The sequence below is a fragment of the Caulobacter sp. LjRoot300 genome, from assembly GCF_964253875.1.
In the GTDB taxonomy this organism is placed as follows: domain Bacteria; phylum Pseudomonadota; class Alphaproteobacteria; order Caulobacterales; family Caulobacteraceae; genus Caulobacter.
In genome coordinates this window covers 54,710-98,040 of record NZ_CAXUSA020000010.1, presented here as the reverse complement: position 1 = coordinate 98,040, position 43,331 = coordinate 54,710, and the positions used below count along the sequence as shown (strand labels likewise).

41 protein-coding genes, 1 tRNA gene and 1 pseudogene (1 of these 43 cut by a window edge) are annotated in these 43,331 nt (G+C 69.3%); 24 read left to right on the top strand and 19 right to left on the bottom strand.

The window, feature by feature from the left end; genetic code table 11:
- A partial coding sequence (locus ACSQ2G_RS22885; protein ID WP_436034670.1) for an Rrf2 family transcriptional regulator occupies positions 1-443 on the bottom strand: 443 nt, incomplete at its 3' end.
- A 109-nt stretch (positions 444-552) separates the two neighbouring features.
- Here ACSQ2G_RS22885 and ACSQ2G_RS22880 point away from each other — a divergent pair.
- Both ACSQ2G_RS22880 and hmpA read left to right on the top strand, forming a co-directional pair.
- Positions 553-960 carry a group III truncated hemoglobin gene (locus ACSQ2G_RS22880; RefSeq protein WP_436034669.1) on the top strand — a complete coding sequence of 136 codons (408 nt, stop codon included), beginning with the start codon at positions 553-555 and terminating at the stop codon, positions 958-960.
- A gap of 44 nt (positions 961-1,004) precedes the next feature.
- Positions 1,005-2,213: an NO-inducible flavohemoprotein gene (gene hmpA / locus ACSQ2G_RS22875; RefSeq protein ID WP_436034668.1), complete on the top strand. Its 1,209-nt coding sequence runs from the start codon at positions 1,005-1,007 to the stop codon at positions 2,211-2,213.
- Positions 2,214-2,386: 173 nt separating this feature from the next.
- Here hmpA and ACSQ2G_RS22870 read toward each other — a convergent pair whose 3' ends face one another.
- Complete coding sequence (locus tag ACSQ2G_RS22870) at positions 2,387-3,538, bottom strand: aminotransferase (protein WP_436034667.1); 1,152 nt, start codon at positions 3,536-3,538, stop codon at positions 2,387-2,389.
- Between the two features lie 59 nt (positions 3,539-3,597).
- On the opposite strand from ACSQ2G_RS22870, the gene ACSQ2G_RS22865 reads away from it, so the two are divergent.
- From ACSQ2G_RS22865 to ACSQ2G_RS22855, 3 genes and pseudogenes are all read left to right on the top strand, one after another.
- Positions 3,598-3,837, top strand: coding sequence for a hypothetical protein (locus ACSQ2G_RS22865; protein ID WP_436034673.1), 240 nt, complete (start codon positions 3,598-3,600; stop codon positions 3,835-3,837).
- Positions 3,801-4,067: pseudogene (locus ACSQ2G_RS22860) on the top strand (HlyD family secretion protein); the annotation flags it as partial. The gene ACSQ2G_RS22865 and the pseudogene ACSQ2G_RS22860, both read left to right, overlap by 37 nt.
- Positions 4,068-4,127: 60 nt before the next feature.
- Complete coding sequence (locus ACSQ2G_RS22855) at positions 4,128-4,385, top strand: GlsB/YeaQ/YmgE family stress response membrane protein (RefSeq protein WP_310082090.1); 258 nt, start codon at positions 4,128-4,130, stop codon at positions 4,383-4,385.
- A 145-nt stretch (positions 4,386-4,530) separates the two neighbouring features.
- On the opposite strand, the gene ACSQ2G_RS22850 is transcribed toward ACSQ2G_RS22855, so the two are convergent.
- The 3 genes from ACSQ2G_RS22850 to ACSQ2G_RS22840 form a co-directional block, all read right to left on the bottom strand.
- On the bottom strand, positions 4,531-6,927 hold the full coding sequence (locus ACSQ2G_RS22850; RefSeq protein ID WP_436034666.1) for a putative bifunctional diguanylate cyclase/phosphodiesterase: 2,397 nt from the start codon (positions 6,925-6,927) through the stop codon (positions 4,531-4,533).
- A gap of 166 nt (positions 6,928-7,093) precedes the next feature.
- A complete protein-coding gene (typA, locus tag ACSQ2G_RS22845; RefSeq protein WP_436034665.1) occupies positions 7,094-8,929 on the bottom strand; it encodes a translational GTPase TypA in 1,836 nt (611 codons plus the stop codon).
- Between the two features lie 568 nt (positions 8,930-9,497).
- Positions 9,498-10,418 (bottom strand): N-formylglutamate amidohydrolase, encoded by a 921-nt coding sequence (locus ACSQ2G_RS22840; RefSeq protein WP_436034664.1) that lies wholly within the window; start codon positions 10,416-10,418, stop codon positions 9,498-9,500.
- Between the two features lie 178 nt (positions 10,419-10,596).
- Here ACSQ2G_RS22840 and cpdR point away from each other — a divergent pair, with 178 nt between their 5' ends.
- Complete coding sequence (gene cpdR, locus ACSQ2G_RS22835; RefSeq protein WP_007672892.1) at positions 10,597-10,953, top strand: cell cycle two-component system response regulator CpdR; 357 nt, start codon at positions 10,597-10,599, stop codon at positions 10,951-10,953.
- A gap of 109 nt (positions 10,954-11,062) precedes the next feature.
- Positions 11,063-11,137 (top strand) — tRNA-Val (locus ACSQ2G_RS22830).
- A gap of 194 nt (positions 11,138-11,331) precedes the next feature.
- On the opposite strand, the gene ACSQ2G_RS22825 is transcribed toward ACSQ2G_RS22830, so the two are convergent.
- Complete coding sequence (locus ACSQ2G_RS22825; protein WP_436034663.1) at positions 11,332-12,237, bottom strand: pirin family protein; 906 nt, start codon at positions 12,235-12,237, stop codon at positions 11,332-11,334.
- A 32-nt stretch (positions 12,238-12,269) separates the two neighbouring features.
- The gene (locus tag ACSQ2G_RS22820; RefSeq protein WP_436034662.1) at positions 12,270-12,878 is read right to left on the bottom strand and encodes an isochorismatase family protein; all 609 of its coding nucleotides are present in this window, start codon (positions 12,876-12,878) and stop codon (positions 12,270-12,272) included.
- A gap of 119 nt (positions 12,879-12,997) precedes the next feature.
- Between ACSQ2G_RS22820 and ACSQ2G_RS22815 the strand changes: the two genes are divergently transcribed.
- The 5 genes from ACSQ2G_RS22815 (at position 12,998) to ACSQ2G_RS22795 (ending at position 17,800) form a co-directional block, all read left to right on the top strand.
- The gene (locus ACSQ2G_RS22815) at positions 12,998-13,903 is read left to right on the top strand and encodes a LysR family transcriptional regulator (RefSeq protein ID WP_436034661.1); all 906 of its coding nucleotides are present in this window, start codon (positions 12,998-13,000) and stop codon (positions 13,901-13,903) included.
- Positions 13,904-14,070: 167 nt separating this feature from the next.
- Complete coding sequence (locus ACSQ2G_RS22810) at positions 14,071-14,649, top strand: hypothetical protein (RefSeq protein ID WP_436034660.1); 579 nt, start codon at positions 14,071-14,073, stop codon at positions 14,647-14,649.
- 352 nt (positions 14,650-15,001) lie between these two features.
- Positions 15,002-16,108 (top strand): putative urea ABC transporter substrate-binding protein, encoded by a 1,107-nt coding sequence (locus tag ACSQ2G_RS22805; RefSeq protein ID WP_436034659.1) that lies wholly within the window; start codon positions 15,002-15,004, stop codon positions 16,106-16,108.
- A gap of 155 nt (positions 16,109-16,263) precedes the next feature.
- Positions 16,264-17,037 carry an ABC transporter permease gene (locus tag ACSQ2G_RS22800; RefSeq protein ID WP_436034658.1) on the top strand — a complete coding sequence of 258 codons (774 nt, stop codon included), beginning with the start codon at positions 16,264-16,266 and terminating at the stop codon, positions 17,035-17,037.
- 1 nt (position 17,038) lies between these two features.
- Positions 17,039-17,800 carry an ABC transporter ATP-binding protein gene (locus tag ACSQ2G_RS22795; protein ID WP_436034657.1) on the top strand — a complete coding sequence of 254 codons (762 nt, stop codon included), beginning with the start codon at positions 17,039-17,041 and terminating at the stop codon, positions 17,798-17,800.
- On the opposite strand, the gene ACSQ2G_RS22790 is transcribed toward ACSQ2G_RS22795, so the two are convergent.
- From ACSQ2G_RS22790 to ACSQ2G_RS22765, 6 genes are all read right to left on the bottom strand, one after another.
- Entirely contained in the window at positions 17,797-18,117 is a 321-nt protein-coding gene (locus ACSQ2G_RS22790; protein WP_436034656.1) for a DUF3892 domain-containing protein, read from the bottom strand. The genes ACSQ2G_RS22795 and ACSQ2G_RS22790 overlap by 4 nt on opposite strands.
- Positions 18,118-18,287: 170 nt before the next feature.
- Complete coding sequence (gene atzF, locus ACSQ2G_RS22785) at positions 18,288-20,096, bottom strand: allophanate hydrolase (protein WP_436034655.1); 1,809 nt, start codon at positions 20,094-20,096, stop codon at positions 18,288-18,290.
- Complete coding sequence (gene uca, locus ACSQ2G_RS22780; RefSeq protein ID WP_436034654.1) at positions 20,093-23,806, bottom strand: urea carboxylase; 3,714 nt, start codon at positions 23,804-23,806, stop codon at positions 20,093-20,095. Before uca ends, atzF begins: the two co-directional genes overlap by 4 nt.
- A gap of 7 nt (positions 23,807-23,813) precedes the next feature.
- A complete protein-coding gene (locus ACSQ2G_RS22775; RefSeq protein WP_436034672.1) occupies positions 23,814-24,443 on the bottom strand; it encodes an urea amidolyase associated protein UAAP2 in 630 nt (209 codons plus the stop codon).
- A gap of 5 nt (positions 24,444-24,448) precedes the next feature.
- On the bottom strand, positions 24,449-25,273 hold the full coding sequence (locus ACSQ2G_RS22770; protein ID WP_436034653.1) for an urea amidolyase associated protein UAAP1: 825 nt from the start codon (positions 25,271-25,273) through the stop codon (positions 24,449-24,451).
- Positions 25,273-25,743 (bottom strand): CopG family ribbon-helix-helix protein, encoded by a 471-nt coding sequence (locus tag ACSQ2G_RS22765; RefSeq protein ID WP_436034652.1) that lies wholly within the window; start codon positions 25,741-25,743, stop codon positions 25,273-25,275. The genes ACSQ2G_RS22770 and ACSQ2G_RS22765 overlap by 1 nt, the downstream gene beginning before the upstream one ends.
- A gap of 356 nt (positions 25,744-26,099) precedes the next feature.
- Here ACSQ2G_RS22765 and ACSQ2G_RS22760 point away from each other — a divergent pair, with 356 nt between their 5' ends.
- Positions 26,100-27,314, top strand: a complete 1,215-nt coding sequence (locus ACSQ2G_RS22760) for an OmpA family protein (protein WP_436034651.1) — start codon at positions 26,100-26,102, stop codon at positions 27,312-27,314.
- 274 nt (positions 27,315-27,588) lie between these two features.
- Here the strand turns inward: ACSQ2G_RS22760 and mnmD are convergent, their stop codons facing one another.
- The 3 genes from mnmD to motA form a co-directional block, all read right to left on the bottom strand.
- On the bottom strand, positions 27,589-29,400 hold the full coding sequence (gene mnmD / locus ACSQ2G_RS22755) for a tRNA (5-methylaminomethyl-2-thiouridine)(34)-methyltransferase MnmD (RefSeq protein WP_436034650.1): 1,812 nt from the start codon (positions 29,398-29,400) through the stop codon (positions 27,589-27,591).
- A gap of 84 nt (positions 29,401-29,484) precedes the next feature.
- Positions 29,485-29,808: a hypothetical protein gene (locus ACSQ2G_RS22750; RefSeq protein WP_436034649.1), complete on the bottom strand. Its 324-nt coding sequence runs from the start codon at positions 29,806-29,808 to the stop codon at positions 29,485-29,487.
- 134 nt (positions 29,809-29,942) lie between these two features.
- Positions 29,943-30,812: a flagellar motor stator protein MotA gene (motA, locus tag ACSQ2G_RS22745; protein ID WP_310082065.1), complete on the bottom strand. Its 870-nt coding sequence runs from the start codon at positions 30,810-30,812 to the stop codon at positions 29,943-29,945.
- 163 nt (positions 30,813-30,975) lie between these two features.
- Between motA and ACSQ2G_RS22740 the strand changes: the two genes are divergently transcribed.
- Both ACSQ2G_RS22740 and ACSQ2G_RS22735 read left to right on the top strand, forming a co-directional pair.
- Positions 30,976-32,310 (top strand): MFS transporter, encoded by a 1,335-nt coding sequence (locus ACSQ2G_RS22740; RefSeq protein WP_436034648.1) that lies wholly within the window; start codon positions 30,976-30,978, stop codon positions 32,308-32,310.
- Positions 32,311-32,395: 85 nt separating this feature from the next.
- Positions 32,396-32,827: a hypothetical protein gene (locus ACSQ2G_RS22735; protein WP_436034647.1), complete on the top strand. Its 432-nt coding sequence runs from the start codon at positions 32,396-32,398 to the stop codon at positions 32,825-32,827.
- On the opposite strand, the gene ACSQ2G_RS22730 is transcribed toward ACSQ2G_RS22735, so the two are convergent.
- A complete protein-coding gene (locus ACSQ2G_RS22730; RefSeq protein ID WP_436034646.1) occupies positions 32,824-34,113 on the bottom strand; it encodes a lytic murein transglycosylase in 1,290 nt (429 codons plus the stop codon). The genes ACSQ2G_RS22735 and ACSQ2G_RS22730 overlap by 4 nt on opposite strands.
- Positions 34,114-34,361: 248 nt before the next feature.
- Here ACSQ2G_RS22730 and ykgO point away from each other — a divergent pair, with 248 nt between their 5' ends.
- The 5 genes from ykgO (at position 34,362) to ACSQ2G_RS22705 (ending at position 37,053) form a co-directional block, all read left to right on the top strand.
- Positions 34,362-34,487, top strand: coding sequence for a type B 50S ribosomal protein L36 (gene ykgO, locus ACSQ2G_RS22725; RefSeq protein WP_018061125.1), 126 nt, complete (start codon positions 34,362-34,364; stop codon positions 34,485-34,487).
- On the top strand, positions 34,487-35,104 hold the full coding sequence (locus ACSQ2G_RS22720; RefSeq protein ID WP_436034645.1) for an HAD family hydrolase: 618 nt from the start codon (positions 34,487-34,489) through the stop codon (positions 35,102-35,104). Before ykgO ends, ACSQ2G_RS22720 begins: the two co-directional genes overlap by 1 nt.
- A gap of 117 nt (positions 35,105-35,221) precedes the next feature.
- Positions 35,222-36,115 (top strand): NAD(P)-dependent oxidoreductase, encoded by an 894-nt coding sequence (locus tag ACSQ2G_RS22715; protein WP_436034644.1) that lies wholly within the window; start codon positions 35,222-35,224, stop codon positions 36,113-36,115.
- Positions 36,116-36,203: 88 nt separating this feature from the next.
- Positions 36,204-36,473: a DUF2312 domain-containing protein gene (locus tag ACSQ2G_RS22710; RefSeq protein ID WP_018112952.1), complete on the top strand. Its 270-nt coding sequence runs from the start codon at positions 36,204-36,206 to the stop codon at positions 36,471-36,473.
- A 238-nt stretch (positions 36,474-36,711) separates the two neighbouring features.
- Positions 36,712-37,053 carry a hypothetical protein gene (locus ACSQ2G_RS22705; protein WP_436034643.1) on the top strand — a complete coding sequence of 114 codons (342 nt, stop codon included), beginning with the start codon at positions 36,712-36,714 and terminating at the stop codon, positions 37,051-37,053.
- Between the two features lie 134 nt (positions 37,054-37,187).
- Here the strand turns inward: ACSQ2G_RS22705 and ACSQ2G_RS22700 are convergent, their stop codons facing one another.
- Both ACSQ2G_RS22700 and ACSQ2G_RS22695 read right to left on the bottom strand, forming a co-directional pair.
- On the bottom strand, positions 37,188-38,663 hold the full coding sequence (locus ACSQ2G_RS22700) for a sigma-54-dependent transcriptional regulator (RefSeq protein WP_436034642.1): 1,476 nt from the start codon (positions 38,661-38,663) through the stop codon (positions 37,188-37,190).
- A 150-nt stretch (positions 38,664-38,813) separates the two neighbouring features.
- Positions 38,814-39,209 carry a hypothetical protein gene (locus ACSQ2G_RS22695; RefSeq protein WP_436034641.1) on the bottom strand — a complete coding sequence of 132 codons (396 nt, stop codon included), beginning with the start codon at positions 39,207-39,209 and terminating at the stop codon, positions 38,814-38,816.
- A gap of 180 nt (positions 39,210-39,389) precedes the next feature.
- Here ACSQ2G_RS22695 and ACSQ2G_RS22690 point away from each other — a divergent pair, with 180 nt between their 5' ends.
- The 4 genes from ACSQ2G_RS22690 to ACSQ2G_RS22675 form a co-directional block, all read left to right on the top strand.
- Positions 39,390-41,180 carry a M3 family oligoendopeptidase gene (locus ACSQ2G_RS22690; protein ID WP_436034640.1) on the top strand — a complete coding sequence of 597 codons (1,791 nt, stop codon included), beginning with the start codon at positions 39,390-39,392 and terminating at the stop codon, positions 41,178-41,180.
- An 11-nt stretch (positions 41,181-41,191) separates the two neighbouring features.
- Positions 41,192-41,554, top strand: a complete 363-nt coding sequence (locus tag ACSQ2G_RS22685; protein ID WP_436034639.1) for a nuclear transport factor 2 family protein — start codon at positions 41,192-41,194, stop codon at positions 41,552-41,554.
- A gap of 3 nt (positions 41,555-41,557) precedes the next feature.
- The gene (locus tag ACSQ2G_RS22680; RefSeq protein WP_436034638.1) at positions 41,558-42,928 is read left to right on the top strand and encodes an ABC1 kinase family protein; all 1,371 of its coding nucleotides are present in this window, start codon (positions 41,558-41,560) and stop codon (positions 42,926-42,928) included.
- Positions 42,929-43,144: 216 nt separating this feature from the next.
- Positions 43,145-43,331 carry the 5' portion of a pirin family protein gene (locus ACSQ2G_RS22675; protein ID WP_436034637.1) on the top strand. The gene runs 668 nt beyond the window's last position, so only the first 187 of its 855 coding nucleotides appear in the window; its start codon is at positions 43,145-43,147; its stop codon lies beyond the right edge, outside the window.

Here is a 43,331-nt window from a genome sequence, read left to right as displayed (position 1 = left end):
CTGGCGGCGGACAGCTCGGCGGCGTCGATGCCGAACAGCGCCCGCATCTGGTGTCGCCGGTCCAGCAGGTCCTCCAGCGTGTACTTGTCGAGCACCGCGATGAACGCCGCCGTCGCCTCGTTCAGCGCGCGGGGCAGGGTGCAGGCGGGGGCGATCACGCAGCCGGCGCAATCGACCAGCTGGAAGCCTTCCTCGGTCTGGCGCACCACCTGGCCGACGACGATCTGGTCGGCGGGACGGGCCAGGGCGACGCCGCCGCCCCGGCCGCGCACGGTGCGCACGAAGCCGGCCTTGCCCAGGTCCTGCACCACCTTCATCAGGTGGTTCTGCGAGATCCCGTACAGGGTCGCGATCTCGCCGATCGAGGCCAGGCCGTCGTCGTCGCGCGCGGCCAAGTGCAGCAGCACGCGCATCGCATAGTCGGTGTAGCGCGTCAGGCGCATCGATCTTCCGGGCGGGTCCTAAGGGTGACTACGTAAAACAAGCATTCTGATTGCATGTTTTGGTGGCGGCTTATAGATGCATTTTCAACGCATCAATTAGGCCTCCGCCATGGACCCGTGCCAAGCCGCCGAGATCGAAGCCGCCCTGCCGGCCCTGCTGGAGCGCTTCTACGCCCGGGTGCGGGCCGACGCCGAGCTCGGCCCGGTGTTCAACGACGCGGTCGGGGACTGGGATCACCACTTGGCGACGCTGGCCGACTTCTGGTCGTCGGTGATGCTGACCAGCGGCCGCTACAAGGGCGATCCGATGGCCGTCCATCTCAGGCACGCCGCCCGCATCCCGTCCGAGATGTTCGGCCGCTGGCTGGCGCTCTGGACCGAGACGACCGGCGAGATGATGTCGCCGCCGGTGGCCGCGGTCATGCAGGCCAAGGCCGCGCGGATCGCCCAGAGCCTGGACGCGGCCCTCCACTTCCGCCTGCCCGAGGTGGCGACCCCTCGACCGACGGCGTCCTAGCGCCCTCCGAACCAGACCGACAAACCCAAACCAGGAGAGAGACAATGGCGACTGCGCTCAGCGCGGAAACGATCGCGCGCGTCAAGGCTACGGTTCCGGCCCTGGCCGAACACGGCGAGGAGATCACCCTGGCGATGTACGCCCGGCTGTTCCAGGACGACGACATCAAGGCCTTGTTCAACCACGCCAACCAGAGCACCGGCGCCCAGCCCAAGGCCCTGGCCGGCGCGGTGCTGGCCTATGCCCAGAACATCGACAACTTGGGCGTGGTGCTGCCGGTGGTCGAGCGCATCGCCCAGAAGCATGTCGGCTACCACATCCTGGCCGAGCACTATCCGTTCGTGGCCGAGGCCTTGCTGGGCGCGATCAAGGAGGTGCTGGGCGACGCCGCGACCGACGAGATTCTGGCCGCCTGGGGCGAGGCCTACTGGTTCCTGGCCGACATCCTGATCGGCCGTGAGGCGGCGATCCGTGCCGGGATCGAGGCCGTCGACGGCGGCTGGACCGGCTGGCGCGACTTCGTGGTCGCCGAGAAGATCCGCGAGAGCGCGGTGATCACCTCGTTCGTGCTGCGGCCCAAGGACGGTGGCCCGGTGATCCCGCACAAGCCGGGCCAGTACCTGACCTTCCGCCTGGACCTGCCCGGTCAGCCTGGTGAAAAGCGCAACTACACCATCTCGGCCGGTCCGAACGGCGAGAGCTACCGCATCTCGGTCAAGCGCGAGGACCTGGGCGCGGCTTCGCGGTTCCTGCACGACCAGATCCAGGTCGGCGACGTGCTGCCGGCCACCCCGCCGGCCGGCGACTTCTTCCTGGCCGACCAGCCCGCCCGGCCGGTGGTGCTGCTCAGCGGCGGCGTGGGGCTGACGCCGATGGTCAGCATGCTCGAGCACATCGCCCGGGCCCATCCGGAACTGGAGGCCCACTTCGTGCACGGCGCGCTCAACAGTGACGTCCACGCCCTGGACGGCCATGTCCGGACCCTGGCCAAGGACCATGGCGGGGTGAGCGTCACCACCTTCTACAGCGCCCCGCTGGCGGGCGACCAGTCCGGCCGGACCCACGACGTCGACGGGTTCGTCACCGTCGACTGGCTGAAGGCCAACACGCCGTTCGCCCAGGCCGACTTCTACCTGTGCGGCCCGACGCCGTTTCTGAAGGTCTTCGTCCAGGGCCTGGCCGCCGCGGGCGTGCCGGCCGACCGGATCCACTACGAGGTGTTTGGTCCGACGGCGGAGGCGATCGCGGCGTAGAGCGGTCGAGCTGACAGGATCCTCCCCCTGTGGGGGAGGTGTCGCCCGACGGGCGACGGAAGGGGGAGCGATCGGCAGGTCGTCAGATCCCGGATCGACGATCCAACAACTCCCCCCACCGATCGCTGCGCGATCGCCTCCCCCACTGGGGGAGGGTATAGGCGTGCGATCCGCTACCCCCGCGCGCTCGCCAGCCGCGCCACCGCCTCGTCCAGGGTGTCGTCGGCCTTGGCGAAGCACAGACGCAGGATGTGGCGCACGGGGTCTTCGGCGTAGAAGGCCGAGACCGGGATGCTGGCCACCCCGTGGTCGCGCACGGCGCGCAGGGCGAAGGTCCGGTCGTCCTCGTCGACGCCCGAGGCCGCCAGGTCGACATTGAGGAAATAGGTGCCGCCGCTGTCGAGCACCACGAAGCCGGCCTCACGCAACCCCGCCGCCAGCCGGTCGCGGGATCGCTGCAGGCCCGCGGGCATAGCCTCGAACCAGTCGCCAGGCTCACCCAGGCCGAACGCCACCGCCTCCTGCAGATTGGGCGGGGTGGTGAAGGTCAGGAACTGGTGGGCGCCGGCCAGGGCCTTGGTCAGGGCGGGGGCGGCGCACAGGAAGCCGACCTTCCACCCCGTCATGCCGAACATCTTCCCCGCCGAGCCGATCTTGACGGTGCGCTCGCGCATGCCGGGATAGCCGATCAGTGGCCGGTGCCTGGCGCCGTCGAACACCACGGCCTCCCAGACCTCGTCGCAGACGGCGATCGCGTCGTGCTTGACGCAGAACTGCGCCAGCAGGGCCAGGTCCTCGTCGGGCGTGACGACGCCGGCCGGATTGAGCGGGGTGTTCAGCACCACCATCCGCGTCCGGTCGCTGAACGCCGCCTCCAGCATGGCGCGGTCGAACCGCCAGTGCGGCGGCGCCAGGCGCACCAGCTTCGGCACGCCGCCGGCCCGCTTCACCATCGGCAGGTAGGCGTCGTACAGCGGCTGGAACAGCACCACCTCGTCGCCGGGCGAGATCAGGCTGAGGAAGGCCGCGGCCAGGGCCTCGGTGGCGCCGGAGGTGATGACAATCTCGCTTTCCCAGTTCAGGTCCAGGCCCTGGGTGCGCGCGTAGTGCGCCGCCGCGGCCTGGCGCAGGGCGGGCAGGCCGCGCATCGGCGGATACTGGTTCGTGCCGGTGATCAGCGCCTCGCCGGCCTTGTGGCGCAGGGCCATCGGTCCGGCGTCGTCCGGAAAGCCCTGGCCCAGGTTGATCGCCCCGGTCTGGCGGGCCAGGCCGCTCATCTCCTCGAAGATGGTGGTGGGCAGGTCGGCATAGACCGGGTGAACCATGGCGTGGGGACTCCTCGAGGCCTTGCCTAGCATAGGTCGCGCGGTGATAGGTTCGCGTCATGTCGATCGTCGATGCGGAACGATTTCTGAAGGTGGAGCTTCCACTTGAAGTGGCCGACAGCGCCGTTCCCGCCCCGCCGCCTTCGCCGCCTTGGACGTGGTCGCACGGGCTGGCCTATGGCGCGGTGTCGATGCTGCTGGGCCTGACCCAGGGGCTGGGCGCCTACACCAACGAGTCGGCCTGGCTGTCGATCGCCTACACCGCGGCGGTCAGTACGTCGCCGTCGGGACCCGGCTGATGGGCATCGCGCCGCGCCAGACCTGGGTGACGGCCAACTTCAAGGAGACCCGGACCGCCCGGATCCGCGTCGGCCAGCCGGCGGTGATCAAGCCCGACAACGCCACCGGCAACTTCACCAAGGTGGTCCAACGCCTGCCGACCCGCATCGCGCTGGATCCCAACCAGGACGGCGTCGCCCGCCGGCGCCCGGGCATGAGCGTGGTGGCCCGGGTCGACACCGCGCGCTAGCAACCAACCGCGTTCTCAGGCATTTTTCCCCAACAACCTTGGCTATCAGGAAACAACGACATGAACGGTGTGGGCTTCATCGGCGCGATCATCATCGGCATCTTCGCCGGCTGGATCGCCGAACAGATCATGGGCCGCAACCACGGCCTGATCACCAACCTGATCGTCGGCCTGGTCGGCGCGCTGATCGGCGCGTTCCTGGCCAGCATGCTGGGCATCCACTTCATGGGCTGGATCGGCAGCCTGATCATCTCGACGATCGGCGCGATCGTGCTGCTGTTCCTTCTCGGCCTGTTCAAGGGCCGTAACCGGGTTTGAAGAAAGCCGCCTCCAAATAGTCTGTCATCCCGGGCGTAGCGAAGCGAAGACCCGGGACCGCCGGAAGCGCTGAGCTCACGCGTCGGTCCCGGATCGGCGCGCTGCGCGCTTGTCCGGGATGACAGTCGTTGGTGCAGGCTTGGCCTCAGCCCGTCGCCTCGGAGCCTTGCGTCACATCCTCCGCCGGCCCGCGTCGCAGCCGTTGGGCGGTGTTCTCCAGCAGGTAGCCGGGAATGTCGGCGATCGGCATTGGACGGCCGAACAGATAGCCCTGGAAGTGGTCGCAGCGCATGTCCTCGAGGATCGAGGCCTGCTCGGCGGTCTCCACCCCCTCGGCGGTGACCTCCAGGTTCAGCGTGCGGCCCAGCAGGGTGATGGTGCGCAGGATGTCGGCGATGGCCGGGTTGCCCGACATCTCGGCCACGAAGGTGCGGTCGATCTTGATCTTGTCGAACGGGAACCGCCACAGATAGGCCAGGCTGGAATAGCCGGTGCCGAAGTCGTCCATGGCGATGCGCACCCCCAGGTCCTTCAGGGCCCGAAGCTGGTCCAGGGTGCCGGCGGTGTCGCGCAGCAGCAGGCCCTCGGTGATCTCCAGTTCCAGGCGCGAGGGCGTCAGGCCCGACTCGCGCAGCGCCGCCCGCACCTGGTCGACCAGGTCGCCGGCGGCGAACTGGTTGGGCGACAGGTTCACAGCCACCTTCAGCGGCGCGGGCCAGGCGGACGCCTGGCGGCAGGCCTCGTGCAGCACCCATTCGCCGATCTTGCAGATCAGGCCCCATTGCTCGGCGCATTCGATGAAGTCGTCGGGCCCGACCACGCCGCGGCGCGGATGCTGCCAGCGCAGCAGGGCCTCGAACCCGGTGATCTCGTGGCCCTTGGCCCCGATCAGCGGCTGGAAGAACAGCTTCAGCTCGTCGTTCTTCAGGGCCGAGCGCAGGTCGATCTCCAGCGCCCGGCGCTCCTGGGCCCAGACGTCCATGGTCGCCTCGAAGAACCGGTAGGCGCCGCGCCCGTCGCCCTTGGCGCGGTAGAGGGCCAGGTCGGCGTTCTTCAGCAGGGTGTCGGCGTCGGCGGCGTCGGCGGGGGCGACGGCGATGCCGACGCTGGCCCCGATCGACACGTGGTGGTCGTTCAGGGCGTAGGGCAGGGACAAGGCGTCGACGATGGCCTGAGCCAGGGCGCCCAGCGTGGACGCTTCCAGGTCGCCTTGGACGACGACCGCGAACTCGTCGCCGCCCAGGCGGGTGACGACGCCGGCCTCGCCGACGCAGGCGCTCAGGCGGCGGGCCGCCTCGACTAGCAGGGCGTCGCCGATCGGATGGCCCAGGCTGTCGTTGACGCCCTTGAAGTGGTCCAGGTCCAGGCACAGCACGGCGCAGCCCGCCGTCCGGCCCTTGGCGTCCCAGGCGCCGCTCAGGGCCTGGAGGAACGACAGGCGGTTGGGCAGGCCGGTCAGCACGTCGTAGTGGGCCAGGCGGGTGATGCGCTCCTGGTCCTTGCGGGCCTGGGTGATATCGGCGCCGACGCCGCGGAAGCCGGCGAAGGCCCCGTCCAGGTCGTGGATCGGCTTGGCGGTCAGCGCCCACCAGTGGACCTCGCCGGCGACCGTCACCGAAACCACCACGTCACGGAAGGCCTTCTGGTCGGCCAGCAGGCCCGGGAGGGTGGCGGCCAGGCCTTCGGGCGCCTCGGCCATCCTGGCGTCCAGCCCGCCGACCACGCGGCCGAGCAGGTCTTCGCGGGAAACCCCCGCCGCCTCGGCCATGCGCTCGGAGACATAGGTCAGGGCGCCGTTCGCGTCGACTTCCCACAGCCAGTCGCTGGAGCCTTCCTCGAAGTCGCTGAGCAGCAGGCTGACGACCTGCTTCTGGCGCTCCAGCTCGTCGCCGGCCACCAGGCGGTCGACGAACACCTTGGCGTGCGACAGGCACGACAGGCCCACGACGAGGTAGCAGAAGATCAGGAGCCCGGCCAAGGCCAGCAGGATGGGGTCGTGGCTGGTCAGCAGCACCAGCAGCGAGCCGACGACCAGCGGCGTGGTGTAGGCCAGGGCGGCCATCGGCAGGGTCAGCAGGGCGAAGCTGCCGGTGCCGATCATGCCGGCCGTCAGGGCGACGATCAGCATGCTCATCTGGGTGCTGGCGTCGCGCAAGGCCAGATAGGGCAGCACGCCCCACAGGGCGCCCAGCAGGCCGGTCTGCATCGCCACGCGCCGCGCGCCGCGGGCCGAGACGGTGTTCTTGGCGCTCTTGCGGCGGCGGGCCGACAGCCAGCCGTACAGGCCCAGCACGGCGTAGGCGCTGATCACCCCGGCCCAAACCAGCAGGGTGAGCCGGTGCGGGCCGCCCAGGCCGGCCAGGAACACCAGCTGGGCGTTGACGATGTTGGCGGCCATCATCACCGGCGTCAGGCGCTGGATGCTGGCCAGTTGCTCAAAACGGACGCGGCCGGCGATGGCCTCGGGCGCGGCGGGCAGGTGTCGCGACAGCAGCGCGGCGGCTCGCGACGAGATCCTCGAAAAGGCGGAAGTCTGGCGCACGGCGCGATCCTGCAGTCCCAGGACGCTCGGCATCCCCCGCGCGCAAGATACCGCTGGTTCCTGAAACGCCGGTTAATCCCAGGCGCGGCGAAAGGCATGAAAAAGCCCGCCATCCGGGAAGGATGGCGGGCCCTTGATCGTCCGACCGCGGATGGCTCCGAGCCGACTATTCTTCCTTGACGCGACGCTTGCGGAACGACGGGTTCAGGATCTGCTTGCGCAGGCGGATGCTCTTCGGAGTCACCTCGACCAGCTCGTCTTCCTCGATATAGGCGATGGCCTGTTCGAGGGTCATGCGACGCGGCGGGGTCAGGCGGATCGACTCGTCCTTGCCCGAGGCGCGGACGTTGGTCAGTTGCTTGGCCTTCATCGGGTTGACGTCGAGGTCGTCCTGACGGGCGTTCTCGCCGATGATCATGCCCAGATAGCACTTCTCGTTGGCGCCGACGAACATGGTGCCGCGTTCTTCCAGGTTCCACAGCGCGTAGGCCGCGGTTTCACCGTCGGAGTTGCTGATCAGCACGCCCTTGCGCTGCTGGTCGATCGCGCCCTTGTAAGGTTCGTAGTGGCTGAACACGCGGTTCAGCACGCCCGAACCGCGCGTGTCGGTCAGGAACTCGCCCTGATAGCCAATCAGCGAGCGCGAGGGGGCGACCAGCTGGAGACGGGTCTTGCCCGCGCCCGACGGGCCCATGTCCTTCAGCTCGGCCTTCCGGAGCGACAGCTTCTCGATGACGATGCCCGAATATTCGTCGTCGACGTCGATCATGACGTCTTCCATCGGCTCCAGGCGCTTGCCGGTTTCCGGGTCGGTCTGGAAGACCACGCGCGGACGGCTGATCGACACCTCGAAGCCTTCGCGGCGCATGTTCTCGATCAGCACGCCCAGCTGCAGTTCGCCGCGGCCCGACACTTCATAGGCGTCGCCTTCGCTGGTCTCGGTGACCTTGATGGCCACGTTCGATTCGGCTTCCTTCAGCAGGCGGTCGCGGATGACGCGGCTCTGGACCTTGTCGCCTTCCTTGCCGGCCAGCGGGCTGTCGTTGACCGAGACGGTCATCGAGATGGTCGGCGGATCGATCGGCTGGGCGGGCAGGGCGTCGGTGACGTCCAGGGCGCACAGGGTGTCGGCCACGGTCGCCTTGGACATGCCGGCGATGGCGACGATGTCACCGGCCTCGGCGCCCTCGTCGACCGGCGAACGCTTCAGGCCGCGGAAGGCCAGCACCTTGGTGATGCGGCCGCGCTCGATTTCCTTGCCGTCGCGGTCCAGGGCGTGGATGGCCATGCCGGGAACGGCCTTGCCGCTCTCGATACGGCCGGTCAGCAGGCGGCCCAGGAACGGATCGCTTTCGATCAGCACGTTCAGGATCTGGAACGGCTCGTCCTTCTTGGCGATCTGCTTGGGTTCCGGCACGTGGCGGACGATCAGGTCGAACAGCGGGGCCAGGTTGTCGTTGGGCACGTTCATGTCCAGCGTCGCCCAGCCGGCGCGGCCCGAAGCGTAGATGTGCGGGAAGTCCAGCTGCTCGTCCGTGGCGCCGATGGCGGCGAACAGGTCGAAGGCGGCGTTGTGGACCTTGTCCGGGTCGGCGTGGGCGCGGTCGACCTTGTTGATGCAGAGGATCGGCTTGAGGCCCATCTTCAGGGCCTTGGTCAGCACGAACTTGGTCTGCGGCATGACGCCTTCCTCGGCGTCGACCAGCAGGACGCAGCCGTCCACCATGCCCAGGATGCGTTCGACCTCGCCGCCGAAGTCGGCGTGGCCGGGGGTGTCGATGATGTTGATGCGGGTTTCGCCCGCCTCACCGTGCCACAGCACGCTGGTGCACTTGGCCAGGATGGTGATCCCGCGCTCGCGCTCCTGGTCGTTGGAGTCCATGGCGCGCTCGGTGGTCGCCTCGTTGGCGCGGAACACGCCCGACTGGGCCAGCAGCTGATCGACGAGGGTGGTCTTGCCATGATCGACGTGCGCGATGATGGCGATGTTTCGCATGGACATGGAGAAGGCGAACTTTCGGGAGGAACAGATGAGGTTTGACGCTGCGCGCGTCAGGCGCGCGGCTTTTACGCGACTGCGCGACGTTTATCCACCCCACCCTTGAGCGACAGATTGGCCCGGAAACCGGTGTCAGCTCCAAACCCCTTAATTTTATGGGGTTTGCGAAAGTTGCGGGTGGATGTCGTTTCTTTGGCAACTAATTGTGCACTGCAGCATTGGTCCGAAAATCGGCCAAGCTTGGAGAGCGGCGTTCTCTGGCCCTTGTGTTACAAAGGGTTTCAGTCGGTGAGCGCAAAAAAAAGACAGCGGTGTCTGTCGATTTTGCTTGATGCATTTCGCAGTGCACCCTATAAACGACCTGTGAGGCGGCGCTGCCGCCTCTGCCCTTCCTGGGCGTTTCCTCCCTAATGAACTGCCCGGCTTTCGAGCCGGGCTTTTTTTTGGCCTGCGGTCGGGGCATGATTTCCGGAGACCCTTCCACAAACGTCCATTATCCCCGGACTTGTTCCGAGGACCCCTGTTTCGCGGGCGAAGAAGGCTGATCCGTGGCGCGGTGAGCCGGCGGGGGCTAGAGCAGTTCGGCCCAGTCCGTCTCGACCAGGCGCGCCGTCGTCGATTCGATATCCGCCTTCAGCCGCGCCAGGCCCTCGGTGGGCTCGCGGGTCGTCTCGTTCATGTAGAGCGCGCGGTTGATCTCGACCTGGATGGCGTGGGTCCGCCGGATCGGGCGGCCATAGTGCTCGGTGGTGTAGCCGCCGGCGTAGGGGGCGTTGCGGGCCACGCGATAGCCCAGCCCCTCCAGGGTCTTTTCCATCAGCGCGGTCAGCTTGGGGCCGCAGGCCGCGCCGAAGCGGTCGCCCAGGACGATGTCGCACGGACCGCCGCCACGCGCCCGATGGCCGCGGGCCGCTGCGGCCGGCATCGAGTGCCAGTCGACCAGGACCGCCAGGCCATGGGCGTTGCGGGCCTGGGCCAGCAGGCGGTCCAGGGCGTCGTGATAGGGCCGGTGCGCGCTGTCGATTCGGACCTTGGCCTCGGCGAAGGTCAGCTTGCGGGCGTAGATCGGCCGACCCTCGCCGGCCACCCGGGCGATGGCGCCCAGCCCCGCCGCCACCCGGGCCGTGCGGCCCTGGGCGAAGTCGGGCAGGGCGTCCTCGAACATCGCCGGATCCAGCTCCCAGGCGTCGCGATTGAGGTCGATATAGGCCCGGGCCAGCCGGGCGCGGATCACGCAGACCCCCAGGGCGGGCGCGCCGCCGATCAGGTCGTCGACGAAGGCGTCCTCCGAGCCGCGCAGGTCCTGGGCGGTCAGCCGGGCGGCGGCCATCATGTCGGGCGGATAGAGGCGTCCGGAATGGGGCGAGGCGAACACCAGCGGCGTCGGCGGCGGTTCGCCTTCCGCCTGGGCGCGAGCCACCTCGAAGGCCGGCGAGAAGCCGTGCTCCGCCGTCGCCGGCGTTTCCGAAGCGATCGGCTCCCATGCGGTCATGGGCTTATTGTCGCGGCCTGGCGGTTCCGGGTCAAACGCTGACGGTCCAGGTTATAATGAGGATCGGGCGAGCGCGGGACTTTAGCTGTGGACAGCGCGGGTCCGGTTCATCCGCGATTTACCGTCTTTCACTAGATTCTCACTTTCCAATTCCGCCTGTCGCCTGGAAACTGACCGCATGGCCCGCATCCTCCTCGCCGAAGACGACGACTCCCTCCGCGGGTTCCTGGCTCGGGCGCTCGAGCGCGCCGGCTTCGAGGTCACGGCCTGCGCCGACGGCGAAGAGGCCGTCCAGCACCTGGACACGGCCTGGGACCTGCTGCTGACCGACATCGTCATGCCCGGCATGGACGGCATCGAGGTGGCCCGCCAGGCCGCCGCCCGCGACCCCTCCCTGCGGATCATGTTCATCACCGGCTTCGCCGCCGTGGCCCTGTCGGCCCAGGACCGCGCGCCGGCCGGGGCCAAGGTGCTGTCCAAGCCGGTGCACCTGCGCGACCTCGTCTCCGAGGTCGAGAAGATGATGGCCGCCTAATTTTTTCGAAGGCCCCCGAAAGGCGGGTTGCGCGACGGCCAAGCCGCCGCTATACCCCCACACCTTCCCGCCCGGGACGCTTTTCGAAGCGCTTCCAGGCCGCTTTGGCGGACGCGTAGCTCAGCGGGAGAGCACTACGTTGACATCGTAGGGGTCACAGGTTCAATCCCTGTCGCGTCCACCATTCCTTTTCAAAGACTTAGTCAGACCAGAAATCCGAAATCGGCGGATTTCCTCCGGATTGGCGGATTTCGACCGCCACATTCCGCAGATGCTTCCTCCCCTTGGATAGATCATTCCCAGGCCGCCGGACGGGGCCCGTACACCTGATCGATTGTCAGGAACGAGGCCGCCGGCCGGCGGCCTGGGCAGGCGGGTTCAGCGGAAGACCGGCGTTGAGCCCGACGGGGTTCGACGGTCGCCCGCCTCGGCCAAGGCGCGGCCCAGCTCGTCGATCCGGTTCTCGCCGCGCACCAGGGCTTCGGCCGAGGTGTGGACCGAGTAGTAGCCCATGTGCAGCTCATGCGGATGGGGCGCGGCCGAGCCCAGGACGAAGACGGCGTCGTCGTTCCCCAGCGCCGAGAGGGTGATCGCGTCCTGCGAAGGGGCGAACACGGCCATGTCGCCGGCGGACAGCGCCTGGGACGCCTGCAGCCCGCCGCTGGCCACGGCCAGCCAGGCGGCCTGGTGCCCGGCCGGCGGCGTGTACGACCAGGTCTCGCCCGGCGCCAGCCTGACGAGCAGGTAGTTGACGCCATCCGGCGCCCGGACAGGGCTGCTGACGCCCTCGTACTGGCCAAGGATCACATGGGCCGGTCCGGCGGCGGCCATGCCCTCGGCCGGGATGTATTGGCTCTCGGGCGGCGCGTTCTCCGTCTCGGGCGGGAGCGTGATCCACAGCTGGAAGCCCTGGATCCGCGCGGAGGCGCCGGCCGACAGTTCCTTGCCATGCCAGACCCCGCCGCCGGCTCGCATCCATTCGACGCCGCCGTAGCCGATCGTCCCTTGTCCGGCGTCCGGGTCGTCGAAGCGAAGATCGCCCTGGGTGAGGACGGTGATGGTGGCGATGCCCGAATGGGGATGGATCCCCATGCCCTCGGCCATGATCCGGGGGTCGGCTTCGAACAGGTCGAGGAAGACGAACGGCTTGAGCGTCTGCCCAAGGTCGCCGGGGCTCATCAGCCGGGTGATCGGTCCGTGCCCCTGTCCCCGCGTCCGATACTGGATCGGACGCGGGCGAGCCGGAGCCGCCGTCAGGGTCTGGGAAGCTGTTGCGAATGACATGCTCATCTCCATTCAATGAGGTTCGACGGGCCTTAGCGTCCGGCCCAGGCGACGAGGTTGCCTGCGTATTCCTTGAGGATGGTCCGGGCCTTGTCGGCGACAGGCGACGTCCAGTCCCGGAACAGCTCGGTGACGATGGCGATCGCCGTATTGGGGGCCGCGCCCGCGTTCGTCAGCCGTTCGACGGCGGTGCGATGCGCCAGCTGGGACATCCCGCCCACGGCGTCCACGACGAATGTGGCGTCATAGCCGTCGGCCATCGCCTCGAGCACGGGGAAGGCCAGGCAGATCTCCGTGTAGAGCGCGCCGAAGATCAGCTTCTTGCGACCGGTTGCTTCCACGGCTGCCCGGAAGGCCTCGTCTTCCCAGGCGTTCATGGACGTGCGGTCGATGGCGGTGACGCCCGGCAGCTCGTCGACGATCGATTGGCGCGTCGGGTGGTTGACCCCGTACTTCACGCCGACCGTCGACAGGATCACCGGAATGTCGAACGCCTTCGCCGCCTTGATCAGGAGGCGAACGTTCAGATCGATCAGATCCGAAGACGTCTCGGAACGGATGTTGGCGAACATTTCAGGCTGATAGTCGATCAGAACCAGGGCGGCGTCTTCGTGCTTGAAGAGTCCTTGGGACTTGCTCATCAGAGTTCTCCTTGTGTGCGGAGCCTGATTGCCCCGACCGATGGAGAGAACTTGTCGTTGCGCAGAGTGACGCGATAGTCTCGCGAACGAGGTATCACTGTCGCGAAAAGTGGAACGCCATGTTCGACCTGGAAGACCTCGTCACCTTCGTCGAAGTGGCCGACGCGGGCGGCGTGACGGCTGGGGCCAGGCGGCTGGGCCTTCCGAAGTCGATCGTCAGCCGCCGCCTGAAGCGGCTGGAGGCCGCCCTCGACGCGGAGCTTCTCACGCGGACGACGCGCGGCGCGGCGCTGACGGAGGCCGGCGCGACCTTTCGCCAGCACGCCGCCCGCGTCGTCGCCGAGATCGAGGCGGCCAGGGACGCGGTCGCGCCGGAAGGCCAGCTGGCGGGACGGCTGCGCGTCGCCGCGCCGCTCACCCTGGGGCCCACGCACTTCGCGCCGGTGCTGGCCCAGCTCGCGAGTCGGTATCCCAAGCTTCATGTGCACACATCCTACAGCGACCGCTTCGTGGACCTGGTCGGCGAGGGGTTCGACGCGGCCATCCGGGTCGGCTACCTGACCGACTCCAACCTGCTTGCCCGCCGCATCGCCCCGCTGCGGGGACGCTGTGTCGCCAGTCCGGACTACATCGCCATCCATGGCGCGCCCGAGACGCCTGACGCCCTGGCCGACCACGAATGCCTGATGCAGGGCACGGAGACGTGGCGGTTCGTGAGCGGCGGACAGATCCTCTCCATTCGTCCCCAGGGACGTTTCAAGGCCGACAACGGCGTCGCCCTGGCCGCCGCCGCGCTCGAGGGCCTGGGCGTCGCGGCCCTGCCGGATTTCCTGATCACGGACGCGATCGCCTCGGGCGCCCTCGTCACGGTGCTGGAGGCCTTTCCCTCGCCGCCGGCCGGCATCTACCTTGTTCGACCGCCGAGCGATTTCCAGACGCGCAAGGTGCGCGTGCTGGGGGATGTCCTGACCGAGTGCTTCCAGAGCCAGGCGCGGGACGCGTCGGATCCCTCAGGAGGCATTTGACCCTAGGCAAGCAACACCGCCTCCAAGCCCTCGTCCGCCTATGGCGACGACCGAGGTTGGACAGCGTCTGCGTCAGACGCTAGCTTTCGACAACCCTGGGGAGGCGGCCTGATGCGGTATACGGACCTCGTCGTCGGCATGAACGATTTCGACGAAGGGATCGCCCTATGAAGACCTGGCTCGCGCGCGCGGCGACCGCGTCCTGCCTGGCGGTCCTCCTCCTGGCCCATCCCGCGCCAAGCTTCGGACAGCCGGCGCCCGCGGCGATCCCGCAGTCGCGTGACGGAAGCCATGATTTCGACTGGGAGATCGGAAGCTGGACAACCCAACTTCGGTATCTTCCCGAACCGCTGACCGGATCGACGCGGTGGGTCGACTATAGCGGCGTCAGCGAGGTCCGGGCGGTCCTGGGCGGGCGCGCCAACCTTGTCGAGCTTTCGGTCAAGGGCGCCTCCGGTCAGATCGAGGGCGTGTCGCTGCGGCTCTACAATCCCAAGGCGCGGCAGTGGACGCTCAACTTCGCGAGCGTCCGTAGCGGGCTCCTGACGCCACCGGTCAGCGGCGGGTTCGACGAGAAGGGTCGGGGAACCTTCTATGGCGTCGACACCGTCAACGACCGCACGGTGCTTGTCCGCTTCCTGATCCTGGACGTCACGCCGAACTCCGCGCGCTTCGAACAGGCCTTTTCGGCCGACGGCGGGGCCACCTGGGAAACCAACTGGATCGCCACCGACACCCGGCGCTGACGGGCGGGTCTCGAGTCTGGCCTGCTCAGGTCAGCCAGTACCGGCCGCCGCGGGCCACGATGCCCTCGCGGACCAGGCGCCAGAGGCCGACGGCCAGCTTCGAAAGCATGATCTCGACCTCCCTGCGAGAGGTCACGCTGCGGGGCGCAACGGACGGGGACAAACCTTGGCGTGGCGTTGGGTCCGAGGGACGCCTGAACGGCGCGCGATGCGGCGCCTGCGGGGCGAAGGGCCTGGTTTTTCGGCAGTTCGACCTTGGCTGGGCGGGCTGGCCGCCCATTGTCAGTATTACGATTGCGACAACTCGTAATATGCAGAACGCTCTTCTCAGCGAATTCGGAGGGAGCCGCTGATGAGTGTCCTGTTCACCCGCAAGCGTTTCATGGCGGCCATGGTCGCGTCCTGCCTGGCCCTGGCCTCGTGCGGACCCAAGTCCGCCGAGAAGGCGCCCGCGGCGCCGGCCGCCGCGGCCAAGACCAGCTACAAGATCGGCTGGACGATCTATGCCGGCTGGATGCCCTGGGCCTACGCCCAGCAGTCCGGGATCGTGAAGAAGTGGGCCGACAAGTACGGCGTCGATATCCAGCTGGTGCAGATCAACGACTATGTCGAGTCCCTGAACCAGTTCTCGGCCGGCAAGCTGGACGGCGTCACCGCCACCAACATGGACGCCCTGACCGTGCCCGCCGCCGCGGGCAAGGACACCACGGTCCTGATGATCGGCGACTATTCCAACGGCAACGACGGCGTGATCCTGAAGAACGGCGCGACCCTGGCCGACATCAAGGGCCGGCCGGTCAACCTGGTCGAGCTGTCGGTCTCGCACTACCTGCTGGCCCGCGCCCTGGAGACGGCCGGGCTGAAGATGGCCGACGTCAAGACGGTCAACACCTCCGACGCCGACATCGTCGCCGCCTACAACGCGGCCGACACCAAGGCCCTGGTGACCTGGAACCCGCAGCTGTCCGAAGTGAAGAAGGCGCCCGGCGCGACCGAGGTGTTCGACAGCTCCAAGATCCCCGGCGAGATCCTCGACGGCCTGATGGTCAGCACCGAGGCCCTGAAGGCCAATCCCAACCTGGGCAAGGCCCTGACCGGCATCTGGTACGAGACCCTGGCCCTGACCGTCGCCCAGACCCCCGAGGGCAAGGCGGCCCGCGAGGCGATGGCCAAGCTGTCGGGCTCGGACCTAGCCGGCTTCGAGAGTCAGCTGAAGACCACCTATCTCTACGCCGACCCCAAGGCCGCCCTGGCCGCCACGGTCAGCCCCGACCTAGTCACCGCCAACGACCGGGTGCGCAAGTTCAGCTTCAGCATGGGCCTGTTCGGCCAGGGCGCGAAATCGGTGGACGACATCGGCATCGCCTTCCCGGGCGGCAAGACCCTGGGCGACCCGGCCAACGTGAAGCTGCGCTTCGACCCGACCTATGTTCAGCAGGCCGCCGACGGCAAGCTGTAGGCCGTATCGACCATAGGCCGCGCGTGGTCCTCGTCCTTCGACAAGCTCAGGACGAGGACCATCTGTAGCCCCGCGGTAGAAAACCTCATCCTGAGCTCGTCGAAGGGCGAGGTTTTCGGCCTCGGAACTTCAGGGACAAGGACCCAGTCTCCCCCATGCGCCGCCTGCTGAACGTCAGACCAAGAGGCGGCCTTAGCGTGCTGCTGGGCCTGTTGCCGCTGTTGGCGGTGGCGCTGGTCTATCTGATGGCCTCGCAGGCCCGCCACGCCGAGAACCCCCGCGACAAGCTGCTGCCGACCCCGACCGCCATGGTCGAGGCCGTGCAGCTGATGGCCAAGGTCGACCCGTTGACCGGCGACGCGCCGCTGGTGGTCGACACCGTCGCCAGCCTGAAGCGGATCGGCGTCGCCCTGGTGATCGCGACCGGGACGACCCTGGTCCTGGGCCTGGGGCTGGGCCTGCTGCCGTTGCTCCGAGCCAAGTTCGGTCCGCTGGTGGCGGCCATCGCCGTGGTGCCGCCCATCGCGGTGCTGCCGATCCTGTTCATCGTCTTCGGCCTGGGCGAAACCGCCAAGATCGCCTTGATCGTCATCGGCGTCACGCCGGTGATGGTCCGCGACCTGGCAGCCCACGTGGCCGCGATCCCCGAGGAACAGCTGGTCAAGGCCCAGACCCTGGGCTCCAGCACCTGGCAGCTGGCCCTGCGCCTGTCGCTCTGCCCGGCCTGGGTCTATCTGATCTCGGCCGAGGCGATCGCCGCCGATGTCGGCCTGGGCTACCGGATCTTCCTGGTCCGCCGGTACATGTCGATGGACATCATCCTGCCCTACGTCCTCTGGATCTCGATCCTGGCCGTGGCGATGGACGTGGCGCTGAAGCTCGTCAGCCGCCGGGCCTATCCCTGGGCCCATCCGGCGAAAGGGCGCTGAGATGGACCTGCTGACCTTCCGCAACGTGTGGGTGGAGTACGGCGACAAGGTCGTGCTCGAGAATGTCGACCTGTCGATCAAGCAGGGCAGCTTCGTCTCCATCGTCGGTCCGTCCGGGGCGGGCAAGAGCACCTTCCTGCGCCTGGCCCAGGGCCAGGAGGCGCCGACCAAGGGCGCCATCGACCTGGACGGCCGCAAGCTGCGCGCCGAGCCGGGGCCGGACCGCGGCGTGGTGTTCCAGAAATATTCGGTGTTCCCGCATCTGAGCGCCCGCGACAACGTGATCTTCGGCCTCGACTGCGAGGGCTCGCCATTCCTGGGCCGGCTGTCGGGCGCCAAGCGCCGCGCCGCGGCCGAGCAGGCCGACCGGATGCTGACCGCCGTCGGCCTGGGCGACAGCGGCGAGGTCTATCCGGCCCAGATGTCGGGCGGCATGCAGCAGCGCCTGGCCATCGCCCAGGCCCTGATCAAGAAGCCGCGCATCCTGCTGCTGGACGAGCCGTTCGGCGCGCTGGACCCGGGCGTACGCCTGGACATGCACGCGCTGATCACCGGCCTTTGGCGCGAGCACGGCCTGACCATCATGATGGTCACCCACGACATCAAGGAAGCCTTCAAGCTGGGCACCCGCGTCCTGGCCTTCGACAAGCGCCGCCGCGACCCGCAGGCGCCGCATCGCTACGGCTCGACGGCGGTCTACGACTTTCCGCTGGACAAGCCGGGCGCGGTGGGGCCCGAGGCGCTGGCGGGGTTGGGCGGCTAGGCGACCAGGACGCTAGCGGCCAGTCGCGCCTCGAACTCCGGATTGGCCGGAAGCTTCAGGAGTTCATGGGGTTCGTTGCGGTCGTTGGCGGTCTTCAGATAGCGGGCGCCCGTGCGGCTGGTCAGGGCCTCGACCTTCACCTCGACCCCGTCGCGCATCACGAAGAACCGGCGCTGACCCGCCTCGGCCAGCTTGACCGCCTGCCGGATCGTCAGCGACCAGGGCTCCGGCGTATCGCCGCCGACATGGGAAATCCGCTCGTAGGTGGTGTGGCGTCCGTTCTGGGCGATCCAGGTGATTTCAGCGTGCTTGGGCATCGTATTTTCCGGGTCCGGGCAGGGCGCACGGCGAGACCCGGCTACGCGACGGTCGCGTGGTCGGAACGTCGAGACGATTGTCCGCTGTGCAAGGGCGCCGAGTTCGGCGCGTGGGCAATCCTAGCAGGTTTCCCGCGATTCCGGGGGAAAATGCTTGGAAGTCCCGTCCGTTAGCCCGCCAGCGAGGCGATATAGGCCCGCCAGCCGCCCAGTTCGGTGATGTCCGTCGCGCCGTTCAGGGCGCGGGGCTCGGCGACGAAACCCTTCACCGATGTCCCGTCCTCCAGGGTCACCGTGCCGATGGCCAGGGGGGCGGGAACCTCGGCGGTGAAGCTGCCGAAGGCCTCGAAGTCCAGCTCGTAGACCTCGACCAGGATCGCGCTTCCGCCGTCTCCGACATGGACCAGGGCGGGCTTGGGCGGGGTGGTCTCGGCCATGGCGTAGAGCCTGTAGGCCGGCGCGGTCCGGGTCGCGGCGACCAGCCGGGCCTCGCGCGACGTCAACTGCCAGTGCAGCGGCATGCCGGCCAGGTGGGCGCCGACCACGGCCAGCTTCACGCCGGGCTTGCGCGGGGTCAGGTCGAGCGGCGGCGTGTCGGCCATGGGGAAGGTCTCCAGGTAGCGCTCGGCCAGGGCCAGCAGCGCGCGGTCGGCGAAGGCCGGCCCGATCAGGGTGACGCCGAAGCCCGTGCCGCTCTCGCGGAAGCCGGCAGGGACGGCGAGGGCGCTCATGTCGAGTAGGTTCACGAAATTGGTGTAAAGGCCGAGATTGGCGTTCAGCGCGATCGGTTCGGCCAGCACCTCCTTCAGGCGGTAGATGGTCGGGGCGGTCGGCAGCAGCATCACGTCGGCCGCGTCCCAGATCGCTTCGGCCGTTCGGCGATAGGCCTCCAGGGCGTAGAGGCCCTTGAAGGTCTCGACGCCGGTGACCGCCAGGCCGCCCTGGACGATGGCCCGAACCGTCGGATGGATCGCCCCAGGCTTGTCGCGCAGCAGGACCTCGACGGCCGCCGTGCGCTCGGCCACCCACGGGCCGCTGTAGAGCAGCTTGGCGCAGTCCAGCAGCGGGGCGATGTCGATCTCGACGGGCGTTCCGCCGGCCGCGGTCATGCGATCGATCGCGGCGGCGTAGAGGGCGGCCGATTGTTCGTCGCCGAGGAATAGGCGCTGGTCGGTTTTCGGGACGCCGAAGCGGAAGGACCCGCGCCGTGCGCTGTCTGGGGACAGGCACATGTGCCTGTCCCCGTCCGATGCTCGCCGCGAATAATCGTCTTCAGGATCAAACCCCGTCACCACCTCGTCCACCAGCGCCGCTCCGGGCAGGTCGGCGGCGAACACGCTGACGCAGTCCAGCGAGCGGCAGGCGGGGACCACGCCGCGCGTGCTCCAGCGGCCCTTGCTCGGCTTGAGTCCGACCAGGTGGTTGAACGCCGCCGGCACCCGGCCCGAGCCGGCGGTGTCGGTGCCCAGCGAGAACGCCACCAGGCCCGCCGCCACGGCCACGGCCGAGCCGGAGCTGGAGCCGCCGCTGACATAGGCTTGGTCGAACACGCACAGCGGCGCGCCGTAAGGGCTGCGCACGCCGACCAGGCCGGTGGCGAACTGGTCGAGGTTGGTCTTGCCGATCAGCACCGCCCCGGCCTCGACCAGCTGCTCGACGACCCTTGCCGACCGCTCGGGCGTGTAGGCGAAGGCCGGGCAGGCGGCGCTGGTCGGCCAGCCTGCGACGTCGATATTGTCCTTCACCGCGAACGGGACCCCGGCCAGCGGCAGGAACTCGCCGACCGCGACCCTGGCCTCGACGGCCTGGGCCTGGGCCAGCACCGCCTCGGGCGGCAGGCGCAGGATCCAGGCCTGGGGCTGGACCAGGTCATAGGCGGCGACGGCATCGAGCGCCCCTTGCGCGACGGCGACCGCGCTGGCCCCGCCGTTGACGGCCTCGGCGATGGCGGTGACGGAGAGGCGCTGGAAATCGCTCACGCGGCGGCCTCGCCAAGAGCGGGCAAGTCGGGGGCGATGGCCACGATCGGCGCTCCGGCGGCGATGGCCTGGGCGGGCTGGGCGTAGACGGCGGTGACGAGCCCGGCGGTCGGGCTGTTGACGTCGCACTCGGCCTTCATGGCCTCGATCACCGCGATCACCGCGCCGGCCGCGACCCGTTGGCCGGGCTCGACCAGCACCTTCCAGACATTGCCGCCCAGCGGGGCCTCGACCAGGTCGCTGCCCTCGGGCGCGACGATCGCGACGGTCTCGCCGGCGTCGTCGGCGACGCTGGACAGGGCCTCGACCCGGACGAATTCGCCCTTGGCCTCCCAGTCGGCGCGCTCGGCGTCGAAGGCGGCCTGGCGGCTGGACTGGAAGGCGTCGATGCTGTCGGCGTTGTCGGCCAGCATCTTGCGATATTCCGAGAGCCGGAAGGTCTCCTGGTCGATGCGGATCTGGCGACGGCCGAGGGGAAAGTCGCGACGCCACTCGACCAGTTCGTCGGCGCTGACCGGGAAGAAGCGGATCTGGTCGAAGAACCGCAGCAGCCAGGGCTTGCCGTCGGTGAAGGCGTCGGTCTGGCGCCAGGTGTTCCACACCTGGATGGTGCGGCCGAACAGCTGGTAGCCGCCCGGACCCTCCATGCCGTAGATGCACATATAGGCCCCGCCGATGCCGACCACGTTGGGCGGGGTCCAGGTGCGGGCGGGATTGTACTTGGTGGTCACCAGTCGGTGGCGCGGATCGACCGGGGTGGCGACCGGCGCGCCCAGATAGACGTCGCCCAGGCCCATCACCAGGTAGCGGGCGTCGAAGACGATCCGCTGGACGTCGTCGATGCTGGCCAGGCCGTTGACCCGGCGGATGAACTCGATGTTGTCGGGGCACCAGGGCGCGTCGTCGCGGACCGCCTGCATGTACTTGTCGATGGTCTGTCTGATTGCCGGGTCGTTCCAGCTCAGCGGCAGGTGGATCACGCGCGAGGGGATCTCGAAATCGTCCAGTCCGCCCAGCCGTTCCTCGGCTGCCGTGAGGGCGGCCAGCAGGTGGGCCTGGGTGAGACGGCGGCTGTCGTAGTGGACCTGCAGCGAGCGGATGCCGGGCGTCAGGTCGATGACGCCGGGCAGGGCCAGGGCTTGCAGGTGCAGCAGCAGGGCGTGGATGCGTAGCCGCAGCTCCAGGTCCAGCACGATGGGGCCGTACTCGACCAGCAGGTGCTGGTCGCCCTGGCGGCGGTAGGTGACGTGCGGGCGATGGCCTTGTTCCGGGAGCTCCGCGAGAACAGGTCCTCCCCCCTCCGTCGGCTGCGCTGACACCTCCCCCACAGGGAGAGGGGCGAGTTCGTCAAGGTCCTCCCCCTGTGGGGGAGGCGGCCCGGAGGGCCGGTGGGGGGAGTCGCTGAGCGTCTGGAGCAAGGTCTCTTGCTCAGCCAGAGCGGAAGCCGCCGCCGCGTCGTCCACCACCGCGAACCGCACCGTGTCCCCTGGCGCCAGCTGTCCAGCCTTCCAGAGGTCGGCCTGGATGATCACGAACGGGCAGACGAAGCCGCCCAGCGAGGGGCCGTCGGGGCCCAGGATGATCGGCATGTCGCCGGTGAAGTCGACCGCGCCGACGGCATAGGCGTTGTCGTGGATGTTGGACGGGTGCAGCCCGGCCTCGCCGCCGTCGCGCCGGGCCCATTGCGGCTTGGGGCCCACCAGGCGCACGCCGGTGCGGTTGGAGTTGTAGTGGACCTTCCAGTCCGTCCCGCCGATCATCGCGACGTCGGCCGGGGTGAAGAAGTCCGGCGCGCCGTGCGGACCCGGCAGCACGCGGATGGTCCAGGCCTTGGTCGTGGCCGGGCGAAGGGCGGAGGGCAGGGGCGCGGTCGGGGACAGGCACATGTGCCTGTCCCCATCGGAGGCCAACCGCAGCACGTCGCCGGCCGTCAGGTTGCGGCCGGCATGACCGCCGAAGCCGCCGAGGGTGAAGGTCGAGCGACTGCCCAGATAGGCGGGCACGTCGAGACCGCCCTGGAACAGCAGATAGCCGCGCAGGCCGGCGCCGACGACGCGGCCGATCTTCAGCACCTGACCGGGGGCGACGGTGAACGGCGCGTAGGCCGGGGCCGCGACGCCATCGAGCTTGGCGTCGAAGGCTGCGCCGGTCAGGCACAGGGTGGCCGGGCGGTTGAACTTCAGCGTCGGGCCGAGGGCGGTGATCTCCAGCCCGGCGGCGTCTTCGCCGTTGCCCAGCAGGCGGTTGCCCAAGCGGAAGGCCAGATCGTCCATCGGGCCCGACGGCGGCACGCCGACGTCCCAGTAGCCCTGGCGGCCGGGCCAGTCCTGAACGGTGGTGGCCGGGCCGCCGCTGAGCACCTGGATGGTGTCGGGCGCCCAAGCCACGGTCTCCAGGGCCCGGGTCGAGACCTGGCCGGTGACGAAGGGCGGGCTGCGGACCACGGCCCGCAGCCAGTCGAGATTGGTCTCGATCCCGGCTAGGCGGGTGTCGTCCAGCGCCGCCTGCAGGGCCGCCACCGCCGCCGGGCGGTCGACGGCCGTGACGATCAGCTTGGCCAGCAGCGGGTCGTAGAAGGCGCTGACCTCGGTCCCGTCGACCACCCAGCCGTCGGCGCGGACGCCTTCGGGGAAGCGGACCAGCGTCAGTACGCCGGAACTGGGCCGGTAGTCCTGGGCCGGGTCCTCGGCATAGAGCCGCACCTGGATCGAGGCGCCCTTGGGCTCGGCCGCTGGAGCGTCGAGGAACGCGAAGTCGCCGGCCGCGCCGCGCACCATCCATTCGACCAGGTCGACGCCCGTCACCTGCTCGGTGACGCCGTGCTCGACCTGCAGGCGGGTGTTGACCTCCAGGAAGAAGAAGTCGTCGCGCTCGGCGTCGTAGAGGAACTCCACCGTGCCGGCCGAGCGGTAGTTGGCGGCCGAGGCCAGGCGCGTGGCCGCCTCCAGCAAGGCCGCGCGGGTGGCGGGGGGCAGGCCGGGGGCGGGGGTCTCCTCGACGACCTTCTGGTTACGCCGCTGCAGCGAGCAGTCGCGTTCGCCCAGGGCCACGACCTTGCCGGCCCCGTCGCCGAACACCTGCACCTCGACGTGACGGGCCCGGCGGACATAGCGCTCGAGAAAGACGCCGCCGTCGCTGAAATTGCCGGTCGCCAGGCGCTGGACGGCCGCGAACGCCTCGGCCACCGCTTCGGCGGCCTCGCAGACCCGCATGCCGATGCCGCCGCCGCCGGCCGTGGCCTTCAGGATGACCGGAAAGCCGATGCGCTCGGCCGCTTCCAGGGCGGCGGCGGGATCCACCAGCAGGTCGGTGCCCGGCGCCAGCGGCACGCCATGGCCCTGGGCCAGGTCTCGCGCGGTGTGCTTCAGACCAAAGGCGCGGATGTTGTCGGCGGTCGGGCCGATGAAGGCGACGCCGGCCGCTTCGCAAGCCTCGGCGAAGCCAGCGTTCTCGCTGAGGAAGCCATAGCCCGGATGGATCGCCTGGGCGCCGGTCGCCTTGGCCGCGGCCAGGATCAGGTCGCCGCGCAGATAGCTGTCGGCGGCCGGGGCCGGACCGATCCGCACCGCCTCGTCGGCCAGGCTGACGTGCAGCGAGCCGGCGTCCGCGTCGCTGAACACCGCCACGGACTTCACGCCCATGGTCTTCAGGGTGCGGATGATCCGGCAGGCGATGGCGCCGCGATTGGCGATCAGGACCTTGTCGAACATGGCAGTCCTATTCCGTGACGATCATGCGCACGGGCGTCGGATCGAAGCCGTTGCAGGGGTTGTTGATCTGCGGACAGTTGGACACCACCACCACCACGTCCATCTCGGCCCGCAGGTCGACATGGAGGCCGGGCGCGGAAATGCCGTCGACGATCCCCAGGGCGCCGTCCGCCTCGACTGGCACGTTCATGAACCAGTTGACGTTGCTGACCATGTCGCGCTTGCCGCGGCCGTGGCGGGCGTTGGCGGTCAGGAAGTTCTCGACGCAGGCATGCTGGGCCTTGGTGTGGTGGCCGTAGCGCAGGGTGTTGCTCTCGCAGGAACAGGCCCCGCCGATGGTGTCGTGATAGGCGACGGCCGTGGCGGTGACCGTCATCATCGGTGCGCCCTCGTTGGACAACAGCACCGAGCCCTCGCGCAGGAAGACGTTGCCATGGGCGGCGATGGTGTCCTGGGCGCTGTAGCGTTCGCTGTCGTCGGCGGCGCTGTAGGCCAGGAAGTCGACGGCCTGGTTGCCCTCCAGATCGACGATCCGCAGGGTCTGGCCGGCCCTGACCGTGTGCAGCCACGGGGCGCGGGCGGGCACGACCTCGTCATGGATGACGGTTCCGGCCAGCGGAGGCGGGGCGTGGGTCATGGCGCTCATCGGCGGTAATAGTCTTCGACGTTGAGGAAGGCGCGCAGGCCCTCCGGCGTCGCGTTGCGGATCGGGTCGGCTTCCGGCGTCACCGGGCCACGCCAGGCGGTCGCCCGCAGCGGCGTGACGGCGTAGGCCGGGCGCGGGTCCAGCACGTGAGGGCAGTTGGCCAGCACGACGATCAGGTCCATCTCGGCCCGCAGGGTGACGAAGCGGCCGGGCGGATAGGGACCCACGTCGAACACAGTCTCGCCGCCCTGGGCGATCCGCACGTCCTTGAACAGGTTCAGGCAAGGATGGATGTCCTTGCGGCCCAGGCCGAACTTGGCCACGCCCAGCGAGAAGCGGTCGCGGGCGTTGGGATGGGCGCCGTGATTGAAGCCGTCGCCGTACTTGCGGGCGTTGCTGGCCTGGTTCGAGGCGCCGCAGAAGGCGTCGTGGGTTCCGGCCGTGTCCTCGACCAGGCTGGCCAGCACCCGGCCCATGTCCGACAGCAAAAGCCGGCCCTGGCCCAGATAACCGTTCCACTGCACCTTCAGGGTGTCGGCGATGTTCAGCCGCTCGACCGGGCGCTCGGCGTTGAACAGCAGCAGCGACGAACTCGCGTCGCCGTCCAGGTCGGTCAGGCGCAGTCGGGTCCCCCGCGCGATCTGGCGGCTGGCGTAGCCGCCTGGCGCGATGGTCTCGTCCCAGACGACATCGGCGGCGAGAACGTTTTCCGGCAGGTCGACGGCCGCCGTGGCCGGGACGGTGGGCATGGCCTGGGCGCGGGTTCCGGCCTGGGCCCGGGCGTGGGCCTGGGCGGCGTAGGGATCGGCGGTCTGGCTCATCAGGCCGGCTCTCCGTCTTCGCCATGGAAATGCAGCGGCGGCAGCAGGGCGGTGGTGGTGACCAGCTTGATCTGCTGCACGCCCCGCACCTTGCGCAGGTCGTCGCACAGTTGCTGCAGGCGCTCGAACGGGCCCTGGACCAGAAGCACCTCCATGGCCTGGTCGTCCTCCAGGAAGACGTTCTGGGCCGAGATCACTTCCTTGACGTAGCCGAGCTGGGTCTGGGCCAGGGCATGGCGCACCCGTCCGCTTTCGGCGCGATAGATCAGGGTGATGGTGCCGGCCAGGACGGCTTCCGGGCGCTCGGCGCTGTGCTCGGCCAACTCGTGGCGGATCAGTTCGGCGATCATCTGCGAGCGGCTGGGCAGGCCGCGTTCGGCGACCATGGCGTCGAGCTGCGCCATCAGCTCGGCCGGCAGGCTGATGCTCAGGCGGGCAAGGGTGGAGGGGAGCGTATCCATGGAGACCATCCCATCGTCGATATTACGAAGGATGCAATGTGTAATACTGGGCGCGGCGCGGGTCGATGCGAGGCGCCTCTGTTTTGGGCGCGGTGCGACCGATCATTACGCACTCGGGGCGCGATGATTCCCAGGATCGGGTTTCCCGCTTTCGCGAGGCGTCGGGGTTGAAGATCTGCCGACGGCTTGGGAGAACGCTGATATTCTTCCGCGTACGGTGCCGGGTTCCCGGGCGTTGCGTCGATTTTCCGACGAAATGGCGCGAATGTGGCGCCTTAGCCACACCTGATTTTGATACTGGCGCGTTTGTCGTCGTGAAGTCACTCCCAAGCTGGCTTCAAGACATTCACGTAGAGGGTTACATCATGAAAATCCGGTTGCTGGCTGGTGTCGCGACGCTGGCGCTCTGCGCCGCGTCAGGCGCCTCCGCCCAAAGCGCATTGAGCGGATGGTACGTCGCCGGCGACGTCGGGTACCATACGACCGACGGCGTCAAGGCTTCGTCGTCCACGGGGGCTTCGGACTGGACGTTCTCCGCCAAGGACGACTGGGCCGCCTTTGGCCGTATCGGCTACAAGCTGACCCCGAACTGGCGCGTCGAGGGTGAATACGGCTATCGCTCGGGCGACATCAGAAGCGTCCGTGGTTCGGGCGGCGATCCCCAGCCGATCGGCCTCTGCACCGCTGGTATCGAGCGCACCGCCGCGGCCCCGACCTGCGGCAAGCCGAACGGCGACCTGAAGGCCACGACCCTGATGGCCAACGTCATCTATGACTTCATGCCTGATTCCAGCTGGCGTCCGTTCATCGGCGCCGGCGTGGGTACGGCCTGGGTCCACAACAAGGTCTATGGCCAGCTGTCGGGCGTCCCGGCCGGCGCCGCCCAGTTCCAGAACACCAGCTTCGACGACGTCGACCAGGCCCTGGCCTACCAGGGCATCCTGGGCATCGCCTGGGACTTCGCGCCGAACTGGTCGCTGGACCTGACGGGCCGCTACCTGCAGACCGACGACCTGCAATGGGGTTCGGTGACCACCAATGTCGGCGGCCCGGGCCACTTCGGCGCGGTGACCGACGTCGGCACCTACGAAGGCAAGTACAAGGACACGTCACTGACGCTGGGCGTCCGCTACACCTTCGGCTCGCCGCCGCCTCCGCCGCCCCCGCCGCCTCCGCCGCCTCCGCCGCCCCCGCCGCCGGAACCCCCGCCCCCGCCGCCCCCGCCGCCAGCGGCTCCGGCCTACGAGGCGCGTGAGTTCGTGGTCTACTTCCCGTTCGATCAGTACGTGCTGACGCCGGAAGCCCAGTCCGTGGTCTCGCAAGCGGCTGACTACGCCAAGGGCGGCAACGCGACGAAGATCACCGTGGTCGGCCACACCGACACCTCGGGCTCTCCGAAGTATAACGCCAAGCTGTCCGAGCGCCGCGCCAAGGCCGTGGCCGACGCTCTGGTCGGCGCCGGCGTCCAGGCCACCACCCTGGCGGTGGACTGGAAGGGCGAAAGCGAACCGGCCGTCGCCACCGGCGATGGTGTGAAGGAACCGCTGAACCGCCGTTCCACGATCTCGATCAACTTCTAAAGATCGCGATCACGACGAAGATGGAGGGCCCGGCGGCGACGCCGGGCCCTTTTTCTTTCGCTCCCCGCGCAGACAGGGGAAGCGGTGCGTCATCGTCCCAAAAGAAAGACGCCCCCGACGGTGTCGAGAGCGTCATCGTCCGGAAAGCCCGAGAGGGCGTCGGGCGCCGGTCAGGCCGACATTCTGCGGCGTCGGCTCCAGTGGCGAACGTTCGCGGCGAGCCTTGGATCTGCGGCGAGAACCTCGCGCATCGGGAGCGCTCCCGTTCGGCCGATCATACCGCCCCGGAGCCTTCGGCGCGCGACGAAAATCGCGAGGGCTCGACCAGGTCCGACAAGGGGCGAGGCAAGGGAGACGGCAGGGCGAGGATCCGCGCCGCCAAGTGCTCGGCCAGCAGCGGCGCCAGGCAGAAGCCGCGGCCGCCCAGGCCGCCCAGCACGAACAGCCCGCCGGGAACGCCCGAGACCGCGCCGGCCAGCGGCAGGTGGTCGGCCGTGGCGGCGCGCACGGCGGCGCGGCCGTGCAGGGGGGCGTCGGCCAGCCGGGCGGCCAGGGCGGGCAGTCCCTTGGCCAGGGCCTGCAGGTTGCGGCGATCGTCGGCCTCCCGGGTGTCGGTCTCGACCACGCCGCGATCATGGGTGGCCCCGAACAGCACACCGTCGCGCGTGGGAATGGCATAGGCGCCGAAGACGGCGGGAGCGGGGGCCGGGCGCTCGGTCCAGGTCGCCTGGCCGCGCACCGGGCGGACCGGAGCGGCGGGCCACAACCGGGCCTGGTCCGCGCCGCCGGCCAGCACCACGGCGTCGACCTGGGCCAGCAGGCGGTCGTCCGGATCGTACAGCCGCCAGGTTCCGTCCTCGCGCGCCAGCCGGGCGACCCGCGCGAGGGTCGCCGGACCGCGCCAGGCCTCGATCACGCGAGCGGGCTCCACGACCAGGGCGTCGGTCATGTCCAGGGCAGGGGCTGCGACCGGTTCGCCGAGTCGGGCGGCGGCGAGATCGGTGTCGCGCAGGACCATCGCACCCGGCTCGAACAGGTCCTGGGCGGCGACGGCGGCGTGGCGCTCGCCATCGCGCGGCGCGACCGACAGCTTCAGCACGCCGCGCGCGATCACCGCCTCGGGCAGGCCGGCATAGAGGGCGACGGCGCGGGCGAACGTCTGGGCGGCCAGGGCGGCGCGTGGGCCGCCGCCAGCGTCCAGGGCCGGGGTGACCAGGGCGGCGGGGTTGCCCGAGGCAGGCGCGACGCTCTCGTCGAACACCGCCACGTCCAGGCCCTCGGCCCGGGCGGCGCGGGCCATGGCGGCGCCGGCGATTCCGCCGCCGATCACCGCCAGGCGGCGCGGGTGAACGGGCGCGAGAGGCTCGCCCGGATGGATCGCCTCCAACCGCTCCTTCTTGCGGCCGAAGCCTGGGCGCTTGTCGACCTGGAAGCCGGCGGCGGCCAGGCCGCGCCGCACCGCGCCGGCCACGGTGAAGGTGGCGGCGCGCGCGCCCGGGGCGCTGCGAGCGGCCACGGCGGCCAGGACCTCTTCGCGCCACATGGCCGGGTTCAGGGCCGGCGAGAAGCCGTCCAGGAACCAGGCGTCGGCCGCGCCGTCCCAGGCGGCCAGAGCGTCCTCGACCTCCATCACCGCCAAGTCGAGGGTCGCGTCGAAGCCGGGCAGGTCGACCCGGTGAAAGCCGCGCGCCCGGCCCGGCCAGTGGTCGAGCAGCACGCCGGCCGCCTCGCCCAACTCCGGCCAGACGGCCAGGGCGCGAGCCGCCTCGTCGCGGGTGATCGGATGGGCCTCGATCGAGAAGACGTGCAGGCGCTGGCCCGGGCTCTTCTCGCGCCGCCACAGGTCCAGCAGGGCGGCGATGTTCAGGCCGGTGCCGAAGCCCAGCTCGCCGACGACAAAGCGGTCGCGCCCCCGCCAGGCCGCCGGCAGGTCGCAGCCGGCCAGGAACACCGCGCGGGTCTCGGCCAGGCCGTCGGCGCTGGAGAAATAGACGTCGCCGTACAGCGCCGACTGCGGCAGGCCGTCATCGCGCCAGACGAGGGGCGAGGTCGAGGAGTCGGGGGACGGGGCGGCGGGATCGCTCATGCGCCGCTTATAGGACCGCGACGTCCCATAGAAGAAGGGCCGCCCTCGCGGACGGCCCTTCCGATCGCTTCGAAGCGAGCAGCCTTAGTGGGCGGCGGGCTCGGCCTTCTTTTCGGGCGTGGTGGTCGCGGCAGGGGCGGGGGCCGTGCCGGGCGCTTCGGCGGCGGTGGTCGCGTCCTGGGCGGCCGGGGCCGCGGCGGCGTCGGCGGCGGCCTTGTTGGCGTCGGTGGCGGCGGTGGCGGCGTTCGCCGCCGCGTCCGTGGCCGTGCTGGCCGAGGCGGCGGCTTCCTGGGCCTTCTGGGCCGAGGCGTCCGCCGACTCTTCGGCCTTCTTGCCGCAGGCGGCCAGCGACAGGGCCGAGACGGCCATGCCGGCGATCAGGATCGAGCGGAGAATCTTGGTGGTCATAGGGACTTCCCTTGCGACTGCTTGTCTGGCGACTACGGCCCGGTGGGCCGTGTCACCCGGTCACAGAACATCAGTTCCGTGGCAGGGGCAAGACAATTGTTCACGGATCCGTGATCGTTCCGTGATCACCCGTGTCAGCCTTCGGCGGGGATGGCCTGCAGGGCTTCTTCCAGTTCCAGGAAGCTGGGCTGGGCTTCGCTCGGCACGTTGCCGCGGCCGATCTCGACGCTGATCTGGGCGGCGTTGCCGTGCAGGTGGGCGACCAGCACGGACTGGATGATCTTGTAGAACGAGCCCTCCTCGTCGACCACGGCGGTCAGCCGTGTGGAGAACGGGCCGACCAGGCCATAGGCCAGGAACACGCCGAGGAAGGTGCCGACCAGCGCCCCGCCGATCATCGCCCCCAACACGGCCGGCGGCTCGGTGATCGAGCCCATGGTCTTGATGACCCCGAGCACGGCGGCGACGATGCCCAGGGCGGGCAGGGCGTCGGCCAGGCTCTGAAGGGCGTGGGCCGGGGCCAGGCCTTCGTGATGGTGCTTTTCGAGCTGCTTCTCCATCGCGTCCTCGACCTGGTGGGGATCCTCCAGGTTCATGGTCATCATCCGCAGGGTGTCGCAGATGAAGTCGACGGCGAAGTGGTCCTTGGTGATCTTCGGGTAGCGCTGGAAGATCGAGCTGTCGTTGGGCTTTTCGATATGGCTTTCCAGCGCGATGACGCCCTTGGACTTCATCGTCTTGGTCAGCAGGAACAGCAGGCTGAGCAGGTCGCGGTAGTCGGAGGTCTTCCATTTGGGGCCGGCGAAGATCTTGCCGAAGCCGGCGCCGGTGGCCTTGATCACCGTCATCGAGTTGGAGATCAGGAACGAGGCGATGCCCGCGCCCAGGATGCACATCAGCTCGTGCGGGGCGGCCTCGATGATCACGTCCATCTTGCCGCCGGACATGATGAAGCTGCCGAACACGAGGCCGAACAGCAGGACGATGCCGATGATCTGGAACATGACGTGGAGAGCCCCGGGTAACTTGCGTCGCGATCATCGCGGTTAATGCTTAATCCAAGGTGAGCGCGGGTTTGCGGCCCTGTTGCGCCTTTCGCCGCACCCGCCTAACAGATGTTTGACGCCATAGGCCGGACCAACCGGCCAAGCGCGCCGGAGGGGAAGCATGAGCGCCGCCAGCCCGGATGTCCGCCTGGACGACAAGGCCAAGGGCCGGGCGTTCGCCATCCTGTTCGCCGTCCTGCTGTCCAGCGCCGCCGGCAATACCGCCCTGCAGACGGTGCTGCCGGCCATCGGCCGGCAGGTCGGCATCCCCGACGTGCTGATCAGCTCGATCTTCTCGCTGTCGGCCCTGCTGTGGGGCGTGATGTCGCCGGTCTGGGCGCGGATGTCCGACAAGCGCGGCCGCAAGCCGATGGTAGTCCTGGGCATGGCGGGCTTCGCGGTGTCGATGCTGGGCTTCGGCTTCTTCATCCTGATGGGGCTGAAGGGGCTGATGGTCCCGCTGGCGGTGTTCGCCGGGGCGGCCCTGTCGCGGGCCATCTTCGGCCTGGTCGGCAGCGCCTCCAACCCCGCGGCCCAGGCCTATGTCGCCGACCGCACGGCGCCGGCCGACCGCACCAACGCCCTGGCCACCATGGCCTCGGCTAGCGGCCTGGGCACGATCCTGGGTCCCGCCGTCGCGCCGTTCCTGGTCTTTCCGCTGCTGACCCTGTCGGGGCCGATGTTCTCGTTCGCGCTGATCGCCGGCGTGGTGCTGGTGCTGGTGCTGCGCGGCCTGCCCGAGCGTCCCGAGGAGATCCCCGACCGCGAGGCCGGGGCCTCCGCCCGGCCCCGGCCCCGGGCCCGGGTGCGCTGGAACGACCGGCGGATCATGCCCTTCGTCGTCTACGGCTTCCTGCTGGCCAGCGCCCAGACGGTGAACCAGCAGACCCTGGGGTTCATGGTCATCGACAAGCTGAACATCTCGCCAGCGAAGGCGGCCGCTTTCGCCGGGGTGGCGATGATGGCCGGGGCGGTGGCCAGCCTGCTGGCCCAGTGGGGCCTGATCCGCATGCTGCGCCTGGCGCCGCGCCAGCTGCTGTGGCTGGGCGCGGGCTGCGCGGTGCTGGGCAACCTGATCGTCGCCTTCTCGCCCGACTACCACACCCTGGTGGTCGGCTTCGCCCTCTGCAGTCTGGGCTACGGCTTCGCCCGGCCCGGCTTCACGGCCGGCGCCTCGCTGTCGGTGGGCCACGAGGAGCAGGGGGCGGTGGCCGGCGCGATCAGCGCCATCAACGGCGCCTCGGTGATCATCGCCCCGGTGCTGGGCGTGGCGCTCTATAAGTGGGCCCATCCGTCCCCGTACCTGATGAACGTCGCGGTGCTGGCCGGCCTGGTGGCATACGCCCTGATCGACCCCGTCATGCGCCGGGTCGGCGACGCTTCGGCTCCCCGCGAGGCGCGCGACGAGGCCCAGGTGGTGGACGCCAGCTCGATCGACGCCACGGGGCCGCACTGACGGGCCGGCCTGTTCCAGGCCTGAAACAGTCGCGCAACGAACGGCGCGCAGCCTCCGCCAGGGTGTCGCTTCAGGGAGATCGACCGTGGGTTCCAAGCTGTTCATCCTGGCCTGCGCGGCGGGCCTGGCCGTCGCCGCCGGCGCATCGGCCCAGACGCATTTGCCGGCTTCCGGCTACCAAAGGCTGCACGTGGGCAAGGCCGTGGTCGGCAGCACGCCGATCCGAGTCTGGGCCAACGCGGCCATCAATCCCGACTGCTCGGCCCAGACGCCGGGGGCGACCCTGACCATTCTCGAGCCGCCGGCCCATGGCGCGGCGGAGGTCAAGGACGAGCCCTATTTTGCGGCCTTCCCGCCAGCCAATCCGCGCTCGGCCTGCAACGACCGTAAGGTGCCGGGCCACGAGGCCTTCTACACCGCCGTCTCGGGTTTCAAGGGGCATGACCGGATGGTGCTGCAAGGCTCCAGCCCCGACGGCGCCGTCCGCCGAATCGCGGTGGATATCACCGTCCGCTAGCCGATCCCCGCCTGGGCCTTCAGCCGGGCGACCATGTCGGACGACAGGTAGCCGTCGGCGGGCAGCTTGCGGTCTGCCTGCCAGGCGCGCAGGGCCTTGCGGGTGCCGGCCCCGACCACCCCGTCCGCCGGGCCGGGGTCGAAGCCCAAACGACCAAGAGCGATCTGGGCGGCCATGCGGTCGGCCAGGCTCAGCGGCGTCTCGACCGGCCAGGCGGCGACCAGCGGCCCGCCGCCCGCGAAGCGGTCGGCCAGCAGGCCGATCCCCAGGGCGTAGGACGTGGAGTTGTTGTAGGTGCGGATCGCGAAGTGGTTGGGCAGGGCCAGGAAGGCCGGGCCAGACCAGCCGGCGGGCAGGATCAGGCCGGCCGGCGAAGCCGCGTCGGCGGGGGTCCAGGGCAGGCCGTCGGCCCGCTTGACGCCCTTGGCTTCCCACCAGGACGGAACCTCGCGCGGTCCCTCTGCCAGGCCGTAGTCGAAGCCGGCCGGCAGGATCACTTCCTTGGCCCAGCCGACGCCGGGCTTCCAGCCGCCCTTCTTCAGCAGGTTGGCGGCCGAAGCCAGGCTGTCGCTGTCGCTGCCCCAGATGTCGCGCCGGCCGTCGCCGTCGAAGTCGACGGCGGTCGACAGGTAGTTGGACGGCAGGAACTGGGTCTGGCCCATGGCCCCGGCCCACGAGCCCTTGAGCTGGGCGCGGGTGTCCTCGCCCGAGGCGATGATCTTCAGGGCGGCGATCAGTTCGCCCTCGGCCCAGTTGCGGCGTCGGCCGTCGGCGGCCAGGCTGGCCATCGAGCGCACGACGTCGAAACTGCCCTGGATCTTGCCGAACGCCGATTCCATGGCCCAGACCGCCAGCAGGATGTCGCGCGGCACGCCGTAGCGGGCCTCGATGTCCGGCAGGAAGGTCAGGCTCTGGCGCTTGTCGCGGCCCACGGCCACGCGGTCGTCGCTGATCACGCCCTTGATATAGTCGCCGACCGGCTTGGAGAATTCGGGCTGGCGGCCGTCCAGCGAGATCACCTTGGGGTCGGGCGTCACCCCGTCCAGCTCGCGGTCCAGCAACTGTTGGGTCAGGCCGGCGGCCAGGGCCTTCTGCTTGAAGGCGGCCAGCCAGGCGTCGAAGCCGACGGCCTGGCCCGAGGCGGCCGGGTCGGCGCTGGGCGCGGCGGGGACGGGCGGCGGCACGCGCGGCGGAGCAGGCGGAGCGACCGACGGCGCCAGGGGGGCGTTGGTCGAGGTGTCGGCGCAACCGGCCAGCAGCAGAACGAGGAAAACGCGTCTATCCATGAGGCCAGGCTACCGGGGTTCGTGACGGGGCTGCAATCACAAGGGCGACAGAGCGGTTAAGGTTGCGCGATCCCAGGTTTGAGCTGTGGAGCTTTTCCGCCGTTCCGACGCGCGGAGGCGTCTTGAGGCCAAGCCGCGCATTGACTCCGGCGGTTGTCCTGCTTATACGCACGCCCTCCGAAACATCCCGGATGTTCCTTTCGCCCTCATGGCGGCCGCGAACCTCTCCGCTGAGTATAGAGACGGTCATGAAGGTTCGTAGCTCGCTGAAGTCGCTGAAGTCGCGTCACCGCGACTGCAAGATGGTCCGCCGCAAGGGCGTCATCTACATCATCAACAAGACCGACCCGCGCTTCAAAGCCAAGCAAGGCTAATGACGCCTGCACGGCCTCCCAGGGCGCTGCTCTGGGACGTCGGCAACGTCATCGTGCGCTGGAACCCGCGCACGCTCTACGCGAAGATCTTCAAGGAATCGGCCGATCTCGACCGGTTCCTTTCGCATGTCGGGACCCTGGATTGGCACGCGGCGACGGACCGCGGCGTGACCTTCGCCGACAACATCGCCGCCCTGAGCGCCGAGCATCCCCATCACGCCGAGCACATCGCCGCCTGGTGGGACCGCTGGGACGAGATGTTCTCCGGGACGTTTTCCGAGACCGAATCGGTCATCGAGGACCTGGCCGCGCGCGGCGTCCCGCAGTTCGGCCTGACCAACATGTCCCACGAGACCTGGGACGGCGTACGGGCCAGGAGCCCGGCCTTCCGCCACTTCCGCGACACCGTGGTCTCGGGCCACGAGCGGGTGATCAAGCCCGAGGCGCGGATCTACGAGATCGCTCTGGAGCGCACCGGCCTGGAGCCGACCGACCTGCTGTTCATCGACGACAGCCTGGCCAATGTCGAGGCCGCGGCCGCCTTGGGGTTCCACACTCACCATTTCACCGATCCGGCGGCGTTGCGGCCGGTGATTGAGCGCCACGGCTTGCTCTAGGCGCGCCGACGCTTAAGTAGCCCTCATCCTGAGCTTGTCGAAGGACGAAGGCGTCTGGCGCGGTGCCTCCGCCTCGTCCTTCGACAAGCTCAGGATGAGGCGGAGGGTTGGCTCCGCATGAGCCTTTTCGGGAGCCCCTCCATGCACATCGGTTTCATCGGCCTGGGGGCCATGGGCAAGGCCATGGTCGGGACCCTGCTGGAGAAGGGCCATGCCGTAACGGTGTGGAACCGCTCGCCGGAACCCGCGACCGAACTGGCGGCCCAGGGCGCCAAGGTCGCCGCCGCCATTGAGGACGCCTTGCAGGCCGACATCGTCCTGTCGATCCTGGCCCACGACCAGGCGATCCGCGACGTCCTGCTGGAAGTCCTGCCGCGCGCACGGCCCGGCCTAGTCCACGTCAACCTCGCCACCATCTCCACGGCCTTCGCGCGCGAACTGGCCGACCGGCACGCCGCGCTTGGCCTGGGCTATGTGGCCGCGCCGGTGTTCGGCCGGCCGCCGGTGGCGCGGGCGGGCGGGCTGAACGTGCTGGCGGCCGGGGCGCCGCAGGCCGTGGCCGCGGCCATGCCGGCGCTGGAGGCCCTGGCCGCCAAGGTGTGGCCGATGGGCGAGGATCCCGTCCGCGCCAACGCCGTCAAGATCGCCGGCAACCTGATGATCGTCGCGGCTGTCGAGGCCATGGGCGAGGCCACGGCCCTGGGCGCGGCTCACGGCGTGCCGGCCGCCGACCTGCTGGAGGTGCTGACCAGCACCATCTTCGCCGCCCCGGTCTACAAGATCTACGGCGGGATGATCGCCGAGGGCCGCTACCACCCGCCGGGCTTCGCCGCCGACCTGGCGCTGAAGGACGTCCGCCTGGCCCAGGCGGCGGGCGACGAGAAGGGCCTGGCCCTGCCGCTGGCCGACCTGGTCGAGAACGGCCTGGAGGCGCTGCTGGCGGACGAGGGCGAAACCCCCGACCTGGCCGCCCTGGCCGAAGTGTCGCGCGGACGCGTGGAAGGGCGCTAAAGCAAAAAGAGCGGGGAATCGGCCTTCCACTCGGAGCCCGTTGCCACTAGGTTCCGCGCCTCCCGTTTCCCGCCTCGCGAGACATTTCATGGCCGACGACGCCGCCCCGCACGCCGACGTGCTCAACTCCACCGCCCAAGGCCAGCTGAAGAGCATCATCGACCGGGTCGAACGCCTGGAAGTCGAGAAGACCGAGATCGCCGAGCAGATCAAGGAAGTCTACGCCGAGGCCAAGGGCAACGGCTTCGACGTCAAGATCCTGCGCAAGGTGGTCCGCCTGCGCAAGACCGACCGCGCCAAGCGCCAGGAAGAGGACGCGATCCTGGACCTGTACCTGTCGGCCATCGGCGAGATCTAGGGCTTTAGGTTCACCCTCTCCCGGAGGGAGAGGGCGGGGCCCGCCGCGCAGCGGTGGGAGGGTGAGGGGTTACACCCTGACAGTTTTCTCACGGCGCTCTGCCGGCACGCCGTCTGACGTCTTACCCCCTCACCCTCCCATTGCTTCGCAATGGGTCCCTCCCTCTCCCCATGGGAGAGGGTCGAGATGGTGGTTTTTCCGCGTGCGTCCCGCCGCCGACGCCCGCTAGTCTCGCCCCATGCGCGCCAAGAAGCCGCCCGATCCCAGAGTCCAGGCCCGCAAGGCCGCTCTCAACGCGCTCAAGCGCGCCCGACGCACGGCCGACAAGGCCGGGATCGAGTTGTCGGAGTGGGAAGGCGAGTTCCTGGGCTCGGTCGCCCAGCGCATCGAGACCTATGGCCGCGCGTTCGGCGATCCCGAAAAAGGCGGCGCCGGCCAGGCCATGTCGGTCAACCAGACCATCAAGCTCAAGGAGATCGCCGCCAAGGCCAAAGGCGAGCGCAAGCCGATGTCCCGCGGCAAGGGCTTTGGGCGGCGCGGACGGGCGGTCGAGCCCGAGGCGGCCGAAGACGACGACTAAAGACGGCTGTCATCCCGGACAAGGCCGAAGGCCGCCGATCCGGGACCGCCGGAAGCGCCGAGTTCACGCGTCGGTCCCGGATCTTCGCGCTGCGCGCTCGTCCGGGATGACAGACCCGTTTGGGGGAGACGCCCTTACGACGCTTCCTTCAGATCCACGTCGATGCCCTGCTCGCGGACCTTGCGATAGAGGGTCGAGCGGCCGATGCCCAGGCGGCGGGCCACCTCCGACATGTGGCCGGCATAGACCTCGATGGCGTGCTGGATCAGGTCGCGCTCGATCTCCTCCAGCGTCCGCAGGTGGCCGCGGTCGTCGAGGATGCGGACCGGCGACTCGGGGGCCGGCGTGCGGGCCATGGCCGCGTGGGCGGCCTGCAGCACGGTCGGCAGGTCGGGCTGGACGGCGGCCGGGGTCATGGCTTCCGGAGGCGGCGCGACGATCCCCGAAATGGCCGGGAAGTCGTAGGGCTGCAGATAGGGCGCGTCGGCCAGGATGATGGCGCGATAGACCGTGTTCTCCAGCTGGCGGACGTTGCCCGGCCAGTCGAAGCCGGCGAGAATCTTCAGGGTCTCCGGCGCGGCGCCGACCACCCGCTTGCCTTCCTCGACATTGAAGCGGCGGACGAAGGCCTCGACCAGGGCCGGAATGTCCTCGCGGCGCTCGCGCAGCGACGGGGCCTCGATCGGAAAGACGTTCAGGCGGTAATAGAGGTCCTCGCGGAACCGGCCCTGCTCGACGGCGTGAGCCACGTCGCGGTTGGTGGCCGAGACGATGCGCACGTCCACCTTCTGCGAGCGCTTGGAGCCGATCGGGTCGATCTCGCCTTCCTGCAGGGCGCGCAGCAGTTTGACCTGCATGTCCAGCGGCAGTTCGCCGACCTCGTCCAGGAACAGGGTGCCGCCGTCGGCCTCCTTGAACTTGCCCAGGTGCTTGTCGGTGGCGCCGGTGAAGCTGCCCTTCTCGTGACCGAACAGGATCGACTCGACCAGGTTCTCGGGGATGGCCCCGCAGTTGACCGCCACGAACGGCTTGCCGGCCCGCTCGGAGCCGCCGTGCACGGCGCGGGCGATCAGCTCCTTGCCGACCCCGCTCTCGCCGGTGATCAGGATGGGGATGGAGCTCTTGGCCGCCCGCTCGCCCATGCGCTTGACCAGGGTCATGGCCGGCGAGGTTCCGATCAGGTCGGCGAAGGTGGTGCGGTTGCCGGCCCGCTTGGTCAGGCGCTCGACCTCGCCCTTCAGGTCGCCCATCGACAGGGCGTTGCGGATCGAAACGGTGATCCGCTCCGGGCTGGCCGGCTTGATGAAGAAGTCGGTGGCGCCGGCCTGCATGGCCTTGACGACGGTGTCGACGCCGCCTGATGCGGTAAGAACGATCACGGGTTGGACAAACCCGCGTGCGCGCATCTCCTTCAGGGTGTCCTGGCCCGACAGGCCTGGCATCACCAGGTCCAGCAGCACGACGTCCACGGGGGCGCCGCTGGCCAGGTGGGCCATGGCCGCGTCGCCGTTCTCGGCGTGCGAGACCGCGAAGCCTTCGCGCTCGAGGACGGCCTGGATCAGCCGCCGTTGAGTCGGGTCGTCGTCGACGACGAGAACCGTCTTGGTCATTTGCAGACACCCGTTAGAACCGGCCGCGTCCGACATGGGACAAGGCTCTTGTTGGTCCAGAGTGATACAGGCGCGGGGTAAAGACCGGGTTTCGGAGACGTGAGTCAGGGGTTAACGATCGCCCTTAACGGGGTGTGACGATCCGCCGTCTCAGCCCGCGATCCTGCCTGGCGGGACGCGGCGAACTGCGCCGCCGTTCTGACTGACCAGTCGCGCGTCGATCCGGGTCTCGCCCTCGCGACCGACATGGCAGACGCCGACGAAGCGGCTCTTGCGCTGGGTCTTCTTCTCGATCGTGACGGCCTCGAACTTGACGTCCATGACGCCGGCCGGGTCGCCGTCGGAATCCATGTGGGTGATGTCGATGCCGTCCAGCGGTCCGATGTTGAACTTCTCCTTCAGCCGCTCGGTGCAGCTGTGGAACACCACGGCGCCGCGGATGGTCTGGGCCAGCCAGCCCATCGGGCGGGCGTCGTCGGCGGCCATCGCCGACGGCGCGGCGAGCAGGCCCACGGTCAGAGCGACAACAGCGGCGACCTTGATCATCGATTTGCCCTGCCACGTCGACAGCCCCTCGCCGACCGGCGGTATCCTAAGGCGCGACTCGCTGTCGCGCCCTTTAATTCCTCGTAATGCAGACAGCGCCGGCGGCCTGAATGACCCTGTCGAGCTAAAGCCCACGGCCACGATTGCGCGCGTCTTTCGACGGGGCCATATCCCTTGGCCATGAACGCGCCCTTCAAGACCGAAACCCTGCCCGAGTGGAACCTCGCCGACCTCTATGCCGGTCGCGACGATCCGAAGATCGAGACCGACCTGGCCGCCGCCAAGGCCGCCAATGACGAACTGGCCTCGCTGGAGGGGCTGTTCCTCCAGGCCCGCGGCGAGCCCGAGCGCCTGGGCGTGCTGCTGGACCGGGGGATCAGGCTGTACGAGCAGGCGACCAACGGCCTGTGGGGCGTGGGGGCCTATGCGGGCCTGGCCGCCTCGATCGCCCGCGACGACCCGGCCTGGGCCAAGTTCGAGGCCGACCTTCGGGCCCGCTCGTCCGCCATCGCCGCCGAGAGCCTGTTCTTCTCGCTGGAGCTGAACCAGCTGGAGGACGGCGAACTGGAGGCGGCGCTCAAAGCATTTCCGGTGTGCGTCCGCTGGACGTCGTGGCTGCGGCGCCTGCGGCTGTCGCGCCCGCACGAGCTGACGCCCGACCTGGAGCGCTACATCGTCGATCGCGGCCCGGCCGTGTCGAACTGGGTGCGGCTGTATGATGAGACGTTGGCCAAGCTCCAGGCCAAGGTCGGCGACGAGACCCTGACCCTGCCCGAGGCCCTGAATCGCCTGTCCGACCCTGACGGCAAGCGCCGCAAGGCCGCCGCCGACGGCCTGGCCCAGGCGCTGGAGGCCCGGGCCTCGACGCAAGGGTTGGTCCTCAACACTTTGGCGTTCGAAAAACAGGTCGAGGACCGCTGGCGCCGGTTCGACAGCCCCGCCCAGTCGCGCCACCTGGCCAACGAGGTCGACGCCGACGCGGTCGACGCCCTGGAGCAGGCGGTGGTCGAGGCCTATCCGCGCCTGTCGCACCGCTACTACGCCCTGAAGGCCAAGGTCATGGGCCGGGAGACCCTGGATTACTGGGACCGCAACGCTCCCCTGACCGCCGCCGCGCCGCGCACCTATGACTGGAACCAGGCCAAGGGGGTGGTGCTGGACAGCTTCCAGGCCCTGGCCCCGAAGTTCGCCGATACGGCGGCGACCTTTTTCGACAAGCCGTGGATCGACGCCCGCCCGCGCGCGGGCAAGCAGTCGGGGGCCTATTCGCATCCGGTCACCGCCGAGCGGCACCCCTATGTGTTCATGAACTACATGGGCGAGCGGCGCGACGTGCTGACCCTGGCCCACGAGCTGGGCCACGCCGTGCACCAGACTCTGTGCGCGCCGCTGGGCACCCTGCTGGCCGACACGCCTCTGACCCTGGCCGAGACCGCCTCGATCTTCGGCGAGGGCCTGGTGTTCGACCGCCTGCTGGCCGAGGCGACGCCCGCCGACCGCAAGGGCCTGCTGGCCGGCAAGATCGAGGACGGGCTCAACACCGTCGTCCGCCAGATCGCCTTCCACCGGTTCGAGCGGCGCTTCCACGAGGCTCGCAAGGACGGCGAGCTGTCGCCCGACCAGATCGGCCGGCTGTGGGTCGAGGTGATGGCCGAGAGCCTGGGCCCGGCCGTGACCCTGAACGAAGGCTACGAGCACTACTGGGCCTATGTCAGCCACTTCGTGCACGCGCCGTTCTACGTCTACGCCTATGCGTTCGGCGACCTGCTGGTGCGCGGCCTGATGGAAAAGCGCCGCGAGGATCCGGAAACCTTCGCCCCGCTCTACGAGGACCTGCTGGCCGCCGGCGGAACCCGCACCTATGTCGAGGCGCTCAAGCCCTTCGGCCTGAACCCGCGCGAAAAGGCGTTCTGGGCCGCGGGCTGCGCCCAGTTGGAGCGGCTGGTCGACGAGTTCGAAGCCCTCGTGTGATCGGAACCCAAATGCCCACCAAGGAACGCCTGGCGGAGTTCATCGCCACCGTCGAACGCAACGAGCACGTCGAGGCGATCGAGCGCTTCTATGCGCCGCACGCCTCGATGCAGGAGAACAACGCCCCGCCGCGCGTGGGTCGCGACGTCCTGATCGCGCACGAGGCGGCCGCCTTGGCGCGGTTGTCGAAGATGGACACCCAGCCGGCGGTCATGGTGCTGCACGACGGCGACAATGTCGTCATCCAGTGGGTGTTCCTGATGACCAACAAGAGCGGCGAGACGCTTCGGTTCGAAGAGCTGACCCACCAGGTCTGGGAGGGCGATAGGATCGTCCGCGAGCGCTTCTTCTACGACTCCCGGCAGTTCGGCTAGGCGATGGCCGACGATCCCCGCGACCCCTCGAAAGACCCTGAACGCAACCGCCTGGCCGGCCGCGTGTCGCGCTTCGCCAAGGTTGGGGCGGGCTTGTCCGGCGCGGCTGTGTCCTACGGCGCCAACAGCCTGTTCGGCGGCGACAGCGCCGACGCCCGCAACGCCAAGGCGCTGAGGGCGGCCCTGGGCGGGTTGAAGGGGCCGCTGATGAAGGCGGCCCAGATGTTCGCCACGGTGCCGGACCTGTTGCCGCCGGAGTTCGCCGCCGAACTGGCCGAGCTGCAGACCAACGCCCCGGCCATGGGCTGGCCATTCGTCCGCCGACGGATGGCCGCCGAACTGGGACCGGACTGGGCGTCCAGGTTCCGGAGTTTCGAGCATGAGGCCGCCGCCGCCGCCTCCCTGGGCCAGGTGCACCGCGCGGTCGCCCCGGACGGCCGCGCCCTGGCGGTCAAGCTGCAGTATCCAGACATGCAGAGCGCCGTCGAAAGCGACCTGGGGCAGCTGCGGGCCCTGATCGGCCTGTTCAAGCGGATGGACGGCTCGATCGACCCCAGCGAGATGATCGTCGAGGTCGGCGACCGGCTGCGCGAGGAGCTCGACTACGAGCGCGAGGCCAGGCTGATGGCCGTCTATGGCGGCTTCTTCACCGGCCGCGACGACATCCGCGTGCCCGAGCCCGTGCCCGCCCTGTCGACCAAGCGGCTGCTGAGCATGACCTGGCTGGAGGGGCGAGGTCTGCTGGCCTTCAAGGACGCGCCGCAGGAAACCCGCGACCGCATCGCCGCCCTGCTGTTCGAGGCCTGGTGGAGCCCCATGACCCACCTGGGAATCATCCATGGCGACCCGCACCTGGGCAACTACACCTTCGGCGGAGAGGGCGCGGCGCACCTGAACCTGCTGGACTTCGGCTGCATCCGCATCTTCCCGCCGCGCTTCGTGGCCGGGGTGGTGCGGCTGTATCGCGCGCTGTCGAACGACGACCGCGCCGAGCAGGTCGAGGCCTATCGCAGCTGGGGCTTCGCGAACCTCAACGACGACCTGGTGGACGTGCTGAACGTCTGGGCGCGGTTCATCTACGGCCCCCTGCTCGACGACCGGGTGCGCAGCGTCGCCGACGACGTGCCGCCCGGCGAGTACGGCCGCCGCGAGGCCTTCAAGGTCCGCCAGGCGCTGAAGGCGAAGGGGCCGGTGCTGATCCCCCGCGAGTTCGTGTTCATGGACCGCGCCGCCATCGGCCTGGGCGCGGCCTTCCTGCACCTGGGCGCGCGGCATAACTGGAAGGCGCTGTTCGAGAAATCGCTGGAGGGGTTCTCGGAAGAGGTCCTGGCCCAGCGGCAGGCGGCGGTCCTCAGCGCGGCGGGGGTGGCGTGATCTCCTTCCCCGTGAAACGGGGCTATTGCATATGGCCAAAAACGGTTGTCATCCCGGACAAGCGAAGCGCAGATCCGGGACCGCCGGGAGCTCTGAGTTCACGCCTCGGTCCCGGATCTTCGCGCTGCGCGCTCGTCCGGGATGACAGCTCCTTTTGCGGAAAATCCACATGCGATAGCCCTCCCCCGCCATGCGGGTGAGGAGAAGGAACCGCCCATGACCCCTCGCACCCTCAAGCGCCTCCACCCCGCCCAGCGCGACGACATCGCCGACCTGGTGACCCGTCGCCCGCTGCCCGGCCCGGGGATCGCGCAGCTGGATCCGTTTCTGTTCCTCAACCACCACGGCCCGCAGGTCTATCCGCCCAACAACCGTGGCCTGCCGTTCGGCCCGCATCCGCATC

Coding starts and splice junctions, on each gene's coding strand:
- ACSQ2G_RS22880 (WP_436034669.1), top strand. CDS start 553: ATGGACCCGTGCCAAGCCGCCGAGATCGAAGCCGCCCTGCCGGCCCTG.
- hmpA (WP_436034668.1), top strand. CDS start 1,005: ATGGCGACTGCGCTCAGCGCGGAAACGATCGCGCGCGTCAAGGCTACG.
- ACSQ2G_RS22870 (WP_436034667.1), bottom strand. CDS start 3,538: ATGGTTCACCCGGTCTATGCCGACCTGCCCACCACCATCTTCGAGGAG.
- ACSQ2G_RS22865 (WP_436034673.1), top strand. CDS start 3,598: ATGTCGATCGTCGATGCGGAACGATTTCTGAAGGTGGAGCTTCCACTT.
- ACSQ2G_RS22855 (WP_310082090.1), top strand. CDS start 4,128: ATGAACGGTGTGGGCTTCATCGGCGCGATCATCATCGGCATCTTCGCC.
- typA (WP_436034665.1), bottom strand. CDS start 8,929: ATGTCCATGCGAAACATCGCCATCATCGCGCACGTCGATCATGGCAAG.
- ACSQ2G_RS22840 (WP_436034664.1), bottom strand. CDS start 10,418: ATGACCGCATGGGAGCCGATCGCTTCGGAAACGCCGGCGACGGCGGAG.
- cpdR (WP_007672892.1), top strand. CDS start 10,597: ATGGCCCGCATCCTCCTCGCCGAAGACGACGACTCCCTCCGCGGGTTC.
- ACSQ2G_RS22825 (WP_436034663.1), bottom strand. CDS start 12,237: ATGTCATTCGCAACAGCTTCCCAGACCCTGACGGCGGCTCCGGCTCGC.
- ACSQ2G_RS22820 (WP_436034662.1), bottom strand. CDS start 12,878: ATGAGCAAGTCCCAAGGACTCTTCAAGCACGAAGACGCCGCCCTGGTT.
- ACSQ2G_RS22815 (WP_436034661.1), top strand. CDS start 12,998: ATGTTCGACCTGGAAGACCTCGTCACCTTCGTCGAAGTGGCCGACGCG.
- ACSQ2G_RS22810 (WP_436034660.1), top strand. CDS start 14,071: ATGAAGACCTGGCTCGCGCGCGCGGCGACCGCGTCCTGCCTGGCGGTC.
- ACSQ2G_RS22805 (WP_436034659.1), top strand. CDS start 15,002: ATGAGTGTCCTGTTCACCCGCAAGCGTTTCATGGCGGCCATGGTCGCG.
- ACSQ2G_RS22800 (WP_436034658.1), top strand. CDS start 16,264: ATGCGCCGCCTGCTGAACGTCAGACCAAGAGGCGGCCTTAGCGTGCTG.
- ACSQ2G_RS22795 (WP_436034657.1), top strand. CDS start 17,039: ATGGACCTGCTGACCTTCCGCAACGTGTGGGTGGAGTACGGCGACAAG.
- ACSQ2G_RS22790 (WP_436034656.1), bottom strand. CDS start 18,117: ATGCCCAAGCACGCTGAAATCACCTGGATCGCCCAGAACGGACGCCAC.
- uca (WP_436034654.1), bottom strand. CDS start 23,806: ATGTTCGACAAGGTCCTGATCGCCAATCGCGGCGCCATCGCCTGCCGG.
- ACSQ2G_RS22775 (WP_436034672.1), bottom strand. CDS start 24,443: ATGACCCACGCCCCGCCTCCGCTGGCCGGAACCGTCATCCATGACGAG.
- ACSQ2G_RS22770 (WP_436034653.1), bottom strand. CDS start 25,273: ATGAGCCAGACCGCCGATCCCTACGCCGCCCAGGCCCACGCCCGGGCC.
- ACSQ2G_RS22765 (WP_436034652.1), bottom strand. CDS start 25,743: ATGGTCTCCATGGATACGCTCCCCTCCACCCTTGCCCGCCTGAGCATC.
- ACSQ2G_RS22760 (WP_436034651.1), top strand. CDS start 26,100: ATGAAAATCCGGTTGCTGGCTGGTGTCGCGACGCTGGCGCTCTGCGCC.
- mnmD (WP_436034650.1), bottom strand. CDS start 29,400: ATGAGCGATCCCGCCGCCCCGTCCCCCGACTCCTCGACCTCGCCCCTC.
- ACSQ2G_RS22750 (WP_436034649.1), bottom strand. CDS start 29,808: ATGACCACCAAGATTCTCCGCTCGATCCTGATCGCCGGCATGGCCGTC.
- motA (WP_310082065.1), bottom strand. CDS start 30,812: ATGTTCCAGATCATCGGCATCGTCCTGCTGTTCGGCCTCGTGTTCGGC.
- ACSQ2G_RS22740 (WP_436034648.1), top strand. CDS start 30,976: ATGAGCGCCGCCAGCCCGGATGTCCGCCTGGACGACAAGGCCAAGGGC.
- ACSQ2G_RS22730 (WP_436034646.1), bottom strand. CDS start 34,113: ATGGATAGACGCGTTTTCCTCGTTCTGCTGCTGGCCGGTTGCGCCGAC.
- ykgO (WP_018061125.1), top strand. CDS start 34,362: ATGAAGGTTCGTAGCTCGCTGAAGTCGCTGAAGTCGCGTCACCGCGAC.
- ACSQ2G_RS22720 (WP_436034645.1), top strand. CDS start 34,487: ATGACGCCTGCACGGCCTCCCAGGGCGCTGCTCTGGGACGTCGGCAAC.
- ACSQ2G_RS22715 (WP_436034644.1), top strand. CDS start 35,222: ATGAGCCTTTTCGGGAGCCCCTCCATGCACATCGGTTTCATCGGCCTG.
- ACSQ2G_RS22710 (WP_018112952.1), top strand. CDS start 36,204: ATGGCCGACGACGCCGCCCCGCACGCCGACGTGCTCAACTCCACCGCC.
- ACSQ2G_RS22705 (WP_436034643.1), top strand. CDS start 36,712: ATGCGCGCCAAGAAGCCGCCCGATCCCAGAGTCCAGGCCCGCAAGGCC.
- ACSQ2G_RS22700 (WP_436034642.1), bottom strand. CDS start 38,663: ATGACCAAGACGGTTCTCGTCGTCGACGACGACCCGACTCAACGGCGG.
- ACSQ2G_RS22695 (WP_436034641.1), bottom strand. CDS start 39,209: ATGATCAAGGTCGCCGCTGTTGTCGCTCTGACCGTGGGCCTGCTCGCC.
- ACSQ2G_RS22690 (WP_436034640.1), top strand. CDS start 39,390: ATGAACGCGCCCTTCAAGACCGAAACCCTGCCCGAGTGGAACCTCGCC.
- ACSQ2G_RS22685 (WP_436034639.1), top strand. CDS start 41,192: ATGCCCACCAAGGAACGCCTGGCGGAGTTCATCGCCACCGTCGAACGC.
- ACSQ2G_RS22680 (WP_436034638.1), top strand. CDS start 41,558: ATGGCCGACGATCCCCGCGACCCCTCGAAAGACCCTGAACGCAACCGC.